50 protein-coding genes and 8 pseudogenes are annotated in these 57671 nt (G+C 54.3%); 27 read left to right on the forward strand and 31 right to left on the reverse strand.

Annotated features, from left to right (window positions below; genetic code table 11):
- Positions 1-106 (forward strand): annotated as a pseudogene (locus Harman_RS19105) (IS5/IS1182 family transposase); the annotation flags it as partial.
- Between the two features lie 137 nt (positions 107-243).
- Positions 244-672 (forward strand): CBS domain-containing protein, encoded by a 429-nt coding sequence (locus Harman_RS19110; protein WP_200831005.1) that lies wholly within the window; start codon positions 244-246, stop codon positions 670-672.
- Between the two features lie 580 nt (positions 673-1252).
- On the opposite strand, the gene Harman_RS19115 is transcribed toward Harman_RS19110, so the two are convergent.
- Entirely contained in the window at positions 1253-1576 is a 324-nt protein-coding gene (locus Harman_RS19115) for an antibiotic biosynthesis monooxygenase family protein (RefSeq protein WP_137685299.1), read from the reverse strand.
- A gap of 205 nt (positions 1577-1781) precedes the next feature.
- Here Harman_RS19115 and Harman_RS19120 point away from each other — a divergent pair, with 205 nt between their 5' ends.
- A complete protein-coding gene (locus Harman_RS19120; protein WP_137685300.1) occupies positions 1782-2966 on the forward strand; it encodes a trans-sulfuration enzyme family protein in 1185 nt (394 codons plus the stop codon).
- Positions 2967-3076: 110 nt separating this feature from the next.
- On the opposite strand, the gene Harman_RS19125 is transcribed toward Harman_RS19120, so the two are convergent.
- From Harman_RS19125 to Harman_RS19145, 5 genes are all read right to left on the reverse strand, one after another.
- A complete protein-coding gene (locus Harman_RS19125; RefSeq protein ID WP_137685301.1) occupies positions 3077-3568 on the reverse strand; it encodes an MOSC domain-containing protein in 492 nt (163 codons plus the stop codon).
- A gap of 246 nt (positions 3569-3814) precedes the next feature.
- Positions 3815-4815, reverse strand: a protein-coding gene (locus tag Harman_RS19130; RefSeq protein ID WP_137685302.1) for an IS630 family transposase whose coding sequence is annotated in 2 segments (ribosomal slippage) — positions 3815-4323 and positions 4323-4815 — 1002 coding nt in all. Because the reading frame shifts where the segments join, the coding sequence is not laid out codon by codon here.
- A 577-nt stretch (positions 4816-5392) separates the two neighbouring features.
- Positions 5393-7246 (reverse strand): IucA/IucC family protein, encoded by a 1854-nt coding sequence (locus tag Harman_RS19135; protein ID WP_137685303.1) that lies wholly within the window; start codon positions 7244-7246, stop codon positions 5393-5395.
- Complete coding sequence (locus Harman_RS19140) at positions 7239-8801, reverse strand: IucA/IucC family protein (RefSeq protein WP_200831006.1); 1563 nt, start codon at positions 8799-8801, stop codon at positions 7239-7241. The genes Harman_RS19135 and Harman_RS19140 overlap by 8 nt, the downstream gene beginning before the upstream one ends.
- Positions 8802-9005: 204 nt before the next feature.
- Entirely contained in the window at positions 9006-10538 is a 1533-nt protein-coding gene (locus Harman_RS19145; protein ID WP_137685305.1) for a pyridoxal phosphate-dependent decarboxylase family protein, read from the reverse strand.
- 289 nt (positions 10539-10827) lie between these two features.
- Here Harman_RS19145 and glnA2 point away from each other — a divergent pair, with 289 nt between their 5' ends.
- From glnA2 to Harman_RS19160, 3 genes and pseudogenes are all read left to right on the forward strand, one after another.
- Positions 10828-12177 (forward strand): gamma-glutamylputrescine synthetase, encoded by a 1350-nt coding sequence (glnA2, locus tag Harman_RS19150; protein ID WP_137685306.1) that lies wholly within the window; start codon positions 10828-10830, stop codon positions 12175-12177.
- A 197-nt stretch (positions 12178-12374) separates the two neighbouring features.
- Positions 12375-13385: an ABC transporter substrate-binding protein gene (locus Harman_RS19155; protein WP_235007271.1), complete on the forward strand. Its 1011-nt coding sequence runs from the start codon at positions 12375-12377 to the stop codon at positions 13383-13385.
- Between the two features lie 168 nt (positions 13386-13553).
- Positions 13554-14821, forward strand: a pseudogene (locus Harman_RS19160) (ISH3 family transposase).
- Between the two features lie 842 nt (positions 14822-15663).
- Here Harman_RS19160 and Harman_RS19170 read toward each other — a convergent pair.
- The 3 genes and pseudogenes from Harman_RS19170 to Harman_RS19180 form a co-directional block, all read right to left on the reverse strand.
- Positions 15664-16248, reverse strand: a pseudogene (locus tag Harman_RS19170) (cell division control protein Cdc6); the annotation flags it as partial.
- A 408-nt stretch (positions 16249-16656) separates the two neighbouring features.
- The gene (locus Harman_RS19175; RefSeq protein WP_137685308.1) at positions 16657-17865 is read right to left on the reverse strand and encodes a Cdc6/Cdc18 family protein; all 1209 of its coding nucleotides are present in this window, start codon (positions 17863-17865) and stop codon (positions 16657-16659) included.
- Between the two features lie 1156 nt (positions 17866-19021).
- Positions 19022-19327 carry a hypothetical protein gene (locus Harman_RS19180; RefSeq protein ID WP_137685309.1) on the reverse strand — a complete coding sequence of 102 codons (306 nt, stop codon included), beginning with the start codon at positions 19325-19327 and terminating at the stop codon, positions 19022-19024.
- A 69-nt stretch (positions 19328-19396) separates the two neighbouring features.
- On the opposite strand from Harman_RS19180, the gene Harman_RS19185 reads away from it, so the two are divergent.
- Complete coding sequence (locus Harman_RS19185) at positions 19397-20374, forward strand: IS1595 family transposase (protein ID WP_137685310.1); 978 nt, start codon at positions 19397-19399, stop codon at positions 20372-20374.
- Between the two features lie 350 nt (positions 20375-20724).
- Here the strand turns inward: Harman_RS19185 and Harman_RS19190 are convergent, their stop codons facing one another.
- Together Harman_RS19190 and Harman_RS19195 are read right to left on the reverse strand one after the other, a co-directional pair.
- A complete protein-coding gene (locus Harman_RS19190; RefSeq protein WP_137685311.1) occupies positions 20725-21612 on the reverse strand; it encodes a hypothetical protein in 888 nt (295 codons plus the stop codon).
- Positions 21613-21896: 284 nt separating this feature from the next.
- Entirely contained in the window at positions 21897-22661 is a 765-nt protein-coding gene (locus tag Harman_RS19195) for a winged helix-turn-helix domain-containing protein (protein ID WP_235007273.1), read from the reverse strand.
- A gap of 111 nt (positions 22662-22772) precedes the next feature.
- Here Harman_RS19195 and Harman_RS19200 point away from each other — a divergent pair, with 111 nt between their 5' ends.
- From Harman_RS19200 to Harman_RS19215, 3 genes and pseudogenes are all read left to right on the forward strand, one after another.
- Entirely contained in the window at positions 22773-22985 is a 213-nt protein-coding gene (locus Harman_RS19200; RefSeq protein ID WP_235007274.1) for a hypothetical protein, read from the forward strand.
- A 97-nt stretch (positions 22986-23082) separates the two neighbouring features.
- A complete protein-coding gene (locus tag Harman_RS19205; protein WP_137685312.1) occupies positions 23083-24042 on the forward strand; it encodes an ArdC-like ssDNA-binding domain-containing protein in 960 nt (319 codons plus the stop codon).
- A gap of 245 nt (positions 24043-24287) precedes the next feature.
- A pseudogene (locus tag Harman_RS19215) lies at positions 24288-24656 on the forward strand (IS6 family transposase); the annotation flags it as partial.
- An 817-nt stretch (positions 24657-25473) separates the two neighbouring features.
- Here Harman_RS19215 and Harman_RS19220 read toward each other — a convergent pair.
- From Harman_RS19220 to Harman_RS19230, 3 genes are all read right to left on the reverse strand, one after another.
- Positions 25474-26202 carry a hypothetical protein gene (locus Harman_RS19220; RefSeq protein WP_137685314.1) on the reverse strand — a complete coding sequence of 243 codons (729 nt, stop codon included), beginning with the start codon at positions 26200-26202 and terminating at the stop codon, positions 25474-25476.
- A gap of 2 nt (positions 26203-26204) precedes the next feature.
- Entirely contained in the window at positions 26205-26855 is a 651-nt protein-coding gene (locus tag Harman_RS19225; RefSeq protein WP_160140713.1) for a hypothetical protein, read from the reverse strand.
- An 86-nt stretch (positions 26856-26941) separates the two neighbouring features.
- Positions 26942-27322, reverse strand: a complete 381-nt coding sequence (locus Harman_RS19230; protein WP_137685316.1) for a hypothetical protein — start codon at positions 27320-27322, stop codon at positions 26942-26944.
- Positions 27323-27427: 105 nt separating this feature from the next.
- On the opposite strand from Harman_RS19230, the pseudogene Harman_RS19235 reads away from it, so the two are divergent.
- A pseudogene (locus Harman_RS19235) lies at positions 27428-27754 on the forward strand (IS6 family transposase); the annotation flags it as partial.
- 184 nt (positions 27755-27938) lie between these two features.
- Here the strand turns inward: Harman_RS19235 and Harman_RS19240 are convergent.
- Positions 27939-29105, reverse strand: a complete 1167-nt coding sequence (locus tag Harman_RS19240) for an ISH3 family transposase (protein ID WP_137685317.1) — start codon at positions 29103-29105, stop codon at positions 27939-27941.
- Between the two features lie 76 nt (positions 29106-29181).
- Between Harman_RS19240 and Harman_RS19245 the strand changes: the two genes are divergently transcribed.
- The 10 genes and pseudogenes from Harman_RS19245 (at position 29182) to Harman_RS19290 (ending at position 34197) form a co-directional block, all read left to right on the forward strand.
- Complete coding sequence (locus Harman_RS19245; RefSeq protein ID WP_137685318.1) at positions 29182-29862, forward strand: hypothetical protein; 681 nt, start codon at positions 29182-29184, stop codon at positions 29860-29862.
- 36 nt (positions 29863-29898) lie between these two features.
- The gene (locus tag Harman_RS19250) at positions 29899-30663 is read left to right on the forward strand and encodes a hypothetical protein (protein ID WP_137685319.1); all 765 of its coding nucleotides are present in this window, start codon (positions 29899-29901) and stop codon (positions 30661-30663) included.
- The gene (locus Harman_RS22085) at positions 30651-31190 is read left to right on the forward strand and encodes a hypothetical protein (RefSeq protein ID WP_137685320.1); all 540 of its coding nucleotides are present in this window, start codon (positions 30651-30653) and stop codon (positions 31188-31190) included. Before Harman_RS19250 ends, Harman_RS22085 begins: the two co-directional genes overlap by 13 nt.
- A gap of 753 nt (positions 31191-31943) precedes the next feature.
- A complete protein-coding gene (locus Harman_RS19260) occupies positions 31944-32234 on the forward strand; it encodes a hypothetical protein (protein WP_137685321.1) in 291 nt (96 codons plus the stop codon).
- Entirely contained in the window at positions 32231-32545 is a 315-nt protein-coding gene (locus tag Harman_RS19265) for a hypothetical protein (RefSeq protein ID WP_137685322.1), read from the forward strand. The genes Harman_RS19260 and Harman_RS19265 overlap by 4 nt, the downstream gene beginning before the upstream one ends.
- On the forward strand, positions 32536-32742 hold the full coding sequence (locus tag Harman_RS19270) for a hypothetical protein (RefSeq protein ID WP_137685323.1): 207 nt from the start codon (positions 32536-32538) through the stop codon (positions 32740-32742). Before Harman_RS19265 ends, Harman_RS19270 begins: the two co-directional genes overlap by 10 nt.
- Positions 32739-32974, forward strand: a pseudogene (locus Harman_RS22090) (hypothetical protein). The gene Harman_RS19270 and the pseudogene Harman_RS22090 overlap by 4 nt, the downstream one beginning before the upstream one ends.
- 57 nt (positions 32975-33031) lie before the next feature.
- The gene (locus tag Harman_RS19280; RefSeq protein WP_137685324.1) at positions 33032-33235 is read left to right on the forward strand and encodes a hypothetical protein; all 204 of its coding nucleotides are present in this window, start codon (positions 33032-33034) and stop codon (positions 33233-33235) included.
- On the forward strand, positions 33228-33443 hold the full coding sequence (locus Harman_RS19285; RefSeq protein ID WP_137685325.1) for a hypothetical protein: 216 nt from the start codon (positions 33228-33230) through the stop codon (positions 33441-33443). The genes Harman_RS19280 and Harman_RS19285 overlap by 8 nt, the downstream gene beginning before the upstream one ends.
- A 67-nt stretch (positions 33444-33510) precedes the next feature.
- Entirely contained in the window at positions 33511-34197 is a 687-nt protein-coding gene (locus tag Harman_RS19290) for a hypothetical protein (RefSeq protein ID WP_137685326.1), read from the forward strand.
- A gap of 502 nt (positions 34198-34699) precedes the next feature.
- Here Harman_RS19290 and Harman_RS19300 read toward each other — a convergent pair.
- Both Harman_RS19300 and Harman_RS19305 read right to left on the reverse strand, forming a co-directional pair.
- Positions 34700-35233 carry a hypothetical protein gene (locus tag Harman_RS19300; protein ID WP_137685327.1) on the reverse strand — a complete coding sequence of 178 codons (534 nt, stop codon included), beginning with the start codon at positions 35231-35233 and terminating at the stop codon, positions 34700-34702.
- Positions 35234-35238: 5 nt separating this feature from the next.
- Positions 35239-35826 (reverse strand): DUF7437 domain-containing protein, encoded by a 588-nt coding sequence (locus Harman_RS19305; protein ID WP_137685328.1) that lies wholly within the window; start codon positions 35824-35826, stop codon positions 35239-35241.
- A 1010-nt stretch (positions 35827-36836) separates the two neighbouring features.
- On the opposite strand from Harman_RS19305, the gene Harman_RS19315 reads away from it, so the two are divergent.
- The 3 genes from Harman_RS19315 (at position 36837) to Harman_RS19320 (ending at position 38051) form a co-directional block, all read left to right on the forward strand.
- Positions 36837-37535, forward strand: coding sequence for an N-6 DNA methylase (locus tag Harman_RS19315; RefSeq protein ID WP_394347835.1), 699 nt, complete (start codon positions 36837-36839; stop codon positions 37533-37535).
- A 39-nt stretch (positions 37536-37574) separates the two neighbouring features.
- Positions 37575-37727, forward strand: a complete 153-nt coding sequence (locus Harman_RS22175; RefSeq protein WP_394347836.1) for a hypothetical protein — start codon at positions 37575-37577, stop codon at positions 37725-37727.
- Between the two features lie 63 nt (positions 37728-37790).
- Positions 37791-38051 (forward strand): DUF7389 domain-containing protein, encoded by a 261-nt coding sequence (locus Harman_RS19320; RefSeq protein ID WP_137685330.1) that lies wholly within the window; start codon positions 37791-37793, stop codon positions 38049-38051.
- A gap of 6 nt (positions 38052-38057) precedes the next feature.
- Here Harman_RS19320 and Harman_RS19325 read toward each other — a convergent pair whose 3' ends face one another.
- Positions 38058-39080 (reverse strand): tyrosine-type recombinase/integrase, encoded by a 1023-nt coding sequence (locus Harman_RS19325; RefSeq protein ID WP_137685331.1) that lies wholly within the window; start codon positions 39078-39080, stop codon positions 38058-38060.
- Positions 39081-39345: 265 nt separating this feature from the next.
- Between Harman_RS19325 and Harman_RS19330 the strand changes: the two genes are divergently transcribed.
- Positions 39346-41073, forward strand: coding sequence for a transposase (locus tag Harman_RS19330; protein WP_137685332.1), 1728 nt, complete (start codon positions 39346-39348; stop codon positions 41071-41073).
- 406 nt (positions 41074-41479) lie between these two features.
- Here the strand turns inward: Harman_RS19330 and Harman_RS19335 are convergent, their stop codons facing one another.
- The 10 genes and pseudogenes from Harman_RS19335 to Harman_RS19380 form a co-directional block, all read right to left on the reverse strand.
- Positions 41480-43156: a transposase gene (locus Harman_RS19335; protein WP_137685333.1), complete on the reverse strand. Its 1677-nt coding sequence runs from the start codon at positions 43154-43156 to the stop codon at positions 41480-41482.
- A 113-nt stretch (positions 43157-43269) separates the two neighbouring features.
- Positions 43270-44247 (reverse strand): aldo/keto reductase, encoded by a 978-nt coding sequence (locus Harman_RS19340; RefSeq protein WP_137685334.1) that lies wholly within the window; start codon positions 44245-44247, stop codon positions 43270-43272.
- Entirely contained in the window at positions 44248-44628 is a 381-nt protein-coding gene (locus Harman_RS19345; RefSeq protein ID WP_137685335.1) for a cupin domain-containing protein, read from the reverse strand.
- A gap of 60 nt (positions 44629-44688) precedes the next feature.
- Complete coding sequence (locus Harman_RS19350) at positions 44689-45903, reverse strand: MFS transporter (RefSeq protein WP_137685336.1); 1215 nt, start codon at positions 45901-45903, stop codon at positions 44689-44691.
- A gap of 21 nt (positions 45904-45924) precedes the next feature.
- Entirely contained in the window at positions 45925-46812 is an 888-nt protein-coding gene (locus Harman_RS19355; protein WP_137685337.1) for an SDR family NAD(P)-dependent oxidoreductase, read from the reverse strand.
- Between the two features lie 70 nt (positions 46813-46882).
- The gene (locus tag Harman_RS19360) at positions 46883-47803 is read right to left on the reverse strand and encodes a DUF2255 family protein (protein ID WP_137685338.1); all 921 of its coding nucleotides are present in this window, start codon (positions 47801-47803) and stop codon (positions 46883-46885) included.
- A 122-nt stretch (positions 47804-47925) separates the two neighbouring features.
- Positions 47926-48969, reverse strand: a complete 1044-nt coding sequence (locus Harman_RS19365) for a zinc-dependent alcohol dehydrogenase family protein (protein WP_137685339.1) — start codon at positions 48967-48969, stop codon at positions 47926-47928.
- Positions 48970-49309: 340 nt separating this feature from the next.
- Positions 49310-49984, reverse strand: coding sequence for a helix-turn-helix domain-containing protein (locus tag Harman_RS19370; RefSeq protein WP_137685340.1), 675 nt, complete (start codon positions 49982-49984; stop codon positions 49310-49312).
- 434 nt (positions 49985-50418) lie between these two features.
- Positions 50419-52090, reverse strand: a pseudogene (locus Harman_RS19375) (transposase).
- Positions 52091-52151: 61 nt separating this feature from the next.
- Positions 52152-52667, reverse strand: a complete 516-nt coding sequence (locus Harman_RS19380) for a hypothetical protein (RefSeq protein WP_137685341.1) — start codon at positions 52665-52667, stop codon at positions 52152-52154.
- A gap of 468 nt (positions 52668-53135) precedes the next feature.
- Between Harman_RS19380 and Harman_RS19385 the strand changes: the two genes are divergently transcribed.
- On the forward strand, positions 53136-53468 hold the full coding sequence (locus Harman_RS19385; RefSeq protein ID WP_137685342.1) for a hypothetical protein: 333 nt from the start codon (positions 53136-53138) through the stop codon (positions 53466-53468).
- Between the two features lie 150 nt (positions 53469-53618).
- Here Harman_RS19385 and Harman_RS21285 read toward each other — a convergent pair whose 3' ends face one another.
- A complete protein-coding gene (locus tag Harman_RS21285; protein WP_160140714.1) occupies positions 53619-53786 on the reverse strand; it encodes a hypothetical protein in 168 nt (55 codons plus the stop codon).
- A 139-nt stretch (positions 53787-53925) separates the two neighbouring features.
- On the opposite strand from Harman_RS21285, the pseudogene Harman_RS19390 reads away from it, so the two are divergent.
- Positions 53926-54457 (forward strand): annotated as a pseudogene (locus Harman_RS19390) (DDE-type integrase/transposase/recombinase).
- Positions 54458-54925: 468 nt separating this feature from the next.
- On the opposite strand, the gene Harman_RS19395 reads toward Harman_RS19390, so the two are convergent.
- Together Harman_RS19395 and Harman_RS19400 are read right to left on the reverse strand one after the other, a co-directional pair.
- Positions 54926-55828, reverse strand: coding sequence for a hypothetical protein (locus tag Harman_RS19395; protein WP_137685343.1), 903 nt, complete (start codon positions 55826-55828; stop codon positions 54926-54928).
- 10 nt (positions 55829-55838) lie between these two features.
- Positions 55839-56588, reverse strand: a complete 750-nt coding sequence (locus Harman_RS19400; protein WP_137685344.1) for a halocin C8-like domain-containing protein — start codon at positions 56586-56588, stop codon at positions 55839-55841.
- Between the last annotated feature and the right edge of the window lie 1083 nt (positions 56589-57671).

Here is a 57671-nt window from a genome sequence, read left to right on the forward strand (position 1 = left end):
CCACGCACGAGCGCAGGTGTTCCTTGCTCTGTGTCTTCGCCTCGTCGTCGCAATCACCAACTACGAACGCGAAGACAATCCAGGAAGTACCGTGATCACGGTGTGAGAAGAGTTCTATGACACCCTCTTATTATCGTTACAAAACTCGTAGTTCTGCTCGATACGCGTGCTGGTTGATGGATATACGTATTCACGAAGTTGCAGCGGCGGGAGTGTTAACCGTCTTGGGCAGAGAATTATAGTATGATTGATCAGATGGTGGGGGACGTGATGACGCGCTCAGTGCAAACGATTCCGCCAGAGACAACGGCCTGTGATGTTGCGACACTGTTCGCGGATCACGACATCGGATCGGCAGTCGTGGTCGATCCCGAGACGGGCGAGTACATCGGTATCGTAACTGCATCCGATATCATGCGGCAGGTTGCAGCGGGGGCCGACATCGAATTCGTTCGCGTGGATGCGTTTCTGAGTACGCCACTCATCACGACTGCCAGCACGGAAGACATCCACACCGCTGCCACTCTGATGAAAGAGCACTCGATCCGGCGGCTTCCGGTCACCGACGATGGCGACATCGTCGGCATTCTCACAACAACTGATCTCACACACTATCTACCTCGACTCAGGAACACGATCCTCCGTGGACGAAACGACCTGGCCGCTCAGTGAGTCACCTATATCGAACACTCACGGATGACCGGTACGGGATGGGAACGGTTCTATGACACGCTGTCGAGTGCCAATATGGGCTGCGTAATGACCGTGTGCAGATAAGCGGACTGGGGCGTTCCATACACCATGATGTTACTCAAATAACCTAAATCTTCACACCCCTACGTTCTGGGTGGCATAGTATGATATTCGAGGCGTCACAATTTTGGCTACTAACCAGGCCTTACTGTGTGAATGTGGCTAACCAATGTTCTACTGATAGTTTGAACTGGAGTGAAATCGCCTATTTTACGGCCTGTCTGGTGGATATAGCCCATATTACGATATGTGTTTGAGTCCCTGAAGTCAGGCACGTCGCGGATAATCGGTTGGATTAGGTGGATTTGGTTAAACTCTCAACCAATTCTTAGTATCTACCTTCTGACAGAACCCGGGCAGATTAGAGCGGTCGTGCTGAACTCAGCGCGTGTATATTGTAGAAACAGAAGGCTTCAATCAGGGCCACTGAATTGGTCGATGTAAGGGAATACTCGTTAGCTGCTTGTGGACTTCACTACTCAAACCAGTCGGTGATTCCTTACATGAGTGGGCTTGCATCGTCACCGAATCCACTGCCATATGTCTCAACCACTTCCGTAACGGTGACCTCATACGCTTCATACCACTCCGTCCACCGCTGTTTCGCGCGTTCGTGGTCCGCATCCGCTCCAAACGATTCAAGCGCGTCCAACGACTCCCAGTAGTAGACGACAAGAACCTCCTCACTCTCCGGTGCATGCCACGTCTGCTTACCCAGATATCCCTCCGTGTCCTCGGCAGCCGCTTGTATCGCGTCATTCAACTCATGAAACTCTGCGTCGTACTCCCCGGGATCGAGGCGGAACGTTACCAAATACGTCATAACTGTGCCTTCCTCCACACGAACAAGATGCTTCCCCTTGGAGCATACAATGAATAACAACCAACGACTCGCTGACTCACCCCCAACTCGGGTTTGGGTTTCTGGCCACCCTCGCCGGGAACCTTACATCTAACCTTCACAACTGACAACATTCCCATGAATACCCCTCTAAATCGAGTTCGAGTGACCCCATGGTGAGTACCCAATGACAAGACACAATAGCCAGTCCGACAGGAATCGATTCGCAACCATCGCAGTCGGCGCAGCTGAAACTGAGAAGCAACCCCACAGAGATGGAACGAATGACGTCGTTCCGCCGATCCACCTCTCGACTACATTCGAGTGGGCAAGCGGAGAAGATGCCAATGAACACGACTATTCGCGCGAGAGCAATCCGACGCGGGCAGCCCTTGAAGAGCAGTTAGCTCGCCTTGAAGGCGGTAAACATGCGCTGGCGTTTGCCTCTGGAATGGCCGCCACCTCAACGACGATGCTGTCGCTGGTCCCCCCGGGAGGCCACGTAGTCTCCTCGGACACCATCTATAGCGGAACCGAAAAGCTGCTCACGGAACATATGGCCGGACACCTTGACGTTGACATCGACTTTGTTGACGCCCGTGACCCCGACAACGTCGTCGATGCAGTCCGCACAGACACTGACTTGATCTGGGCTGAAACCCCGTCGAATCCCTTGATTAGATTGTGCGATATTCAAACGATCGCCGATATAGCCGATGACCACGATGCTCTGTTCGGCGTTGACAGTACTTTTGCGAGTCCGTACTACCAATCCCCACTCAAACTGGGTGCTGATGTCGTCGTTCACAGCACTACCAAGTATCTCAACGGGCACTCTGACTCAATTGGCGGTGCCGTTATCACAGACGACAGTGGGGTTTTCGAGCAATTGTCGTTCGCGCAGCGGGTCGGATTCGGGAATATGCTGTCGCCGTTCGACTGCTACCTCGTTGCGCGAGGCATCAAGACATTGCCCGCGCGGATGGAACATCACGAGAAGAATGCGATGGAAGTCGCCCGTTTCCTTGAAAACCATGATCGGGTCGCTCGTGTCTACTATCCAGGTCTTGAAAGCCACCCGCAACACGATCTTGCGAGTGAGCAGATGTCGGGGTACAGTGGGATGCTGTCCTTCGAGTTTGATGGCACTCTCATCGAACTTGAGGCGTTCATTGAGGGACTTGAAGTTTTCACGCCGGGAGCGAGTCTCGGTGGGGTCGAGAGCCTTATTGAGGTACCGTCACTAATGATCCCTGAGGAATTCAGTCGTAGTGAGGATTCAGCAGAGATTCCCGAGACGTTGGTTCGGGTATCCGTTGGCCTCGAAGACGCTAATGACCTCTGCGAGGACCTCCGGAAGGCACTACCGTAGCACACGTTTCTCTTTTCTCCGATGCCCCGGTTCACAAGTGGTCCGATTGTCCACCAGAGGTAGCAGCCACAAGCGGGAATACGAACTGTTTCTACACGAGAGAGTACGAATTATTCGACTGGTTCGATTACATCTCCAGGGCGGATAGTCCCATCTTCAAGAATGTCTGCCCGGAGCCCACCTCGGTGAGTGAGTGCCTGCAATACGCCGTCCTGAGTGATGCGTTGAAGATGATTACAGGGTTCACACAGTCGATCCCCTCGACAGATGGCGTCACCGACTCGGAATCGTTGTCCGACGAGATGGTTGAGTGCGGCATCACGGGTTTCAATGTTTCGTCGGTGTTCTCCAGGTGCGAGTTCGATTCCCGTTTCACGTTCGATTGCTGTTACAGCCTCTTGCTCGATCAACGTGAGGTCGTACCCATCGTGGCGTTCCTCATCTGACTCCCACCCGACGAAGGTTCCCGTCTCAATCTCACTAAAGTAGCGATCGCCTCGGAGTCCCTGTCCGGCAACTGCTTCAACGCCGGTCTGCTCTTCCATCTCCACTTCGGCTTCAGGTGCGATAAAAACCCGTTCGACAGTGCCACTCCCGGTCATATGTGCTCTGCACGTTTAGCACAGTATAAACACTCGGGTGTAGATAATGTTTACAAGGTGACTTGTAGGTGTGTCAGAAAACCATTCCGAGTGGCTGGTTCCTTGGCTACCAAGTGAAACAAACGATGCCGCCGCGCTGAATATCCTCTCAGTTCATCACGCCACTCCTGTCAGGTCATGGTGATTTCAACAGAGCCGGTAGAGTGTGATTTAAATGTGACTATTAACAAATCAATATAGTATACGTTAGAAGTAGTTGCTCATTTTTGGGATTGAGAGATGGTCGAGAGCTGTATCAATCGCTGTCGTCAGCTCGTCGAGCGAGTCAAAGAAGAGGTTGCTGAGGGATGCTTGAAGCTGTCTCCAGCACTCTTCGACAGGATTCAGTTCCGGCGAATACGACGGTAACGTCACGAAGGCGAGGTCGTCACGGGCCGCTAGGTCCGTGACGGCTGACGCCTGGAAATATGGCGCTCCATCTAACACAACGATCAAGTTATCTTCGAATTCTTTGCATAATGCCAAAATGAAATGTTTTGCATGTTCGGCGGTGACGTACTCAGTAAATCGGGAGAAAAACCGATCACCGTTCTCGGTGATCGCGCCCAACAGACACGTCCAATCGCGTTGGCCAGAGAGTTCGACGGAAGGCCGCGTGCCGCGAGGAAACCACGCGGCACGCGGCTCAACTTGGACGGATTTCTTCGTTTGGTCAATACAGACTACGGTGGCGTCCATCTCCCACCGCTTTTTTTGAGCTCGTCGTAGAACTCCTCTTTCTCGTTTTCATCGGATTCGGCGGCTGAACGGCGCGGTTTTTGATAGCTCAATCCCGCTTCTTTCAGTAACCGCCGACAACTCGGGATTGAATACTTGACACTGTACGTTTCTTCGAGATAGTCTTGAGCAAGCGCCGGCGTCCACGCCGGCGTGTCGATTCCAGCTTGTTCCGGCGGTTCGTGAACAGTCTCTTGGAAGTGTTTTAACTCTAAGTCTGATAATTTTCTTTTTCTACCAGTTCTTTTATCATCAGCTACAGCCTGCTCAAGCGGCTCGTCGGTGTCGAGTCGCTTGAGCCAGCTATAGATCGTTCTTCGACCAGTGTCGTGCCACTCAGCAAGTTCGGTCTGCGTGACACCATTTTTGTAGGCGATTGCCGCTAACAACCGTTGTGTCGGCTTGTTTCCGTCCACGTTTTCCAGAGCGTCTTGAAGTTCCTTGACGGAGATCTCGTCAAGATGATCCATTAGATTACTCAACGTACTACGGGCGGAAAGTTCTAACGTCTACTATAGGACAGTTGCTACTTGCGGTCTTCGTGGTGTTCCTACTCGCATTAGTCGTTTTCTCTTCCCGTACTTCCTAGTTTCTGTGTTTATTTTTGCGTTCGTGCTCGGAGCGCTATTCATGGAGATCGGCGGATTCGCGGTTGGTACTGTCCCGTTTTTAGACCGGGCTGGAGGATGTAGGCAAGGTTGATGTCGATAGTGGACAGCTGGATTTTGTGTTTGGCGAGATTGTAGCCGTGGTCCCATCTGCTGTTTTATACAACTTTCCCTGCCAAAAACCAGAAGATCACAAAGCTAGTGCTTTCTACGGACCCGCGAAAAGGTGGATAACTTATACACTCGGTCAAAGGCGCAAGAAGTATGCCCGAAATCGGCATCTACGCCCGTGTATCGACAACAGATCAGGGCCCACCATGCCAAATACACGAACTTCGCAAGTTTGCTGGGAATACATACCGTCTATGCAGCACTGAAGCGACGAGGTCAAAGTCCCAACACGGTGTGTCGTGGTCGTTGGCTCCAGAGTGGGTCGATATTAGCTTTCTTGGTCCCGTGCAACCTCGGAAAGGGCATTCGACACTCGTCCATCAACGGTGATACTCGGACGCTGGGCTGTATCTCGGTACCCGTACTCCGTAAGCCGGTTGCGGTTCAAGCAGATTTTCTTGAACGACGGGGCCAGCAAATCACACTCCTCGAAACGATCGGTCAGTTCGGGGAAGCGCGTCTGGTAGGCGATGATACGCTCTCGTACCTGCCGCCAGAATCTGTCCTCGTCGTAACCGTGTTGCCGTGCAACGAGATCCGCGAGATAGCGGAACACGCAGACGAAGAGGCTAGCGACGAGACACTGTCGCATCCGGGACAGCGGTTTCGTCACGAGAGCGTCCCAGCATTCCGGTGAGAACGGTGACTGCTCTGGCCGGGGTGTTTCAGTCAATGTTAGGTCGATAAAATCTTTGACGCCGGCCCGAACAGGGAGGCCGTCTTCGATGACAATGATGGCGTCCTCACCGTGGGGAGAGAAGCCGACCCCGTACTGGTAGAGGAAGTGCAACAGTGGCGGGAGCAGGACGTCGAAAAGGTCACCGAGCCACTGGTCAACACCTACGCCGGCCGCCGCTGCAAACTCTCCGAGCATCGTCGTTCCTTCGTGCTCGTAAAGCAAAGCTGATAGTGGGATCGCCTGCTCGCTTTCGTTTATACATTCTGTGATACTTTCGCGCCAGATGGCACATAGCATTTCTTGGTACTGGTAGGGTGTGCCGTCGATCTCGTCGTAGACTGGATGGTCGTAGTCGATACTCGCGACCTCGCCCGGGAGCAGAAACTCGTGTTCGTCTGCGAGGAACGAGTCTCCGTTGCGGATTTTCCAGAGTGCGTCGGTGACTTGTGGGGCGAGGCGGACACGTTCGCCCGGGATGCCCCGATAGATCAGTGTGTTCAACATTCGAAGGGGCAGTTTGACGTCGTGGGCAGCGGGGTCGGTCGTATTCACGAGTGTTCGGACCGACTGTAAGGGCTGGTAGACCGGTGGTCCCGCTTCGAGAGGTACGAGCCTGTCGGCGGCTATCTCGTCTGCGAAGAAGGTCGCGACCGTGTTGTGCCACTGCCACTCGTGGACCGGGAGGAGCCGGTAATTTTCAGGATCGAATCCCCGTTCGGTGAGCATCTCGCCGAATCGTCCGGCCCGTCGGGTCCCGAGTTCCGAACTGACGAACGACTCGTAATCTGTTCCGCTCACAGTCTCTGCAGTCGTTTGTGTCCGTCGTGCAGCCAGCCAGTACAGGCGGAGCGATGGTTGTTGCTCCGGTGCATACCGATGGTGATCCTCGTACCCGAATCCCAGACGACCCTTGCTGTACGTAATCCAAGGGTGGCCATCGAGTTCGGCGTCCAGATTAGCGTAGCTCAGCTCGGTCGGATTCGGCGGGGACTCTCGGTTCTCACGCCGTGTTCGGACGTGCGCGTCGACCAACAGCGTGTTGACGTGTTCGCGGATCAACTTGCTCACGGTCATCCCCTCAATGTCGAGATTGCTCCCTAATTCCCGGAGAAAGCGGACGGCGTCAACGGCGAGTACCCACTCCTCGCCTGCTACCGACCGTTCGACGGATGCCGGGTCGACGTAGTAGCTGTCGAACCGTCGCGGTGTCGCCTCGAATCGGTACGTAGTTTCGCCGACAACCAGCCGGTACTGTACTCGCCCGTCGCTCGCCCATATTGGTTCTGGAGCGAGTAACCCCTCGTACAGCAACTCCGCGATGGCTTTGGCGACCATCTCGCGGTTTACCGTTTCCCAGGTGTCGCCGTCGACAGCTTCCCTGATGGCCGCCAGTGTCGCCGGCCCACGCGTCTGACCGTGGCTGCCGGGCAACTGTTCAGTCATGGCTTGCCTCCGCAACGAGCGGATTGGTGACGGGCGTGTAGACCGCTTGTCGATTCAGGCGGTCAGCGGACTCGTCGAAGTCACGGAACCGGGTTAGCAGGTTTCCTTTCCGTGCGATTCGGGGTTTAGTAATTAGCGCCGAGACGAACTCCGAGTGGTCATCCTCTATTCGTTGGAGGTCTCTGAGACGGTCACGCAACGCGGCCAGCAGATCGGCTTCGTCGGCGACACCGCCGGTACCGAGTGCGTCGACGACGCCGAAGACATTGTTGACGAACAGTTGGTATCGGAGCCGCTCGTCGGCGACAGTATCGGGATACACAGTGCCAAAGCGGTCACGGAACTTAGGGGCGTAGGATATTATCTGTTCGGCCTTCGATTCGGTGGCGTAGTAGCCCTGATTATCCCGGTGGTAGTAGTGGTCTGGGAAGCCCGCATCGAGTCCGAGCACGACGTTCTGCTGGTGGGCTTCGATAGCGAGGCCGTGCTGGAGATACAGCCAGGCCACCGGTTCAACCACGACGTCGAGATATCTCCGGAACCATTCCTTTGCGACGGCTCTAACCGGTCGCCCAGTCGCCTCGGCGATCGCACTGACGTGGCGACCCAGCTGGGTTCCATTCCCGTCGGACACGTCCTGACAGAGCGCCACGATCGGTGCTACACCGCTCGCGCCGCCACGGAAGGGATTCTCCCGAAGAAGTACCTCAAACCCGGATTCGTCGCCCTCATTGGTATCGACGGTGAGAAAGGCAGGGTCGCCGACCAGCGAAAAGGAAGGGTATCTCTCCGTGAGTTCCTCACCGAGTTCGCCCCTGAACAAGTCGACAGCAGCGATTCCTCGCACGAGTTCGTCCCGTTTGTTCGTGCGGACGGAATTGGTGATGGCGACTGCCAGAGAGCATTTGACCATGAACTCCGCGGCCGGGTGATACAGCGTCCGGACAGAGGTGGTGGGGTAGAACTCCTGACCAACTAAGCCGAGGTCGCGAAGTGTTCCGGTGTCGAGGAGCCGTTGTACGCGAGGGCTTTCACGCAGCCGGGCGGCCTGCCAGGGATGGACCGGAAGGAGCACGTCCTCACTCTCGACGTGTTCCGCCACGAACTCCTCACTGACCGTTGGGTCTTGGCGGAGCAGGTCCCGTACAAGATCCGGCGCCGACCGCTCAACCGCGGAGTCGGACCAGACGAGTCTCGGCTTGGCCCGGAAGTAGGCCAGCGAGACCGATCCGCCGAGTTCGGGCACGTACGCGTCGGCTTGGCCCGGCGAAAACCCGACACGACTCTTGGGTGAGGGGTGCATCTGGTGGCCGAACAGTAGCGACTGCTCAGCCTCATGGAACGACCACTCTCCAACATGGTCGGGTAGACCACCGTCGCGGGCTTCGAGGGACCGTTCGATATTTCGATAGCTCTCTAAACTCCGTCGGAGGACTGCTGTACGGTTGTCCTCCTCATCGCGTAGCTGTCCGAGCTCTTCGAGTAGCAGAGAGAGACAGGCAGGTAGTGTGAGGGGTCGGAATTCACCGTCACCGAGCTTATACTGTCCTGGCAAGCGGTAGCGGTGGCGACCGACCTTTGATCGGTGCCTAAGTTCCAGACGGATTTCTCCATTTCTCTGCCCGAGCGGTACACGGATAGTCGGTATGTCATCGGCTTTTTCTGACCCAACACTCAGTTGGTATGCGTTGGTTTCACGGATATAGCAGTTGAGAAACGACTGAAGTGTCGCCTCTCGGGCACGGGGTTCCGGCTCCATCTATGCACTCCCAGCCACGCTTGTGTTTTCGGCACGTTCGCCGTGTTTGGCGAGAGTATCGAGAATCAAAGCGATGTCATCCTGCGTCGTTTTGGGGTTCATGAATGTGAACTTCAAGCAGGGTGTCCCTTCGACGATGGTTCGGGCGACAATCGCATCGCCCGCCTTCCTGGCTCGGTCACGTATTTCGTTAGTCAGCTCGCTGTGCCACCGCTTTTCCTCGACATTAGACGGGAACACGGATGGCCGATAGCGGAACAGAACGGTCGTCAGTTCGGGTTCGGTGACGAGCTTGAAAGCGGACCGCGAACGGATCTGCTGGGCGGCCACCGACGCCAGATTGGCCGTCCGTTCGACGCAGGCGGCGACACCGGAGGTGCCGACAGCCTGGAATGTCAGAAACGGCTTCAACACGTCGAACCGGCGTGTTGTCTGGACCGACTTCGAGACTGGGGTCGGCGCATCCGTGTCCGCCGGATTCAGGTACGACGCGTTACGACCCGTGTACTCGTAGTTTGTCTCGTCACGGACCAGGATAGCGCCGCAACTGACTGGCTGATAAAACAGCTTGTGGAAGTCGACAGTCAACGAGTCAGCCCGTTTGATACCCGCGAGCCTGTCGGCATGCCGGTCGCTGAAGGCCAGTGCACCACCCGAGGCCGCATCCACGTGATACCACATATCGTATCGGTCCGCACGATCGGCTAGGCCATCGAGGGGATCGATCGAGCCAAAGTCAGTCGTGCCGGCAGTCGCGACCAGCGCCGCCAGTTCGCCGCCGGAGGATTCGATCTTTGCGAGGGTCTCATCAAGCGCGTCTAAATCCATCCGGTGGCGGTTGTCAGTCGGGACTCCAACCACGGCGTTCTCGCCCAGTCCCAAGTGCGAGGCTGCCTGTGCGACCGAGAAATGGGCGGCTTCAGAACAGAGTATTCGGAGGTCACCTGCCGCTTCTGGTACGCCGGCAGATTGTGCGTCCACGCCGTGGTTGACGTCGAGGTGTCGGTTTCTAGCCAACAGAAGCGCCGCGAAGTTCGACTGTGTCCCGCCGCTCGTGAACACACCATCCGCGGTATCGGGAAACCCGTAGACCTTCGCCAACTGGTTGACGAACCGCTGTTCGAGGACCGTCCCGGAGGGACTTTCACCCCACGTATCGAGGGACTGGTTTGACGCTGCCAGCAGTAACTCCGCTGCGATACCCGGTATCGACGGCGGACACTGGAGGTGTGCAACGTATTGCGGGTCGTGAAACCCGACCGCATTCGAAAGGAGTTGCTCTCCGACTCTCTCAATCGCGCTCTCGAGTCCTGTGCCGGTTTCGGGCAGACAGTCGATGTCGGCGAGTTCGGACCGCACTTCCGAAATCGACGCGCCAGTGTACGGCGTTGCAGCCGGGAGATACGACTCGCGAATCGCGCAGCAAGCAGTTTCGACAGCGGCTTCGAACGTTTCCAGCGTGTCGCTGTCATTCCCGAGGAACATCGACTCCGGAACTGCGCTCCCCGACGGAGGGAACTCCGTATCACTCATTTTGACCCTCCAGGGGGAACCGACAAAATTGGGCCATCTGTCACAGGAACTTGCCGAACAGCATCTGTCTCCTCTATATCTGTCACGCACCGACTTTTCGGTCGCTCTCGATTCATAGGTTCTAATTGATTTACCTCTGTCATACATATTTAGGTTGGCCTAAATGATTGTTAATATTTGCGAACTGAGTGAATTGCTAGAATTATTCGCTAGATTTACGATTATATTGTAACCTATAACCTTTTAGGGTAGCCAAAACTTAAAGTGTCTCTGCAACGCCACCCTTTCCATGTGCCAGACACCTTCGGAATTGTTAGAACGTTGTTCAACTGAGGACATCTCATTTGTTCGTCTCCTCTACGTTGGAAATGACGGCATTACCCGCGGACAGACAATAAATAAAAGTGAACTGTCTGAAGCGCTCGAAGCTGGTATAAGCCTCCCCACATCAGTCCAGTCGCTTGCACCACCAGACGACAGAGTCGTCGGGGGGCAGTACGATACAGTAGGTGAGGTTCGATTGATCCCACAGCCACGGACGTTCCGGATACTTCCATACGAAGCTGAGACGGCTGCGATGGCGTGTTCAATAGAGACCCTCAATGGCAATCCGTGGACGGCCGACCCGCGCTCGGCGCTATTGGCGTATCTTTCGGACCTCGACGACAGGGGGTACGAGGCTGTGACTGCCTTCGAGTCGGAGTTTCACCTCATGACGGAGACAGAAGACGGTTTCAAACCCCATGACGACCGCGGCGTCTACACGACAAATAGTGCGCGGGACGCGAGTCATGTTATCCACGATATTATAAGCGCATTGGAGGCACAATCTATCCCAGTCAAAAAATACTATCCCGAACACGGAGCCGGGAAACACGAGGTCGTCACTGGCCACGCCACCGGTATTGATGCGGTCGACGACCACGTGTTTCACACTGAAACGGTCCAAGCTATCGCCGATGCACACGGACTGCTGGCCACGTTCCTCCCCAAACCGGTTCCTGGCGCGACCAACGGGTTGCACCTCCACCTGTCGTTATGGGACGATGGGAACGCCTTCCACGACGAAAGTGTGGACGGCCCCTATCCGCTTTCCCGAACGGCCAAACAGTTTATCGGGGGTATCTTGGCGCACGCAGACGCACTCACAGCCCTGACCGCTCCCGCCGTGAACTCCTATGCGCGTCTAGCTCCGCGCCAGGAGTCGTGTGCATACGCGTGCTGGGGCCATGACAACAGGGAGGCCATGGTGCGTGTTCCGTCATCCAGCTCCAGCGATGAGAGCGGAACGACACGGCTTGAGTTCCGTGCCGCCGACGCAGCCGCGAACCCCTATCTGGCATTGCTCGGCCTGCTTGCAGCTGGCGTCGACGGTATCGAGCAGGGAATCGACCCCGGTGATCCCGTACAAACCGGACCGGACGCACTCTCGGATGATCAGCGCCACCGGCGCGGAGTTGAGCGATTGCCAACAACACTCGGCGAAGCAGTCCGTGCACTCGAAGCTGACAACACACTCCGTGCAGCACTCGGGGAGGAACTGGCGTCGTCGTACCTGGAGAGTCGTCGGTCAGCCTGGGAGGCCTTTACCGAATCCGCTGGAGAGTGGAACAGGGATATTCTTCGACGATTGCTATGAGTTAGGGGCACCAAAAACCAAAACGCTTTTAATATTTAGGGCGGCCTAAAAAAATGATGACTGAAAATTCAATTACAGAGACAACGAGGCGTAAGATCTTACAAGCGAGTGTCGGTACTGCGGGTGCACTGGGGATAGCTGGGTGTCAATCCGGTTCGAAGGATACCACGACTGCCTCCAGCTCGTACACGGTGTCGATGGAACCGGTCGGAGAGGTATCGTTCGAATCGGTCCCCGACCGCTGGATGAGCTACTACAGCACGTTCGGAGATATGGGAATCGCCCTCGGTCAGCTCGAAAGCCTTGCCGGGCTGTTTTTCGTAGACAATTGGCCGACGGCGTTCTACGACCAGCTTCCCGGTGTCGAAGTCTCCTTTGAGGACGTCGAAAAGATAGAGATGGGCGACGGTATCGATCGAGAAGTGTTCTACGAGCTGAACTCTGACGTCCACCTGATGGACCCTAACATGCTGAGCTGGATTGACGACAACTGGTCCCAGTCCGACATCGACGATATCCGTAGTGATGTTGGCCCTTTCGTCGGAAACCACATTCGCCGACGCGGGTACGAGTGGCACGATTACGAGTACTACTCGCTGTACGAGGCCTTCGAGGTGGTGGCCGAGGTATTCCAAGAACGTGATCGGTACAGTATAATAAGTGAAGTTCATGATCAACTTCTCACAGACTTGCAGGAGGATCTCCCCTCGGAAGAAGATCGTCCGTCGGCCGGCTTCCTCTCTGTCAACTCCGATTTCGAGAACGGAACCTTCTACGCCTACCCTCTTGGCGAGGGCAACGGCAAAAAACAGTACCATGACCTCGGTATCGATGATGCCTTCGAAGCGTATATCGATGGATCGTTCGCTGAGTGGGACTACGAGCAGTTGTTGACGGCTGATCCGGATGCACTCGTGTTCCTGTATGGTTTCTCGAACGCGAGTACCGAAGGGTTCGAAGACAAGGTTGAGCGGATGCGAGATGACCCGGTTGGCAGTCAACTGACTGCCGTCGAAAACGACAGGCTCCATCGCGGCGGCACCGAGTACCAGGGACCGATAATCAACCTCTTCCAGACAGAGGCTGCGGCAAAGCAGCTCTACCCCGACCAGTTCGGCGCGTGGAACGGCCTCAACGAATCTCTGCCTGAGAACGACCGTCTGTTTGATTACCAGCGTGTTGCCGACGTGATCAATGGCGAATCCTAAGAGGGGAGGACAGTAGTATTTGGCTCATCGACAAAATTACTGATTCAGCTGAAACCACTTATCATAACCCTGCTATACCGTGTATAGACTCACCTTCCAGTGTGGCGTGGTAGTTGAGACTCAGTACCACACAAAGCCGGTTAGTTAGAACGTCTGCTTGCTGATGGTGTGTTCAAGACCAAGCAAGCAGACAGTGAAATCCACGAAGACCAGCTTCTTAACTTTCTCGTCAACACGCTCAGCGATGAAATCGATCTTGACCTCGGCGCTAATACTGAAATCGAAGCTGAGGACATCTACGAGGTCCCCGTCGGCGCTTGCGCCGACGGGACCTCGATATCCGAACTCTGTGAGACCAGTGACGACTCTCCGGACGAAAACACGGTTCTGTACCACCTCCGCGAGAAATTCGAACTAGCGTCGGTTGAACAAATCGGGAACGCACTCCTGCAAAAGGATGTTCTAGAGGTGCTTTCCAAGCAGGTGGAGGTCGTCGCAGACCTCCACCTGCGGCCCTACTACGGTGAGGAAGATGAGACAGCTGGTCTCTATCATTCGGAAGCGAAGCGTGGAACTACCGCATTCCACGCTTACCGGACACTCTACGCACGTGTGAAGAATAAAATGATACACGCTGGCGGTGCACCGTCTCGTCGACGGCGACACCGCCAGCAGTGTCCTCGCGGAGTTTCTTGGTCTCCTCGACGGCCTTGACCTCAGCGTCAAGGCCGTCTATCTTGACCGGGAATTCTACGATAGCAAGTGTCTCACGCTCCTTCAGGCACACAACTACGCGTACGTAATGCCGATTGTCCGATGGGGAAAGACGATCAAGCAGGAACTCTCGGAAGGATGGAGTCGTGTCATCCAACACTAGTTTCCCGTCTACATCGACTGTACCTACCAAAACGGACGATGCGACGAACACGGAGTGGCGCGTCACGGCTACTCCGCTGACGCGCCGTTTATTGAAACACCACGAGATGCTCGATACCACTACGCGAAACGCTTCAGTATCGAGGCCAGCTACCGACTCTCTGAACAAAGCGTTGTAACGAACACAACGCAGAATCCGGTTGTACGGCTGCTGTATGTCGTAGTTAGTCTCCTCTTGCAGAATGTGTGGCGGTATCTCCATTGGGAGTATGTGGCGACGCCCCGCCGGAGTGGTCTGCGTTAGTCTTGAATACTGGACTCAGTAATCGAGATGAGATAGCACATGGTCGCAGTTGTTCGGTTTGTGAGTGACTCCTCTCAAAACGGATCTATCTCCTCCAATATTCAGAAGTTGCAGTGATCACTCTGGCGGGCGTCGCCTCTGGAAATGGTCGTTCGAGGAGTTCATCAACATGCTGTGTCGGGCAGCGTGGACGGCCCTCGTGGTGCGTCGGGCCGTCCCCGCGAACCGGCCACCGGACGACCGGTTCCACCGGTAATCACCAACCGGGGGCGCTGCCTTGTGAGTGGTAACGCTGCCGCGTCGGCGGCTGATCGCCGCCGACAGCGACAGTTCGGCCTTCGATTAGCGTCCTTCGACCACTATCGACGACTCATCCCAAGAGAACAGGTCACTCAGGTCAGGTCAACTGGCGATGCTTTGTGAGGTACTGAGTGTAGTTTACAGCAGAGGTCGGGGGAGGGAAAGAAGGAATGTACGGGGATGGAGCGCGTGAGGGGGCATGTCAGAGGGCACTCGGTGGGCTCCAGCCCCAAGCGGGGAACGGGCGTGGGCGATGGTAGGCAGGTGTGTCGGATACTTTTCGGGGACCGCCTCCGACCGGCGGCTACCTATATCTACTGGCTGATGTGTACTAAAACCCCTCAGCGAGTTTCTGAGTCAGAAACTCTACTTCCAATTGGCACCTGTCAAGCACGGCGAACCAACCGATTTTCCTGTAGTCCAGATCCTCCGTTTCCGGAGTCAGCGACTCACCTCTGTGGCGAACCGAATGGATACACACCACTCTTTCACGTGAAGGGGCAGAGACACACCATCCGTTCAAGTGAACTGGAGACCCAGACACACCACTAATTCATGTGAAGAACGGATCTGATTCACACACCACTCTTTCACGTGAAGAGGTAGAGACACACCATCCGTTCAAGTGAACTAGAGACTGGGACACACCACTGATTCATGTGAAGAACCAAACCGATTCACACACCACCCTTTCGAGTGAACAATACAGTCTTCAAAATTCAGAATTTCACTTGAAAATGTGGTGTGTCTCTACAGGCGGAGCAGGCCGAGTGCCTCGGGGCTTGACCCCGAGGCGGTTCACCCAACGTTATTCATTGATGCAATGTCACGAATTGTATCAATCTTGGTTGTAAGACGAAGAACATCGGACATAGCTTCAATAGCACTGCTGAACGGGACATCTAATTCATAGTTATAATAATTTCCTCTGGATCCACTCCTGTTTTCGTGTGCAGAGAGGATTCCTAACATCCGAAGGTCAGACAAGTGGTTGTGGAGAGACCTCTGTCCCAGTGATTCGGTTTCAGAAGACTCACACAGAGTAGTATACTCCTCATAGATTTCACGTGTACGGCAGGGTGTTTCTTTTTTAGCTGCTTTCGAAATGACGGCTAAGAGCGCGAGACGACCGTGAGTAGTAAGCTCACGCATCCCCTCTTCTACTCGCTCCTGTTCCAACTGTGAGCGTGCATCATCAACATGGTCTTCGTTGATCACTTCGGCTTCTTGATTCTCTGCAATTTCACCAGCCAACCGAAGGAGGTCAAGAGCTTGTCGAGCACTTCCACTGTCCCGTGCAGCGAGAGCAGCACATAATTGAATGACACCTTGATCAACTGAATCCTCCGTAATGGCCACATCAGCCCGGGATTCCACCGTGTTCACGCGGGAGAGGAGGAGGAGGTCAAGTTGTAGCACCTGCCTGAAGAACACGGGAGGAGTCTGTCACTCTGTGTGTGGTCTGCTTCACCGCCAGTTTTATCGAAAATCTATTCCAGCAACGTACCATGAAAAACCTTGTCTCTTTAATGATCTGTTGTCGGCGAGTCACTATCCAAACACACCGGGTTTCCGGTGAAACGAATCGTTCGATTCGGTCTCGGTGAACTACTTATTACGGCTTCAATGAGAAAAGGTGAGTACGAGAATAATCGGAATAATAGCTGTTCACAAGACCTGTTCTGAAAGACCTACGTAAGTATGTAAAGTGGTTTATGATTTTCTAACGACCAGATATTACCTAGTTCAAGTGATCACAGAATTTAATCCAAGAAAGTAGGTGGTACGGGATTAGCTAATTGTATCTTCAAGAACCTGCTGTACAACATCCGGATTTTCTAGTAACTGATGCTCAGTATAGCTGCCTTCTGCGCTCCCCCCACTGTGACGAGTCTGTTCAATAATATCGAGGAATGCATGTTCTTTGAGCAGATCTCGAACCCGACGCAGAGATAACGGGTCAGATCCTTGCTGACGGCAAATCTCCTCATAGACCTCATAAATACGGGTCGTTCGGAAGCCGACTTCCTCAGTCAATTTATTCTTATTATCAATGGAAAGGACTGTCAGTGCTTGTAGGACGTATCGTGAGTGTGGCGTGGATCCACTGATGAGCTCACGGAACCGGTCTGTCTCAGCTCGCTCACGTGCTTGTACAACAAAATCTTCGTGAACAGTATCTGAGCCAGAGGATTGCGCTATTTCACCTGCGTATCGAAGAATGTCAATTGCTTTACGCGCATCACCATGTTCACGAGCAGCAAGCGCTGCTGCACGAGGAATGACGCTACTTTCAAGGACACCATCGCGGAATGCGTCACTCCGAGCGCTCATGATATTGTTGAGTTGGTTTGCATCATATGGTGGAAAGACGAACTCTCGCTCACAGAGGCTAGATTTAATTCGCTCATCCATTCGCTCCTTATATTTGATTTTGTTACTGATTCCAATCACACCGATTTTACACGAGGCTATTTTCCCAGCCTCTCCTGCTCGTGATAGTTGCATCAGAATATCGTCATCCTCCAACTTGTCAATCTCATCTAAGATGATGATCACAACGTCATAATGAGCATCTAGGATGCGCCAGAGACGTTTATAATAGGTCGCAGTGCTGATCCCTTTATCAGGAATATAAATATCGTCTTTCCCCGTATTAACTGAATCAGCGATTGTCTGTACAGACTGCGTCTCTGTACTATCTTGAGCGCAGTCAACATAGGCATATGCTGCATCAACGTCTTCTTCAGCTGCTGTGTCGACTAATTGTCGTGAGACATATTTAGCACAGAGTGACTTACCAGTACCAGTCTTACCATATAGAAGAACGTTGCTGGGGCTCTGGCCAAAGATTGCAGGATTGACTGCATTTGCAAGTTGACTAATTTCTTCATCACGACCGACGATTCGTTCACCTTCTGGGAGATGGCTAATCTCCAAGAGTTCTTTATTAACGAAAATCGGGTCCTCACGAATGAACAGATCGTCGGAGCCAGACATTACTTGTACACCGGGTTTCCGGTGAAACGACTTGATACTTTCGCCGAGACACACACACCGTGTTTCCGGTGAAAACACCTCATAGCAACACTATCGTCCAGATGAAATAGGGGTATCAGTCCATCAGAAATGCAGTGTTTTGCCTAATATTATCGAGTTGTGTATAGAGATAACTCCTGAAAACCTGAATTAGCAGAGTGGATAACCTCGTATATAGTTTATCAACAAGAGTGACTCTTCATCTGAATTGTCGAGATCTCTCTGCGAGAAACAAGGTTTTCTCCAATTGCGATTCAGTCAATGGAATATTATAGCAGCTAAGTATTTAAAACTACGTCAGACAAAGATAAAGTATATAACATGTAGTAGTAAGGAAGTCCCATTTAGAGGGATGGTGAATTTGATATCTTCTTGCTCCCATGTGGAATTTCACCGGAAACGTGGTGTGTGTCTGCTAACTTCTGATTCTGACGACACCCACACCAGACCGCATCGTTTACAGACTATTGAGGCGGTTCACGGTGTACGGGTCGTCACTCAGTGAAACAAATTACAACGGGTTTCACCGGAAACGCGGTGTGCGTCTCATTTTAGATCAGGGCAAGTACTTCGTCCTGAGAGACTTCACAATTCGATGGCGCTTGCTTTTCTTGTGATTCACCGGAAACCCGGTGTGCGTTCGCTTTGGTATGGCACTATCACAATGCTATTGAGTTTGTTTAGGCTGCTTGTCCTGTGATTCACCGGAAACTTGGTGTGTCAGTAGTCTACCGAAGCAGTTTGTTTGATTGTGCTAACCCAATGAGATGGATCGTTTCGGAGATGCTGGTGTGTTTTTGGAGAATATGTCCTATCCCCTTGTTAGTTTGAATGAGAGGGTGATGACTATCTTGAATCCCGTAGCTCCGGAAATAGTAGTGTGTGTTGACATGCGACTGGGAGAATATTTAGAATTTCACCGGAAACCCGGTGTGTCCCAACAAGGGCATCGGTGAATTACCCCGAACTATCATGCTCGGGCCATAGTCTGTACTGGTTTGTTGAGGGAAGAGTCTCAGACACCGTCCTTCCGGTGAAAATTTGATCCAACTACCACATTACTCATTTCCAGTGGGGCTAGGAAACTGCCACTCCAGAAGCATAGCAAGCAGCTAGGTTAGTCGTCAGGATTTGCCGGTCCGATGTACTTGGATTTGATCTTGTCCCCGTCTCGCCACTGCCAGTACCGGTAGCGATTGTCATTGATTTCTTTGACTGTGACTGATGCCCCAGCTGGGACAACATCTGGTCGATCATCGGGTTCGTTTTTTGATGCCTCTTTTTCGGCTTCGCGTCTGTCCTGATACTCTGCAAGTGACTCAGCATACTTGGCAAGTACCTGGAGCTGGTCCGCTGATAGTGACCGACACTCGTCAGTGAGCCCCGACGGTAGCATCGCCGGTGGGGTGGGCTCTTCAGGCATTAGTGTCGCTCTTATGCAAAGCTGCGGAAAGACCGTATAGTTACACTGAGCCGACGCTAATTTGGCGATATGGTTTCTGCTCAGCCAGCGTTCGGAGCGATGTTTCGAGAGCTGATCGAGCTGGGCGTTGTCGAGATCGACACGGAGCCGCTCGATGCCCGCATCGAGCGGCGACTCAAGGAATTCTGGGAGAATACGTCCTGTCCACGGTGCGGCCATCATAGCATCGTGACCTGGGAAAGTATCGACCGAATCTGGTGCCGTGACTGCAATTTCAAGCCGGTTTTCACCTACGGAACGCCGTTTCACGAGAAGCACCTCGCCACAGGTGAGGTGCTTCTCGCGTTCACGCTGTACGCCGATACGTTGCTGAGTATCAACCAGATCGCGCCGTTCCTCGGGCGAGCCTATGGAACCGTCTATACAGCCATTCGAGACGTGGAAGCCGCGGTTCAGCGCGGCTTCCCCGTCGTCTGGAAGCTACTCGACCAGACAATCGATGGACCGACGCAAGTCGACGAATCTGGCGAGGTCTGTTCGGGCTACAAAGGCCAAGAGCCGCCGCGGAACAGCCGTTCTCGCGGCGGCTCGTCCCAAACAGGCCGCTCACGCTGGCGAGGGCGTCACGGTGATCAACTGACGCTCGTCGCGGCGTGCCGCGACTCGCTTCGCGTGATTCGTGGTCAACTCGGCATCGACTATAGCGGCGATCTTGAACCAGTGATTCGCGAGGCTGAAGACCTCTCCCAGGCGCTGGGAGAGGTCTGGACCGACGGGCTCCAAGCCTATCGAGAAATGGACTTTGACCACCGAACGGTCGTGCACAAGGACCGGTACGTATCGCCCGACGGCGTCCACATTAACCAAGCTGAGTGCCTGTTTTCGCTCGTCCAGCCGTGGTTGCGGAAGTTTCGCGGCCTGTCCAAGCAGGGCTTGGAGCAGGCCGCTCACACCTTCGGTATCGTTCGGTCATTCAACCTAGCGGGTGAATCCGCCGAGTCAATCGTTGATTGTCTCGTTATCGGGGCTTTCCGTAATTCTACATAAGAGCGTTAGTGTTAACCAACACTCGGAGCCAGGATCTTCACTTTGTTGGTTAAGGTACAAGCCACCTGTCAGGTATCGGATTCAGCGATCAGCGGAAATTACTATTACCTCTCGAAATACCTCATCAGTAACGCCCAAACTGGGGTGAGAGAGAGAATACACGATATAGTTGTAGGATGCTTAAATCTCATAATAGCTGTATTCCAGCACTAGGTTTATACCGGTCGGCGGACTTCCTTTCAGGTATGACCCTAGAAGAGACGGTTGACTACCTCGCCGAAGAACTCAACCTTGAGCGAAGTGAACACGTCCGTGAGGTCGGGCAGTCGGTTGCAGAGCTTCGCGACTGATTAGAACATTTCTCTGAAGTCTCGTTCAACCAGTCCTTCCTCCAGATAGGTGATGAACTCCTGTTTCGTTGGTCCCGGCTGATTGAGTAAATCATCCCGTTCTGCACGTTTGAGGACAGCCTGAGCGAATTCCGTACAGTGTGTTTCGTGCAGACTGGCGTACTTTGAGAGAGCCTCTCGCCAGTGCATATCCAGATCGAATTCAGCTAATCGGATTTGGATTCCATCTTTCCGTTCGACGAGATCAATGTCCAACTCTTTGAGCTTCTTGAATCGGAGATTGTTCCGACGAACGGTGATAAGCCGTTTTGAATCGATGATGTAGGGGTCAACCCATTCACGCCAGGTATCATCGTCGACGTGAGTTCGTGGCATCGTAAAATCCGGGTCTACACTCTCAATACAGAATTGAAGCATTGCGATACCAGTTCGGTGATTCGCATTTGGAAGAGAGTGGCGGAGGATCAAATTCGACATCACTTCGCCGGCGACTTCTGGAACTGATTTTCTCCACGATGTGTGATTAAGTGCCTCGTGAATCTTCTTCGGTTCGAACTCCTTGTATAGCCGGAATTCATCTGCTTCCCGAACATCCACAGCGGCCTCAAGCAACTCGACAAGTCGGAATGCTACAACTTGCCCAGCACGAGGAAGGTCAGAAATACGACTACTCAACCACTCCTTGTCGAAGTCAATCTCTTCGGCAGATTCGATCTCTGTATCTCCCTCATAGAGTACATAGATCGGTGTTTCAAAGGGGTACCCGATCAGCTTGGTCGGTTCGGCGGACTGTTCACGCAGAGACTGTATTTCTCCCAGTGACACCGAGCTAAATTTGAGTGAAAAATTTTCGGCTTGTGGATGATGATAGAAGACGAGCCGGGCCATTTCACTCTATTTTCGTGGGGAACCGGTAAAGCAGTCCTGATAGAGATCGATAGCGTACTCCGTCTTTAGGCGGAGGCCAAGCGATAGGCATAGTGTGTTGGTCAGCGACTCCCGCGAGCCCTGTAGGCTGAGGATGGGGCGCGTTTGACCGTGCCACAAGACAGCCACATCGATGCTGAAACCCAGCAGGAGACGTGTGGAACGTATGCGTCTTCAAACTACAGGGCCAGACCCGGCCTGAAATCCCGTGGCGGGATTCCCGCGTCCTCAGGCGAGGGGGTAGGTCAATCAGTGTTCGGACGGGGCGTAGATACGTCAAACTCGCCTTCGAATTCGATATCATCTGCTATTTCCGGAAAAATCACATCGAAGTAGGGATCGTATTCGCGCCCGACTGCAAGTGCCGGCTTGAGTGCGAGGATGATACTGACCGCCTCACCAGTGGAGATCTCAAGTGGATCGGCGGCCATCCGCTGTGTGATCTGGCCTGCATAATGGAGGCCAGCCTGACGGACTGCAGCAGCGAGTTTGCCAACGCCGTGTCGCTCGACGAAGTATGAGATATCTTCGTCGACTTCTTGCAGCGCAACCGCATGAAGGATTGTCGGTGTCACCACGGTGCCGTCAGTGGTGATTCGGACCGGCTCTGCTGTCACTTCCACCGGTCGTTCTCCTGCCAGCGTGACGATACCGAGTGTCTCAAGCGTCTCCACGTGATCGTAGACTATGGTCTTCGGGATTTCTAATGCCGCTTTGATTTCTGGGCGGGTGACCGGCCCATAATAACAGATGTACACGTAGACGCGCGCGAGTTCCGGATGATCTAACAGCCGTCCGATAGTTGCGAGCTGATTGATACCGGTTTCGAGATCTTGTGAGGGCGTCTCCGAAACAGGATGAGGGGTCATATTCGTAATACGAAATCCTTGAACTTCAAACTCCCTCTGCTGAACGAATTGATACGGAGCATCCTTTGGGTAGTGAACCACCTCAAAGCCTGCGCCGAGGCCGAAACCATCGGTAGAATTAACCAACAGTGACCGCCGCACATCCCGACTGTTGGTTCACTCCGATTTTGTGTCTCCCAGCTGGGTGAGGGATTTCATTCTATGGACCCGACCGAAACAGTCCCAGACTAAGAACGATTCGAGCGTGAACAGATTGCACAGGACCGAGACCGGCAGCGTCCCGATACTATCGAGATTGATGAGCCACGTGGCCGCGAAATGGTGACTCGTCTGCTTGAGGAGGGCGTAGTCGCGCCAATCCCTGAAGCGGAAGTGTTGCAGCACGTCCCATCCAGCCAGTGCTTCGACTCGGACTTAGCGCTGGTGTACTTCCACAAGGGCTGGGAGGCGCAAAGCGAGGAGTAGTCAGCTCACTCTTCTCTCAGTGAGCTACAGCGTCGATTTTCTGTCCCCCAGTGGCAGTGCGGGGGCGTACCCGAGAGTGCGTCCCGGAAACAGACCAATGTCAACGATACAGTCAGACACTCCAGAGCAGTCCAGCCAACAGAGCACCTGCACATTCGACGATTCAGACTCCCGAGACGACGACATGCGTGGGCAGCTTGACTCGTGGGTTGAGGATCTTGTCGACCTCACCAACGAGGCACAGGCCAGCGAGCAGTTTCAGGAATGGCTTGACGTACAGAGCAAGTTCCACGACTACAGCGCTCGGAATACGCTGCTTATCAAGCTCCAGTGTCCCGAAGCAACGCGGGTTGCGGGGTACAATACGTGGAAAGACGAGTTCGACCGGTACGTCCAGAGCGGCGAGAGCGCTATCTGGATCTGGGCACCGATTATCACGAAGAAGTGTCCCGAATGCGGGAACTCGCCATCGTATCACGAGAACACGGAGTGTGAGTACGACGAAACAGAGCCCGAGCAGTGGCAGCGGGGGCTGGTCGGCTTTCGACCAACGTCGGTGTTCGATGTCTCCCAGACCGAAGGCGAGCCGCTTCCTGAACTGGAGACAGAAGCTCACGGCAACCCAGATGGACTAGTCGAGGATCTGTTGGACGCCACCGATGAGATCGGCGTCGACGCACGAATCGTCGCTCCAGGGGAGTGGGAGCATGGGTCTGCACGTGGTGTCTGCCAGCGCCGGAGCGTGACAACGGCGAACCCGATGGTAGAAGCGGTTGACCGAAACAATCGGGCCGCTCTTGCGAGTACACTGATTCACGAGTTCGCCCACGCTGATCTTCACTTTGATGTCGACGATGAGACAGAGCGGTCGAAACGCGAGATCGAAGCCGAGGCGGTCGCCTACGTCGTGAGTCGGAATTTCGGGCTGGACCCCGATAACTCAGCGTTCTATCTGGCCTGTTGGGACGGCGATGCTCCCGAGACGTTGCAGGACCGGTTGAACCGTATCTCATCAACTGCGGCGGATCTGATCGACGCCGTCAAAGGTGAGAGCTGAGAGGGGCTGTGTCTTTTCGGACAGGCTTGAGAGCCGTATTTTGTGACTCCCTTGCTGGGCGAGGGAGAATATGCGTTCAACAGCAGCGTCTGGTAGCAGTCCTGTCGGACAGTTCTTGAGTGTTTTAGCAGATTTGCGTGACCAGATTGGAGGGCCGTACTACCTCGGAGATATAAACGGGCGACTGGACTGGCCCGACAGAGGGGTGTATTTCTTTTTCTCACCGGCGAGTGACCTCCGAGCAGACAAAACGGAAGCTGCTTCTCGAAGTTGACGTGTTCAGCCGCCGCGGGACTGACCCCGTGGCGGCGTTCCTGCATCGGCTCACTCAGAAACACGATGTCGCCGATTCAGTGTTTCTCGTTGATGCTGGCGGCTATCTGACTGCCCTCTCATGTCACGATTTGAGCGGTCGGCTTGACTACCGAATCCGGAACCACATCGAAAAGTGGTTCCAGACTGTGACCATGCGAATCGACCGCTTCCATTCCTTCTGGAGGGGCAGTCAATCCAGCGCTAAACAGAGGTTACGACGCTTCAGACACCACTACAACCACGAACGACCGAACCAAGCACTCGACGGACGAACGCCAGCTGAGGTCATCCAGAACTAGACAGTGCCGCCAAAGCTAATTTATCCTCGAATTAGAACCAGCTTCCGTAGTCTCGCTACTTCCACTGGCAACACCTGTTGCTTCGGCTCTTCTGGGTGCGCTTTCCATCCGGTTTGTTGAGACACTGTATGCACAGCGTCAGGGTATCAATGCTATCCACGACGAAATCATTGAGAATTTCTGGCAACTTGAAGACGAAATATCTGATATCAAGCGAGGAGAGTGGGACGAACAGTATACACGACAGGTCCGGTTAGACCGGCTGCAAGCGACTAAAACAGTCTCACCCGGGGTTTATGCCGATATTCTTGATTCTGTTGACAAGTCTCCTGTGCTGCTGACCTCTCTCGAAAATATCCAGATGGAACAGAAAGAATCTCGACGTCCTAGAGCATATGTATCTGACTCTGCTGAAGACGTTGCTGCGAGACTGCAGGACATCCAAGCGATTATCGTTTCTATTGAGAATAATCTCCAACAATATCGACAGGCTACGCGTCTTCGTCGGTGTGTGTTGGCGGGCAAAGGCAAGGATTTTGATCCACAAGACGAGCGAGCATCAACTAACGCAACAGTCGAGAATTCGCTATCCCAGCAGTAGTTTTTCAGGCACTGGCATCGCGGGCCCCACTCCTATCTACGAGCCCCTGATTGCTGTCAACAAATGAAGCGGCCTTGAGGAATCATAAACTAACTTCGTAGAACTGGTTTCAGCTGACACAAAGCTGATTATCCACTATCATGGGTACTATTAGGGCCTCATCGAAGCGATGTTGGGCGATACTATTCCAACTTTCCCGGAATCTCTGTATCTATATTATAAATTTAATTTATCGGCAGAGGTGTTTAGATTATGTTGAGTACAATCGGTGATATCTAGTCGAATATCAGAAGCAGATTGTTGGGGTTCGTTATCACAATTATTACACGGGGGATCGTTTCCCGATAGAGGATTAGTTGTATACCAAATCTGGGCGGGGGTCACAGCATCATTATTTGTGATTTTACCGAGTGAGTGATCCTTTGATGAAGACATAGAACAATCGTCAGCCGGAGTAGTCACTGAATCTAAGCAGAGCCCATGTATGGCGTTATGACGCACAGTGGCTTTAAACGCCTTATCTCCGTTGCCACCATAAATTCCCGAGGTGTTCGCAAAAACCTTAACAGCGACATTCACTCCGCCTACAACGGCCCATGAATTGTCACAGGGAGTGTTATTAACAAATGGATCATATCCTCCTTCAGCGTTTACTGTCCCGATCGTCATCCCGGCACCGGGATTCCAGGATTGTTCATTAACAAGTAACATATGATACTCTTTATCTCCCGGGCAGCCGTATCTACTGTGAACTTCAGATGTAAATTCATCTAGAAGTATTGTTTCCCATGAGGTAACACTTGTGTCGACACGTGGCAGGTCTCTATCCTCCGACCAGACCTCTAACTCAAAATCAACCTCATCAGCTAGGTCTGTCAGTGTTGCCATAGCCCCCGTCTGAAATCCTAGTGCAACTTGGTCCGTAGTCCAAATGTGGAATTCCATTGTTATTCCCCCCTCACTGTTTTTACATAATGGTCGACTTTTCCATAGTTGGTCGATTTATATTTCACACTCATATCCTCTTTTACCAAGTCTATCTCAATGGATTTTGTTTCTCCAGGTCCAACAGTAGATTTCTCGTTTTTGTGTGCTAACTGAATCGAATCAGACGAACTTTGGCGCACTCGAACTGCGGGGAATTTGATCTTTTCATCCAATAGTGCTGTCTCGAATGTGTCGAGATTATTGTTCATGCTCATTGGAATAAGCCGTCTTTTTTTCCCGTTATTTACAATCAGGGGGAGTGAATCAATTGATTCAGCATTTACTATTCCATCGTTTTGTGTGATGGTATTTTTTGTTTCTTCCGAGGTTAAGTAGAACTGAACTGTCCGTTCTCCAGTGTCCACGTAATATGGTGAAAGTTGGTCAATGTGACATGAATAATCAATACTTTCCGATGATACGACGAATCCTACTTCCGCGAATAACGCTGTGCCCAGATGTTCCCACTCCTCGCTCTGCTCCAGTGTTGTTTGTTCTTGGGTTCTTTGGGCAGCGACCGTACTGACACCGGTAAATGCTAGGGAACCGGCTGAAGCTTTCAAAGCTGTTCGTCGAGTTATCCGGTCTTGACTGCTATTTCTCTCGGTCATGACTATATCTAAGTCACCGTTCCTTCAGATGACATGTCTTATTATAGTAAAATAATACCATTGCATGATAGTCAAATTATAAAAACTCAATTATTTATATCGTTATTCAAAACAAAGTTTGTTAATAATGATAATATAATCCCGATCAATAACACAAACATAAACATTGGGGCAAGTGGATCTGTGGAACTATAAACTAAATATAAATAAATAGGTGTCATAGGAGATATAACAAATAATAATGCGTAAATGTAGCTAGATAACCCCGAATGCTTATTCATCGGATATCCGGAAAATGAAATTATACCTCCAATTATCGCCGTAATCATAAATCCAATACTTACTAAAATTAAACTGAAAAAGTTTAATGGACTAGTCCAGGGTGCCCAAAAAGGGGGAACTAAGGCTGCCATCCCACCGTAAGAGAACAATATAATGACCATACCAAGTTTACTTCTCAGCTCCATATCCTGACTGGATACTGAATAGTTATATACTTTGATATATTTCCTCGCGGCGGCACTGTCTAGTTGAGGGATTGAGAAGTGAGCAGGCCGTAGCGGGAGGTGTTCATGACACTCGCGGACCTGCTCAGCGAAACGTTGGAAACGGACAGTCAAGACGTTTGGGAGAATGAGCGTACCCTGACACCCGTCCGGCGATTCGGGGTGCGTCTCCATACTGCGGGGTTGTCGATCAGGGAGACGGTCGCTATCTTAGACCTGCTGGGTGTCGATCGCTCTCACGGGGCGGTCTGGAACTGGGTCCATACATTGTCTGAGGCTCAGAGCGACCCGCCGACGGCGGAGCCGTCGCGGGTCGCAGTCGACGAGAAACAAATCGAGGTTGACGGCGAAAAGAAGTGGTTGTACGCCGCTGTCGATACTGAATCAAAGCTCAGTACCTCACAAAGCATCCTCGGCTAGCTGTTTCTGAAGCCTGAGTTCTGTGTCGGAGCGGTTGCACTGATGGTCTCGACGAGAGTATCATTGGGCGAACCGACGGAGAACGGTCGCTGTCGGCGGCGATCAGCCGCCGACGCGACAGCGTCACCACTCACACCGCTGGCTAGCCCGGTGGGAGTTACCGGTGGAACCGGTCGTCTGGTGGCCGATTGGCGGGGACGGCCCGACGCACCGCGAGGGCCGTCCACGCTGCCCGACACAGCATGTTGATGAACTCTTCGAACGACCACGGCCAGAGGCGACGCCCGCCACGGCGGGGCGTCGCCACATACTCCCAATGGAGGTACCGCCAGACATTCTGCAAGAGTAGGCTTACCACGACGTACAGCAGCCGTACAACTGGATTCTGCGTTGTAGTCGTCGCAATGCTTTGTTCGGAGAGCCGGTAGCTGGCCTCGATACCGAAGCGTTTCGCGTAGTGGTATCGCGCATCTCGTGGTGTCTGGATAAACGGCGCGTCAGCGGCGTAGCCGTGACGCGCCACCCCGTGTTCGTCGTACCGTCCGTTTTGGTAGGTACAGTCGATGTAGACGGGAAACTCGACGGTCCAGCTGTGACTGTCGAGTTTCCCTGTCAGATCGTGTTGAATGACCTGACTCCATCCTTCCGAGAGTTCCTGCTTGATCGTCTTTCCCCACCGGACGATCGGCATGACGTACGCGTAGTAGTGAGCGTGAAGGAGCGTGAGACACTTGCTATCGTAGAATTCCCGATCAAGATAGACGGCCTTGACGCTCAGGTCAAGGCCGTCGAGGAGGCCAAGAAACTCAGCGAGCACACTGCTGGCGGTGTCGCCGTCGACGAGACGGCGCACCGCCAGCGTGTATCGTTTATTCCTCACACGCGCGTAGAGTGTCGCGTAAGCGTGGAACCACCGCGTTCCACGCTTCGCTTCTGAGTGATAGAGGCCATCTGTTTCGGTCTCGTCACCGTAGTAGGGCCGCAGGTGGAGGTCTGCGACGACCTCCACCTGCTCGGGAAGAACCTCTAGAACGTCCTTTTGCAGGAGTGCGTTCCCAACTTGTTCAACCGACGCTAGGTCGAACTTCTCGCGGAGGTGGTACAGAACCGTGTTTTCGTGGGGAGAGTCTTCACTGGTCCCACAGAGTTCGGATATCGAGGTCCCGTCGGCGCAAGCGCCGACGAGGACCTCGTAGATATCCTTAGCATCGAATTCAGCATTAGCTCCAAGACAGAGAGCAACTTCCTCGTCAAGGGTGTTGACGAGGAAGTAAAGAAGCTGGTCCTCGTAGATTTCATTGTCTGCTTGCTTGTTGGAGTGCACATCCTCAGCAAGCAGACGTTCTAACTAACCGGCTTTGTGAGGTACTGAGTTTTCTGGTCCTCCGGCGGGTGAGAGGATGACAACAACTGATCCGACTCAGACACAGGATGGACAGCCAGACCACCAAGGCGGGTTCGACTTCAGCAAGCCAGATCAAGAACATGAGATCGAGGTGTCGTACTCTTGGGGATATGTCGATACCATCCACACGGACGACAACGGGGAAATCATCCGTTCACAGGATACCGACGGCTACTACCGAAACGATGAATCGTTCGAGTGTACCTGTGGGGAGACATTCGATTGCGAGGAAGAGGCAGAAGAACATATTCGCGACGAGGCCTTCCGAGGCCCGCCTGTGCCGGTCGCCGGACATCCAGAAGAATTGAGTTGGAAAAACGAAGCGGTGACTGGATTCGACGAATGTGTCGACTACATTCCGGATGTAGCGAACACAGCCGGCAAAGTTGTTGAGGGAGCTGATTACCTGACCGCGACAGCCCGGACAGCGCTGACGCCGCCGGCTAACCACGAGTTCGAGGACTGGGAACCACTGCAATCTGGCCACCTGTCGAACCATCGTGGCGACCCGCTGTTCTCGGAACGGCTCTTATCGAAGGCCATCGCAACGCTCTCGACCGGACATCAGTACGTTCCAGACCGCTACACGCTGTATTTCCGCGGGCATACAGCACTGTATCTGGAGGGGCCGAGTGGCGGCATCATCATCGCTGAGCGGCTGCCAAGCCTCGACTGACTTGGGTGATTTTCTGTTCCTCCGACGGGTGAGAGGATGACCCACACAGCCTCGACACAACCGCAGTCGTTCCAGCATCGCCCGCCAACAGACGGCAACCAGTGTTCCTGTCCGATTCACGCTGACAGTGACCCGTTCACCGCGCCGCTTGGAGTTCGATTCGCTGACCACGTCGCCGTTGAGCCAATCGACAGAGAAACCGCAGCCGCCGTGTACGAGGCTCATCACTCCTACATGGGCTCGCTCCCGTTTGTCAATCTCGCCCACCACGGGCTATATTTTCAGGATTCGCTGGTCGGCGCGATCACGTATCGCTACCCACTGATCTCGAAGAAGCGAATCCGGTACGGCGTCGAAGGTGAACTCTGTCCCGGACCAGTCGAGATCGATGATCTTCCAGCAGAGATTCGAAGTACTGCCCGGCGGGTTCTCCCGTCGACGGACACGCCAGTTGTCGACAGTGAAGTCGTCGCCGGCGACACTATCGTCGAGGCCGCACGGATTTGCCTCGGTGTCCGGATGCCAAACCTCGCTTCAGCGGCGTTGGCTCGCTCACAGAAGCGATTCTTAGCGGGCGACGACCGCGACACTCGCTTCTTGTTGACGTGGGTTCGCTCGGATTATGATGGAGCGATGGTTCGAGCACTGAAAGACAAGGGCTGGACCTGTACCGGCTATCGCGAGCCGGGGCAGGCAAGTAACCGGGAGGACAAGCCGATCAGAGAACGGTACAAGTGGCGGTTTCTCTGTCCTGTCGAGACTGCTCGCGAACAGTCAACACTTGCACGGTGGTCCCGGTGACCGACATCCAGCCCGAAGCAACGGCTGACCGGTGTCGGTTCTGCGGGGACAGGACAGCTTATATTTTCGGCGAGGCACGCAGCTACGTCCGGTGGCCCGACGAGGTCGACCGAGCGGATGGTCTGTTCCGGTTTACGATCTGCGAGCAGTGTGCGCTCCAGAGGCGTTCCAACGTCGAGCAGGCGGCTTCGCTCTTCCACGAGGCAGATCGAGACTATCTCCTAACCTGCGACGTCTGTGGGGCTGTTGGCTGCCAGTCTGCCAGCACTCGTCGTCCAGCAGCCGACACGTACCGGATCGCAAGTATCGTCACCTGGTCGGTGACGATCAACGGCTTCGACGGAGCAACACGCTCTTGTGTTGACTGTAGTCCCATTGTGCCGGTCGAGTGTGTCAAGTCTCCAGATCGGACGTACAACGACGAACTGCCCCGTCTCGTTGAACCACCGTTTGACTCAGTTGCGAAGACAGCGGACGACGATCCAACTGACAGTGAACAAGTTGAGATCGGTGGCTGGGTCGGCTAGCTGGCAGTGGATTTGTGACAGATGAGTTTACTTCCCCGTTGTGTGAGCAATACAGGTGAAGTATCTATTGCGAGTTGCGTCAGATCTAATCGCTGTTTATGATGATTGTATAGTAGAAGTCGTTCGAGTGTGGTTCACCAATCTCTTCTGAGATACTGAATCCCCATTCGTATTCGCCGGGTGATGCATCCGAAGCGACAGAAACTGGTAGAGTAATATCAACAGTGGTGCAATCTTCCCATCGCCAGACAGGTGGTGAAGAATCTAATGCTTGGTCGGGTGTCGGAGAAACCATATCCTCATCAAAGCTCAAATCAACAACGTCTGAATCATGCACTAGGTGTCCAAATAACTGAAACCTAGTGAGGCTACTGATATGAACGTCAATTTCGGTAGAATTGCCGGGTGACAGAGTCACAATTTCTGCTTGGACACGGGGTGACCAGCTGGATTCGTCAGAGCAAGTTGGTTCACTAGAGTTCCCACTGCTTAGACATCCTGTTAATGCCCCTGTGGTTGCCACTGAGATGGCAGTAAGATACTGGCGGCGGTTCATACGGAGCTATTCCGAATCTTGGCATAATTGCATGATGATAAGTAAAACGGCAATCTATGTTTCACCCGCAGTCACTGACCCTTGCGCAGTCTTATCGACCATGTATTCCAGCAACTCAGTAGGTAAATAAACCGAATACACGGCCGCCTCACGCCTAATTTTGTGTTCCTCTGGTGGGTGAGAGGATGTCTCGAAATATGTCTTGTCGTGGTCCAGAAGACCTGTCTCAGCCAACCGCTCCGAAGTTCGTCGAGTCCATCGCGACGACTCTTCGAGCGCAGTCTGACAGTACCGACGTTGAGGCCGCGGTCCTCCGTGCTGTAGCCCGGCAATCGGACAGCATCGCCCTACCAGACGTGCTCGAACTTCGCTCACTGCTGGACGTCGACAGCGAGCAAGCAGACACTCTGGAGGAACGAGTCACGACCGTCATCAACACCATTGACGCCGAACTCGCTGGCTGGGACCGACAGGAGGTTCTCGCATGACGCCAGCGGGAACAGCGACATTGGGCGATTTCGGTGCTGGTGGTCGGCGGTCGGATGCACTGATCGACACGGAGGCCGCAGCACAGGAGGCCGTCGCCGGCGAGTGGGAATTTCTCGCCGCTGGGAACGATACAATCGGCTGGCACATCCCCGACACCGGAGCGACAGTCCTGTTGAAAGGAGGCGACGATGGCTGGACGCTCGAACGCGCAACCAAACTGGTCGGGACCCGAAGCACACTCGATGCTGGGCTGGAACTCGCCCACACCTACATGGCAGATCGACCGGAGGGAGCATCGACATGGCGATGATCGAACGCGACAGCTGGCATCGCGAGGAATGCCCTCGCGTTCCGGCCGCACTGGCACGGGCCCGGTTCTGGCAGTCGGTTGCGCCACACAAGATCGGGTTCTGGGAAGCCGTCGACGAAACGCTGCTGGCTCACTACCCCGACTGTCGGTACACGCGCAAAACAACACTCGATGACTTCCGGGGAGAGGACGCATGAGCGACCTTGACCCGATTCTCGATAAACTCCCGCCAGAGCGGCTGTTGGACGCCGATCATCTCCAACCAATTGTCGCCGGCATCAACTGTATGCACTCGATTGAAACGATCCAACAGTATCTCGCCCACGAGAATCAGCACGCGAACCGGACGCAGTCCAGTCTCAACTTCGAGAGCGGGCACGCGAGATCCGTCGCGACGAATCGGATGCCGAGGAGCGAATTATCGTGTAATTTCTGTGCTCCTTGGGGGTGAGGGGCGTCCCACTGCGGGCGCTATGCCTACCAACCATGACTGAGAACACAACAGACGAGACGGCTGCACAGCAGTATGCTAACTACCCTGATCCCGATGCCATCGTTCACTTTACCGATGCCTCAGAGGACCTGGTTGACCTTGTTGCAGAGACACTGGAGACCTCTGAGTTCCTTTCAGTGTCGTGTCACGCACTGCCCGAAACGATGCTTCTCGTCGAGGAAGTCGAAGATGAGTGACGACGCGTTCTTCATTGTAATCAGGGGCATCGGGCCAGCTGACTTCCCCGAACACGAGGCAAGTTCTCCCAAACGAGACGAAGCCGCTGCTCTCGCAAACGACATCCACGATCTGCTTCGTGAGGAGTACGGAAAAGACGAAATCAAGGGCGTTATCCCGGTGGTCAATCCCCACGCACACGAGGAACTGGTGACTGCAAGACGCTGAGTGCGCACGTTTTGTGCGCCCCATTGGGGTGAGGGGCGTCCCACAGAGGGCGTTCCGCCTGTTACTCATGGCTACAACGGAATCCAGTAGCGACACTGGCAGCATCGACACCAGCGATATCGAGGAAGCTGCACCGAACAGCCGCACGGTTTCGGCGCTGACCGAAGTGATGACCGTCTTGGACTCGATTGGGCGGGCACGAAACGCCGACGACCTCTTCCTGGTCAACTCCGGGTCCGGCTCAGAGTACCTCGTCGACACCAGAACAGGAAGTTGTGAGTGCAAATGGAAGCAGTACAATCCCACGAAAGAATGTAAACATCAGAAGCGAGTCGCCTTTGCGACCGGCGAGCGGCCCATTCCTCAGTGGGTAGACGACGAGGCTCTGGACGACCAGTTCGGGATGCATGTCGACGGCGAACCCCGGCAAGCAGTCGCTGACGGCGGAGTCACGCAAGTTCGGTTCGACGCCGGCGGCGTCACAGACCCGACCGAGGACCCCCTAGCTGTCCATTCCGAGGACGAGCCACGAACGAAGCGAGCGAAACGGGAAGATATCGATGTCTCGTTTCTGGCAAAACCGGGTCGCTACGAGATCCACTCAGCATCGGACAGTCGCTACGAGGTCGATGTGCTTGAGGAGACGTGCAGTTGTCCCGATGTCGCTGAGCGATGTAAGCATCTTCGCCGGGTCGATATCGAAATCAAGGCTAAACGGGTCCCCCGGCCAGATGGAAAACTGCCAGACGCCTAATCAGACGGAACAGGCTGTTCTGGATGCCGTAGCAGAATGAGGTACAGTCTATAGAGTACCCTAAGAGAATCGTATGTCAGTCAACAGTACTCCTGAGACAGTAGGACAGCACCACTCAGAGAGTGTCTTTGAGTCGACTCCAACGCTACAGCTCCAGACGAAGGTAGCATCATTCGTTGAACGCGTTCTCGTCGGACTCCGTCATGAACCGGTGGCTACTCGATATGTGACCAATCTGGGTCCAGAAAACGTGGAGACGATCTGGTGTCGAGCCGAGTACATGCCTTTGGATGTCGATACCGCGTATATCCAGATTTGAGACGATCCGCGATTAGGTGTTGATCTCGAGCCGTGTTCTCGGGCAGTGATTCGGAAGCGGTTGTGTCAGTGCCTCGACCAAGACTGCTTGGATGCGTTGATAGCCGACTGCTCGCAGGTATTGCTCTCGATAATTTCTAAGATCTGGACCACGTCAGGCTTGCTCAGTACAGAGGAAAAGAGATCACTCCGAGAACTGGTACCGATCTTCGACAGACGTGACGAAGTCGAATGCCTTGATGAGCTGAACCGAGTCTTCGTAGCCGTGCTTTGAGAGGGCTCGCTCAATCCCGCGGAACGCCGGTAAGTCATTTGTGTAAATGGCGATCGATTCTGTCTGCCCTTGTTCGAGGAGTGTTGCTGCCGCGCCACCAACTTCCGCATCTGCTTGCTCTATCGTGTGCTCGGGACGGTCGGTGGCGGCAGAGATATACTGACGAACCATATCCATCGTCTCTGAAACGACCGGGTTGGAATAATCAACCTCCCCAAGAAGCTGTACCCAGCCAGCGTCAATTGCATCCTCTACTGGCGGTGTACCGTAGGGATATGATTCGGGGGTGAGTTCCTCGTAGACCCTTGCGGGCAAGAGAAGGATGACATTATGCTCTGTGACAGCCCGCTCAAGCAGACCGATCGTATCGTGGCGCTCGAATCGGATGAAGAGATTTGCGTCGATGAGATGGCTCTCGACCGACGGAAATAGTTGCGTTGACACGGATCTTAGTGGTCCATTTGGTCATCTACGGCGGCGTCAAGCTCCTCGATATCGAGATTTGTTGAGACATCGGGCTCAGTCTCTATAATGACCTCTTGAAGCTCTTGGAGGATAGTTTCTGCTTCGAGAACGGGGAGTTCCTGTTCACGGGCCATAATTCGAGCATTCATTTTCGACTGTGTGTACGCACGAGCGTACTCAATTGCTGTTGCGAGTCCGCTGACACCATGGCGGTCGATGTAGAGGCTGATATTCTCGTTCGATGGGCGTTCGGCGAGGGCGACCAGAAGCGTCGGGGTGATCTGGACGGTATCATCACCGGCCTGAATAGTCATATCGACGCGACTCGCTTGATAGCGATGCGGCTGCGTCTCTGTAATACGCTCCAAGAGGCCAATCTCAACGAGATGTTTGACATCCTCGTAGACGGTTGTCGTCGAACTTTCAATGCCCTCGGCCAGTTCCTCGACAGTTGGAGAGTCGAATTCGAGGACTCGGGAATAGAGCTGTGCCAGCCGGTCGTTCCGAATCACGTCGGAAACGGCCAGCATTGTATCAAGTGGATGTGAATGTGTCACAGCAGATTCTGCCATACATTTTAATTTCTGCGGAATCCTAAAAACTCTATCGGTGGAGTGAGATTACGTGGGAGGACTCAGTCGTTTTCATAGTGAGTAGACTTACTCACTATTAATCCAACACAGGGGAATGAATCATCTTAGGAGTAGTATACGGCTTATTTTGTGATTCTCAATCGGGTGAGAGAATCCAATCATGGGTAGTAAATACCAACACGGAAATCGTGGATCAACGAAGCGAAAATGGCGCTGGAACGATAGAACGGAGAATCGAGCATTCCCCCAATCATGGGCTGACAACGGGCGAACAGAGGCACCCGAAGATGGTGAAATCGAACTGTACGCAATCCAATGGCGGGCTGGTCTGTTGTTGGAGTGGGTGATCAATATTCGGACTGGCAAACTCGTCAAGGGACCACTCCGTGAGCAACCGGGGATTCGTGTCCTTTACGTCACCGCTGACGGTGACCGAGGGATGGTTCAAGAGTGGCAAGCCCGCGAAACAGATGGTCGCTTGAAACCTCCGACGGAATTCGCTAGTATCGTCGCAAAGTCATCTGAAAAGACCGACGCCGTTCAGGACTCCGATCAAGACTACTACCGTCGCTCTGTTGACGTCCTGTACGACGTGGAGTAGGGGTGAAATAGAGTTTCGTTATCGCTGAAAGCGATTGAAACACCCGATCGATCTGCGTGCGAATTTAGCATGTCGCCCACTGCCTATTTACTCTTCTAAACCATTCCTCCTAACACGATGTATCCCGCCTTACAAATTGGTCTTGAGGGCTCGGGAAGTCCTATCGATTTCCTTCTAGCGGTGTTGGTTTTGTTCGGTGCATTCGTCGTTGTCTTCCTGATCGGCAGGCTATTTGATGCCGTTTTTTGACGCTGCGAATATCGACATTTCGTAAACAGTTAGCTGGTCGCTGTATCCCCCGTACTGACCAGAGGACGCTATGGTCAGAGTGACCAGATTCTCGACTGTCGGGTGGCCGGATTTGTGACTCTCTCTGGGCTGAGAGAGTATGGCTTCGCCACAGATCGACGTCGACGAGATTATTGAAACGCTTGTACAGATCCGCCAGCGCGGGCACAGCGCCCACTCGGTCTTCCGAGATTGGGTCAACCTCATGTTGTTCGCACTCCAGCGCCGGGACGATCCGTACCTGGAGATCGTCGACGACTATCGCGAGCGCGGCGATATGGATCACCCCGACGGGCAGCGGTCGGTCGACCTCTTCTCGAAAGCGTTCGGCCAGCTCCAAGAGCGGATGGCGGCCACCGATGCTGACGTTCTGGGTGCAGTGTATGAAGAGTATGGGATGTCTAGCGATACCTTCGGCCAGCATTTCACGCCACACAGGGTTTGTGAGACAATGGTTGAGATCACCGGGCTCGTCGACAAGAACGATACCGAGGACCGGCAGTCGGTTTGTGACCCTGCCTGTGGAAGCGGTCGGATGCTCTTGACTGCCGGTCGGAAACAGCCAGACGCGCTGTTTGTCGGGCAAGACAAGGACCCACTGTGTGCCCGCATGACCGCGCTGAACTGCTGTTTCCTGAATCTGGATGCCTACATCGTGCAAGGTGACTCGCTGACTGTCGAGTTCCAACGGGCGTGGGAAACCTCCTACTCTCCGATGGGTGGAAGCGTTCGCGAGCTAGACGACGAGGGGGTCGAGGATCTTCACGGGTGGATGACCGACGCACACAGCGTTTGTTAGAGACGAGCGGCTGTCTCGGTCGAGGATCTTCACGGGTGGATGACCGACGCCTTCGAGAACACGGCCGAGGAGGAGAACCGGTCCAGTCCAGCACAGCAGACAGAGACGGATTCGGGTGACCGGACACCGCCGGTCGCGATGTCTGTTCAGAGTGAACAGGCCAGTCTGGGTGCGTTCGAGAGCGGCGATTGACGGCTGTTTTGTGTGCCCCAGTCGGGTGCGGGGCGTTCCAGTGAGAGCGTCCTGAGAAGACCCATGTCAACAGAACAAGAATCAGAGCCAGAAGCGGCTCCAGATTCGGTCGAAAAGATCGAACGAACGGACTTTGGGTGCAGTATGGAAGCACGGTTGGATCGAGGCACTGGCACTCGCGATCAAGACAGAGTCACGATCAAGTCGAAGGGTGAGACTGCTGCGGAGACGATCGAGGAGTTCTACAAGCTCATGTCGGAGTACGATACGGAGATCAGTGGTCGGCTTCGGGATATCCAGCCAGGGGAAGACGAAGAAGAGTAGGTCATCTCACTCACTTCCAATGATATCGTTCGCTTCGTCGCGTGTCCGCTTCGCAGCCTCCTGTGCATAGCCTTCGTGGGTCGTCTCGATGGACTTGTGACGGAGTACGTCCTGTGCCAGCTGTGGGTTCTCGCGATAGATTTCTCGCCCGAGGCCACGGCGAGCGCCGTGAGGTTTCAATGGTTCTTCGAACCCATAGTCGGACCACTCACAGAGGTCAGCGAGGATATTTCGTGCTGACTGGGTTGTGATCGACGGTGTCGGGTCCAGTGCCTTCGCTGCGTTGTCAAGTCTGGGGAACACAGCCTCGTCGTCAGAAGGCTCTCGAAGTTGCTTCCAGCGTCGGAGTGGACGGATAGCATCGTCGAGGATCGGCGCAGACTCACGAGTACGATTCTTACCGAACACCTGCATCGTGCCGGCGTCGAGATCGACGTGACGCCAGCGAAGGCCGTTGCGGTCTTCATCGTCGGAGACGGCGACGAGTTCGGCGCTGCGAGCACCAGAGTAGGCGAGAAGGAAGACGAGTGCTTGATTGCGGTACGCTGCTGTCCGGTCAATGTTATCGCTCTCGCCGGCTTGATCAACGCGGGCAGTGGCAGTCGCACAGATGGCTTGCCGGTCCCGTGTCGTCCAGTACTGTTGGTCGCTCTCTGTCTCGTCGGTTGGAAGCGGATCTTCGGCGTGGTTGGTCTTGGCCGGGTTCGTTTGGATCAGACCCTCGTAGACAGCCCAAGTGAGGAACGAGCGCAGATAGGCGAAGTACCGTCGTGCTGTCTCTGGAGAGATATCGTCTCGATCCTCGGCACGCGCCAAGTCACGAGCGTACTGTCGACAGAGGTCGTCGTCAATATTCTCTGGACTCGTGATCCCATGCTGGCCCCGGGACCAAGCTGCGAACTTTCGGAGGACGCTGGCGACGTTGGTTCGGTACCGTCCGGAGTCGATATCGACGAGTCGTTTCTCGATGGCTGCTTCGAGGGCGTCATCCCCGGGAGTAGCGTCGTACTCAGGCGGAAGACGATTCATGCTTCCCGTACAGCGGGGGTGCGGGTAAAACTGGTGGTGCTTACTACGATAATACAAACCTCTGGTCGAATTCTGAATATTGCCGTTTCGGGTAGTTTCAGCGTATTCAGGCAGGGTTTCTCCCTTTCATAAATCATATAGTGCTATACCAAATTTGGGGGGCCAGAAGTTCACAGGTTCGGAGGATGGCAGAATACAAAGCACTAGCGGAGCGATACGACGGAGTATCGTCACACTCAGTCGGGAGCGGCGTCGGCATTCTGCTATGCCGACGCCACGAACGGGAGTCGCGGTGGATGCCCTCGTCGAGCAGGCTGAGGAACTGTGTACGCTTCACGATCACATCACTCGGGTGATTGCTGCTCTCGACGTGTCGAAAGGGTCATTCTCCGACCAGTACGGACGGACCAGCACGACCGACTTCGCGTTCGAGTCGGTCGTGCGGATGTTTCTCTACCAGCACGCGCGCAGGTTCAATGACAGCGAACTCCACCGCCGGCTGAAAGGGACCGCCTACGTGCACATCCGATTCGAACTCGGGCGAGCACCGACCCAGCAGGCGATCAACTACATGTGGCGGCGCCGGTTCTCGCTGGCTGACCGCCAAGCGATCGAGGCCACCGCCCGCGAGATCCGGGCGGTGGCCGCTGACCACGACATTGTCTCCGATGGAGAGCCACGCCTCGATCCCGACGAAGTCAGTGACGAGGGCGTCACTGACGAGCACATCATGCAAGCGATCCGGACTGCTCGTGACCGCGGACTCGGTGCCTTCGAGACCGACCGCGCAGCCAACGCACAGTATCCCGACGACCTGTTTTTCGAACGCCAGGCCTACCTCAACCTTGCCGACGTGGGGACGACGACCCCACGTCGGCGCTTCGACAGACTCAGCGACTGGGACAAAACACCTCACGGCGATACCCACCTCCGCACGATGAAGCAGATCGCTGCACCCGCCCAACAGACGTCACTCACCGACTATGCAGACGGTGAACGACCTCTCGACTGGCGGCGAATCCGTGACGAGATTCTTGAGCCTTTTCACGCTGGCTTGGAGTGCTTACTCGAGGAACTCGACGCGACTGACGGGCTCGCGGAGCCAGTCATCGCGGCGGTCGACATCACCCACTGGGAGTTCTATCCCTCGCCGTACAAAGACGATGACGACGTCAAACCAGACGACGACGTCGTCATCGTCAACAGTGAAAAAAAAGTCCCCAAAGAGGAGTTTCCCGAGATGGTTAGTGGCGACAAAGAGGGTCGCAGCTACAAATTCGCGACGCTAACGATCATCGGCCAGGACACACCGATCGTCCTCGGGATCGAACCGGTCCGGGAGGCGTCGGCCTGGGAAGGCGACGCCTCCCAGGTCGACAGTCACTCGAAAGCCGACATCGTCCGGCGGTTGCTCGAACAAGCGAGCCAGCACGTCGAAATCCACAAACTCTTCGCAGACCGCGAGTTCGACGCCATGGAGGTACGCGACGTGATCGACCGACGCAACATCACCTACCTCATCCCACGTCCGGTCTACGCCGCCGATCTCGACCATATCGAGAACATCGAGGCTCACCCGCTCGCCGACGTTGCCGTCGAGCGAGCGGTGACCCTCTCCGTAGACGACCGTACGCACGACCTCAGTTTCATGTACGTCCCATCGACCGAAGAAGACGGGAAATACGCCGTCTTCACGACCAATCGCGACGTAACTCCGGACCAAGCGATGGGACTCACCGCACAGTACAGCCACCGCTGGCAGATCGAAAGCGAATACAAAACCATCAAACACCACTTCCTCCCGACCGCAGCCTCTACCGATTACTGCGTGCGCCTCCTGTACTTCGTCCTCGGTGTTGTCATGTACAACATCTGGCGCCTCACGAACCTCCTGCTTCGTGAGGCGGTTTCCAGTAATCTTGGCGCGAAGCCGCCGCTTCGCGCCGGCGAAGTCGTCGAACTAGTCGGATTCTGCTTAGTCCCGCCTGATTGACCGCCGTGCTACTGACCCGGACAGACCGCGGGACTCGGGAGTGGCAACTCCCTCCCGAGTCCCGCTCTGTCATATCTCAGCCCGACTCCCAGAGCCAATGCCGTATACTCCAGCCGATCCATGCATTGATCCTGTCGTCCAACCACTAATCTTCGCCACGAAACACCCGTCTTCAACAACATCTCGCTTGTATTTTCGACATCCTCCGAACCTGTGGAAGTTGAGACTACGGCGGGTTTAGCGGGGCTGTAATGCGTGGTTTCGGGCGAATTTGTGAGTGGAGGACGCTTAGAATCCCCTCTCAAAGATTTTCTCGTGTCGTACTGCCAACTGGATCGAGGAATTTCCAAGATTCCCGACAGTGTTGCCACTCAGGAATCCGCATTGCCCAGGACAGAGTACCGCTCTATCCGATTCCGGTCTCCTTCTTCAGCAGCGTAAGCGTATTGTCGGCCGTCACAATGGGTGAGTGTTCGTACTCACCCGTCAACTCGACTTGGACGAGCAAATCGACCACTCGCCAAATCGAGTACAACAAACAGGCGAACGCGAAGTAGAAGAATCGCAGCCCGAAATCCGTCGATGTCGTCGCAGCCATGAACCGCTTAATCGATCGATAGCCACTCTCGATCTCCCACCGGTGCCCATACTCGCTGAGGAGTCCACCGCCACGGTTGGACATGAACACTGAGTACTGCCGGTGATCATCGTGTTCAGAGTTCTCTTTGCGTCGGTAGATCAGCGTCGTCTCGTGCCACTCGTTCTTCCCGAGATGGAGTTTGCGGTCGGTCTCGTACCGATCTTGATCCCGCTTGAGCAACCGCTTGGCCTGGGCTTTCTCGCTCGTCTGCATCCGCTTCGGCACGACGTATGAAAGCCCACGCTGGCTGATCATCTCTAGAATGTGCTGGCTGTCGAACTCCCGATCCATCAGGACATTATCGACGTGAACGAGGTCCTCAGCGGAGTCGAGTAGATCTTCAACGATTTCCTTACGTGACTCGCCTTTCCGTACCGGGCGGGCATCAAGGACGAGCGGGACAGCGTTGCCGACCAGCTGGACTGTCGCCCACTGGTAGGCGTATTCGTCGTTCTTCTCCTTCGTTCCGATAATCTCGTCTTCGTGTCCCGTCCTATCGCCGGTAAAGGGATCGTCCTCAGTGACGTCGATGGCGACAATACCCGCTCGGAAGAACTCCTCTGTCTCCGCGAGCTTGTTGATGAGCTGTCGGAGTGCCTGTCGGTACATCTCGCGGATCTGCTTGATGGAGAGATCGCGTATCTGGTCGCGATGACTGTGCCCGAGTGGTGTTCGATCACGCGTCGATTCGTGAATGAAACTCCGAGCGCCCTCGTTAGCCGCCAAGTTCTCTCGCAGGCCTAGATAGGTCTGTAAGTCCCAGTAAGCGTGTTCGTGGATTTTACACCCCTCGCCACGGTCCAGCGAGAACGCTGGGTAGACGGTTCGGCTGACCTCTTCGGCGACGTCCTCTGTCCGGTCGAGGACGGTCTGATCGTCAAGGTCTGTCACCTCATCATCGGTATCACGGAGTAGATGGCTGGTGTCGGGTTCGCGGGGAACGGAAAGGCCTGCTTGGGACGCTTTGATCAGGATCGTCCGGGCGGCCGTCTGCACCGTTTCCCGGAGGTCGGCACTGAAGCGCTTGTTCCAGCTGCGCCACAGCGTCGACTGGTCGGGAACTGTCTGTAAGTCTAATCGCTGACGTAGGTCGGGATGTGTCTCGAGGTGCGTGACGAGAGAGGTCTCGTGCGCCCAGCCGTGAAGGGCTTTGATCAGGAACGCCCGGAACAACTGCTCTATCTCATACCGTGTATGGCCAGCGTAGCGGTCGTGAGCATCGAACTCGACGTAGGCCAGCGGCCAGTGACAGACGAATTCCTCGACGGACTCGTGCGCCTCGTGGTCGAACCAGACGCTTGCGAGGACGTGCACATCTTCGGCGAGCCCGCCTGTCGAACTGTGGTCGTACAGCGGCGTGTCCGTATAGGCGGGCCAAGCGTAGAAGGAGTTCTGTGCGATACGTCGAAAGACAGCGCGACGCGAGGAGGGTGTGCTTACCATCTGAGCAGCGATGTTCGAATGGTAATGAGCGCTTGTTTTGGGTATCTACTCGAAAGCTGCTGTAGAACGTATTGATCGTCTCGATATCGTTCAATCTCAATTTGTGTTGGCCGTTACTCGTGCGTGGTTACTTCGATCGGTTCGTAGGGTTCTTCGAGGTACTCGATATCCGAGTCCGACAGGTCGATATCGAGCGCCTCGACCGCTTGTTCGAGGTGTTCGACGCTCGTCGTCCCGACGATCGGTGCGTCGACGACGCCCTTGTGGAAGTGCCACGCCAGGGCGATCTGCGCCATCGTCACGCCGTTCTCCTCGGCGAGTTCTTCCACTCGCTCGTTGATCTCGATGCCACCACCTTCTCGGTAGGGATGGTCGTAGAGCGGGTCGTGGGTCTCGCCGCGTGTGGTCGCGTCCATCTCCTCGTGAGGACGCGTGAGGTAACCGTGGGCGAGCGGCGACCACGGGAGAACACCGATGCCCTCCTTCTCGCAGAGGGGCAACATCTCGCGCTCTTCCTCCCGATAGGCCAGCGCGTAGTGGTTCTGCATCGTCTGGAACCGTTCAAGGCCGAGACGGTCACTGGTTTGCAGCGCTTTCTGGAACTGGTGCGCCCACATAGACGAGGCACCAATGTATCGGACCTGATTGCGGCGGACCGCGTCGTCAAGGGCTCGTAGCGTCTCCTCTATCGGCGTATCGTAGTCCCACCGATGGATCTGATAGAGGTCGACGGTATCCATCCCCAACCTGTCAAGTGAGTGTTGGTTTTCTTGCTCGATGGTCTTCCGAGACAGTCCCGCCGCGTTCCGGTGGTCCGTCGCGCCCGGGAACCGCACTTTGGTCGCGACGACCTGCTCGTCCCGGTCGTAGTCCGAAAGGACGTTCCCCAAGATCTGTTCGCTCGTGCCGCTGGAGTAGACGTTGGCGGTGTCGAAGAAGTTGATACCAAGGTCGATCGCTCGCTCGATGATCTCACGGCCCTCTTCTTCTCCGAGGATCCAATCCTCTTGCGCGTTCGATCCGAAGCTCATGCAGCCGAGACAGATCTTCGAGACCTCCATCCCGGTTGAGCCGAGTGTCGTGTACTCCATTCAGGGGGCCTCCTGGATCGTCAATTCACCGTCGTCCGGTTCGGCGAGGAAGTAGACGTGGCTGAACTCGCTGCCGGCATCCTCGCTCGTCCCGTGCCAGTGTTCCTCCCCGGGTTCGAAGACAACCAGATCCCCTTCCGACACTTCACGCTCTTCCTCGCGGTTGCCGACCATCCCGACGCCCCCGGTAACGTACAGAATCTGCACGCCGGCGTGGGCGTGAAACTTGGTGCGCTCGCCCGGACGGAACGTCACTTCTGCGGCGCTGACGGTCGTCCCGTCGAAGGCATTCTCGACACCATCGGTAATCAGCGGCGAGCCGACTTGCACTGGGTGGTCCGATTCTTCCCTGTCCGCGGACGGAACGTTGGTAACGTCCATGATTCGGTTCTAATTGAGGACAGTCAGTTGCTTGAGTCCGATGCTATCTTGAAGCGCAATTTAAATACCGACGCTGTGTTCAGACGCAGTCCCCCAATAGAAGAGGGCAACTCCGACGACAGTGATAACGCTCAGACTGACAAGCGGGGCGGTGTAGCTGCCTGTGATCCTGCGTAGCGCGCTAACGGCGAGCGGTGCGAGGAAGGCCGACCCTGCGATCGCGGTGTTGAGGAGCCCGACAGTCGCGGTTGCATTCTCGGTCCCAAAGCGCCCGAGGACTATCGGTGACCAGAGAGCAGCGAGCGTCCCGTTGCCGATTCCAAACCCTACAAGAACGACGTAGAGTGACAGTCGCGACCCGATAGCAGGGAGCACGACGACGCAGGCGGCAGCGAGAATGACACATGCAGCGAACACGTCACGCTGACCGACGTGGTCGCCGATGAATCCCCCGCCGACGCGGGCGACGATGCTGACGCCGCCGACGATGCCGAACGCGCCAGCGGCCACGGCGGCGTCGATGCCGTTCGCGGTGAGGATATCGACGATCTGCGAGGAGAGGACGTAGTACCAGGCCCAGAGGAGTGCGTACCCGACCGTGGCAACGAGAAACCGGGTGTCGCCGACGCGCCAGCGGAGCCACTTGAAGTCGACATCGGGGGCGTCGATCGACTCGCCGGGCGGTCGCCGGTAGACGAGACTCGACACGAGGACGACGAGTGCGGCCGTCCCGGTAACTGCGGCGAAGGCGACGCGAAAGTCAACGCGGTCGAACAGCCAGAGCCACACGAACGGAAAGGTGAGCACGCCGAGCCCGTTGCCCGTCAGGGTGATGCCCATCGCACTCCCCTCGTAGGCGTCGAACCACTGCGGGATGAGTGAGACGACAACAATGAACGCGGTACCCGCGGTCATCCCGAGGAGTGCGAACACGGCAAGCACGCCCACATACGAGTCGACGATTTGAAAACCAGCGGCGACGGTCGCCAGTCCGACGCCAGCCGCCACAACCACCGGTCGCAGCGGGAACCGCGCCGCGACCACACCGAAGACGCCGCCCGAAATCAGGAACACCGCCGTCGTAATCGAAAACACCGACGAGACCTGTAGCCCGGAGAGACCGAACGCTGTGGAGAGTCGACTCGCGTAGACGGTGAACGTGAAGAGCGTCCCCCAGATGGTGGTGAGCATACAAACACCCAAAGCGACGAGCACCCAGCCCTGTGCAGAGTCAAGTGCTTCCTCGCGTGCCGTGGATTCCTCAGTTCTTGTCATAGTCTGTTCTTCGAAAGTTCCCTACGCGTCGTCGTACGCCATCGATGTTGAGAGGCCACGGTAGGCGTCGATTTGCTCCTGGAGTTCGGCGACTTTCCCCTCGGCGAGTTCGATCGCGTCTTCACCAGCGATGAACCGACGCGGCGGGTCGTCCTCGCCGGCGATCTCGACCAGTGCATCCGCCAGCTTGGCCGGGTCGTTCGGCTGCTGGCCGTCTTGGTTTTCCCACCACTCCATCTGCTCCGCGCGGCGCTCGTCGTAGTCGTCGATGGCGGGGTCCGTGAACGGCATCGATTCTTCTGCGGTGAGGGTCGTGCGGAACCAGCCCGGATTGACGACGGTCGTATCGATGCCGAAGGGCTCGACCTCGTCGTGCAGGGCGTCCATCCACCCTTCGAGACCGAACTTCGAGACGGCGTAGGCGGAACTGAACGCGAATCCGGACAAGCCAGCACCCGAGGAAATCGAGATGACATGGCCATAGCGCTGGTCGCGCATGACTGGGAGGACAGCGCGGGTGACGTGCATCGCACCGAAGAGGTTGACCTCCAGCTGGTCTCTGATCTCCGCCATCCCCGTCTCCTCGAAAAAGCCCTTGTAGGAGACGCCGGCGTTGTTGACCAGCACGTCGATCCGGCCGAAGCGGTCCACGGCGGCCTCGGTGGCTGATTCGGCGGCGGCGGGCTCCGTGACGTCGAGTTCTGCGACCATTCGGTCCTCGGACTCGTCGACGGCCCCGGCCACAGCGCTGGTGTCCCGGCCGGTCGCCACGACCGCGTGTCCCGCGTCCAGGGCGGCGCTGGCGAACTCGGCACCCAGACCGCGGCTCGCACCCGTGATGAACCAGACCTGGCCGTCGAGCCCGGGCTCCGACGGGGATCCGGACTCGGACTCGGGAGTCGGTGACATCTATTGACCGGTGGGTGCTACAGCCAATAGGGCTGGTGCTATCCAGAAAGTGTATTTAAGTACGAGCCCGTTACAGTTGTCTGACGACTTCTGCAGGCACTCCCGCGACGACGGTGTTGGCAGGCACGTCGTTCGTTACGACGGCACCAGCGGCCACGACCGAATTTTCACCGATCGTCACATCGGGCAGTATCGTCGCCCCGGCACCAATCCACGCATTGCGTTCGATAACGACCTCCCCTGGCACCAGCGTCTTTCGACGATCCGGTTCCACCGGGTGACTTTCGGACGTAATACTCACGTTCGCACTGATCAGGACCTCGTCTTCGATGGTGATACCTCCCAAGTCCAGAAACGAGTAGGCGTGATTGATGAAGACGTTACGCCCCAGGCTGGTGTGTTTTCCAACGTTGATGTGAAACGGTGGAAAAATCGTGGTGCTCTCGTCGACTTCTTCCCGAATAATCCTCCCCAGGTAGTGGCGTATCTCGTCGATGTCTGTCGCCGCATTCAGCTTCCTCATCAGGCCTATCGTTCTCTCTACTTCCTCGAAGACCTTCGGATACTCCGGGTCATTTAGTGGGACCGGCTCACCGGCTTTCATCCGATCGAAGATATCTCTCGGGCGGACCCGGACCGTCGCGGACCGGGCTCGCTCGCTGACCATCGAGTCGAGGTACGGGCAGCCTTCGTACTTCGTGCGGTAGGCGTCGTCGATGCGGTCGTTCAGTGCCTCGTCCTCTACCGACTCAAACGAGACGTCCTTCGTCTTCCCGGCCGCCTCGATCCGCCCGGCGTTTTCCCGAACGGCAGCCTGGTACCAACTCGAATCCTGACCGTTACAGGCGCGCACGTAGAGATCGCCCTCTACAGCGACGCTCCAGATCCACGTTGGTGTGCCGTGGGTTTCGCCGTCCTCACGGAACGGTGCAATGTGCAAGTCATCAGACTCGACGATCTCGGTCAGTTCGTCTTCTGGCCATTGATTCATTGTTGAGATTTGCTCGAAATTGATGGAAGCATACTCGGGTTCGGTCCCAGTTGTAGTGGCGTTGGATCAGCTATCTGACTCTCGGTCGTACATTATCTGTGAGCTAGAGGGGATATGGCACTTTATTCGTCGAGATCTACCATAACCTTGATCGCCTCTCGATCGTCCATCGCCTCGTAGCCCTCCGAGACGCCGTCGAGGTCGACTGTCTTCGTGAAGATGGGTGACGGATCGAGAGTTCCCTGGAGAACATCCTCCATTAATTCCTCGGCGTAGTTCCGAACGGCCGCAGGACCACCGGTATACGAGGCGTTCTTAAAGAACAGTTGCTCGACGAAGCCGGCACTCTCGAGGTGGGGGACGCCGACGTAGCCGATATTCCCGCCCGGACGGACGACGTTCGCGGCGGTCTCCAGTGCGGACTCCGCGCCGACACATTCGAGAACGTGGTTCGCACCGCCGTAGGTGAGCTCATGGATCTCTTCGATTGCTTCGTCGCCGCGAGCGGAGACGACCTCCGTCGCGCCGAACTTCCGGGCGAGTTCGAGGCGATCCTCGTGGTGGCCCGCCGCAATGATTCGCTCTGCGCCGAGGCGTCGCGCCGCGAGCACGCCACAGAGGCCGACCGCACCGTCACCGATCACGACGGCCGTGTCACCAGACTCAACGTCAGCACTGACAGCGGCGTGATGCCCCGTCGCCATCACGTCCGTCAGCGGGAGTAGGGCTTCGAGCGCGTCCTCGTCGTCGGCGTATCGGTCGGGAACGCGAACGAGGGTGCCGTTGGCGAACGGCACGCGGAGCTTCTCGGCCTGTGCACCCGTCCTGCCGTGTGGACCCAGGAACTCCCTGTTCACGCAGGCGGGGTGGAGCCCCTTGCGGCAGAACTCACACTCCCCGCAACTAATCGAGAACGGAGCGAAGACACGGTCTCCAGGCCGGACGTGGCGTACCTCGTCACCGACCTCTTCGACGATCCCCATCGGTTCGTGGCCGACGCGAGCGCCGTCCTCGTGGTCCTCCTCGCCGCGGTAGAACCACAGGTCTGAGCCGCAGATAGCGGTGTGCGTGATGCGGACGACTGCGTCTGTTGGTTCCTCAATTTCCGGTTCGGGTCGCTCTTCGATACGGATGTCACCTGGCCCGTGATAGACTGCTGCCTTCATCGTTGAATCCAATCTCACGTGGGGGGCTGGAGCGCATAGGTTCGATGCCATCAAGAAAGTTCATTTATATAGTCCATAGACCGGGCGGGAGTTTTCGACGAACATCGACTAGTTATTGACCGGTATCGACTGGTGGGACATTTGATGAAGAGTTGATGTGACCGTGCAGTCGAGTTCAGTACTTCGGCAGTGGCAGAAACGTGTTCACGCTAGTTCCTGCGAAGCCTGTGCACGAGGGTTCCCTCGCCTCCTTTCGTCTGCCCGTGCACAGTGTTAGCTGTTCTGCTGCGCTCAATACAGTCCAAAAACACTTCGAGAGATCGCTCGAACGAGTGGCCCGCTACTGCGCGAGGATCTCCAGACGGGGAGAGGGGCCGAGTGTTGCAGAGATGAGTTGGCTCTCGGCGCGGTTGAGAAGGTCCGACAACGAGGGCTGGGAGATATCCATCTCGTCCGCGAGCTCTTTAGCGGTCGTCTGGCGTGGCTGTTCGTAATAGCCACGAGACAGCGCGAGTGATAGCGCCTCGTATTGTCGCTCCGTCAATCCATACGGCACCGAATCCTCGGATGTCGAAGGGTCCTGCGTAATTGAGAGAATCTCGACCGAGATGCCGTGCTCCTCACAGCTGGTCTGAAACATCTTGAACGCGGGATAGTCTTTGAAGACTTTCTGCTCGTACCACCCCTCTGGAGTAATGCGTATCGCGTCGACAAGCCCTGCATCAGGCGTATCTTCGAACGCGTTCGCGACCGACTCTCTCAGTACGACAGTTAGTTTGTAGACCTCCTTCCCCCTCGCAGTTCCGATATCGGTCGCTTCGATTATTTCATCGAGTTCTAGGAACTGGTCTTCGGAGAGGGATTCAGTGGCGTCGATCTCGACGACGAACCGTTGGACGCCCTGTTCCAGTCCGAGTACGTGTGGGCACTGTACCTCGTCGATCTGTGGCAGTTCAGCGACGCTAACGAGTGGTAACAACGGCGAACGGAGATGGACTTCGGCAGTGATCGTCATTGTTGAGTATTATGTGTTGACGGCGTTTCTCTGCGAGACTTGGATACCAACCGGCTTTGCACTTGCGCTATTATGAAAGGGAGTTTTATATATGCGGAGTGGAGTTATATATGGACTAGTGGGACTCAGATTGTGACGGCACCTTCACCAGATAGAGTTTTCTCTCCGCTTTGGTATCCTGTTCCCTGAGAAGAATGGGAGCGTATGCATTAGGAAGAGTAGTCTCATCTTCTGCGGGGAAGGGGAAGTTGAGACTACAGCGGGTGTATCGGGGCTGTAATGCGTGGTTTCGGCTGTTTCAGTGATCGGGAACTGGCTCAGATTCCTCTCCATACGGTTATTCCTGTTGAAATCTCAACCACATACACGAATTTTGGCGACTTCCAACAGCATTGCCACCATACGCCACGCTAACACACGGGTAAAACCCCTCTCTATCCAATTCCCGTTTCCTTCTTCAACAGCGTCAGCGTGTTATCAGCCGTCACAATTGCGAGTGCTCGTACTCACCGGTCAACTCAACCTGCACGAGCAAATCCACTGCTCGCCAGATCGAGTACAACAGACACGCGAATGCGAAGTAGAAGAACCGGAGGCCAAAGTCCTTCGAGGTCGTGGCGGCCATGAATCGCTTAATCGACCTGTACCCACTCTCGATCTCCCAGCGATAGCCGTACTCAGTGAGGAAGCCACTACCGCGATTGGACATGAATACCGAGTACTGCCGGTGATCATCATGTTCAGCGTCTTCCTTCCGTCGGTAGATCAGCGTTGTCTCGTGCCACTCGTTCTTCCCGAGATGGAGCTTGCGTTCGGTCTCGTACCGGCTTTGATCACGTCGGAGTAACCGCTTTGCCTGGGCTTTCTCACTGGTTTGCATCCGCTTCGGCACGACGTACGACAGCCCGCGCTGGCTAATCATCTCTAGAATATGCTGGCTGTCAAACTCGCGGTCCATCAGCACGTTATCGACGTGAACGAGGTCCTCGGCAGAGTTGAGCAAGTCTTCGACGATTTCTAGTCGTGTCTCTCCCTTTCGGATCGGGCGCGCATCCAGCACGATTGGAACGGCGTTGCCGACCAACTGGACCGTCGCCCACTGGTAAGCGTATTCATCGGTTTTCTCCTTCGTGCCGATGATTTCGTCTTCGTGTCCGGTTCTGTCGCCTTTGAACGGGTCTGCTTCAGTAATATCGATAGCGGCGATCCCAGCTCGGAAAAACTCCTCTGTCTCTGCAACTTCATCGAGTAATCGATTTACGGCTCGCCGGTACATCTCTCGGACCTGTTCAATCGAGAGATTACGAATCTGATCGCGGTGGGCGTGTCCTAACGGCGTCCGATTCCGGGTCGTCTCATAGACGAAGCTGCGGGCTCCTTCGTTGGCAGCCAGCCCATCACGAAGCCCAAGATGCGTTTGTAAGTCCCAGTAGGCGTTCTCATGGATCTCACAGCCGTCGTCCCGGTTCAGTGAGAAGGCTGGGAAGACGACACGGCTGACATGGTCCGTAATCGATGCTGCTTCGTCGAGGATTGCTTGGTCACCAGTGTCTGATTCTTCCTCGTCACGCTGAAAGGGAAGCTGCCGTTCTGGTTCACGCGGAACAGTCACACCCACGTCCTGAGCTTTGATCAGAATCGTCCGGGCGGCTACCTCAATTGTCTCACGAAGATCCGCAGTGAACCGTTCGTGCCATGTACGCCATAGCGTCGACTGGTCCGGGACTGTCTCCAAGCCTAACTGCTCACAGAGTTCTGGGTGGTGGGTGAGGTACGTCCGGAGTGCCGTTTCGTGGGTCCAGCCGTGAAGTTCTTTCAGCAGAAACAATCGGAACAGTTGGGCCATCCCGTACTGGGTTGCTCCAGAATACCGGTCGTGTGGTCGAAACTGGAAATACGCTACTGGGTAATGGGACGCAAACTCGTCGACGGAGTGTGAGCTTGGTGGTCGACCCATGTGGAGGCAACCGTACGGATGTCTTCTTCCAGGCCGGCGAGAGAACTCCTGTCATAGAGTGGCGTCGAATCATATGATGGCCATTCCGCGTATGACTGCTGTGCGATTCGTCGAAAGACAGTGCGTTGTGAATCACAACTCGCAACCACTACGAGATGCTGGCCACGGCAGGCTCAAGAATCCGTTTACTGCTCAGTCCAGTAACCAGTGTTAGCAGCCCATGGTTGTAGAAACAGTCCCAGAATCGATGTTTCCGTTGCCATCAATACGGACTTCTGCAAACCGAGAATTACAGTCGAAATGATCAGTTGTTACCGGGTACGTTCCGGTCGTCTGTGTTGATTCGTCGGTCACTTTGAGAAGGTAGCCCGGAGACCGAATTTCCAGCCGAAGTGTCCCGTTCGGCGGAAGTGTTTCTCTCTGGGTTACGAGTGATGAGTTACTCTCGTTATGAATTAATTCGACAGAGACAGTTCGGTTCCTCGGGCTATCATTCCAGATCTGAATTGGCAACGTTTCACCGGCTCCATCAACTTGGATAACGGTCGTGGGTTCGGCTTTCGTTCCTTGGTATGGAGCCGGAACAGATGGATCAGTCGTTGGCGTGTCGAATATCGTTACGTCGGGCGGACCGCTGAGGTACGAGAGAGTTGGAAACAAGAACACCGAAGCGACGATGCCGGCACAGATAACGAGAAAGACCGCAAGAAGCGGGCGTACATTCATACCTCAAGCGACTTCTCTCTGTATTCATATGTTTTCTGGTAGTTACATTCGCACACCCACTGAAGGGCTGTTTCACTTCAAATCCGATAATTAGAACCCGCCTCGCGGTGGTGAGTAACTTCGGTCAGTACAGACAAGACATTTATTTCCCTCTCCAGACACCCTACTCATGAATCACCGATTGGTCCTTTCCATCTTTGCCCTCCTAATTGCAGCCTCACTCATCGGTGCTCCGATCACAATGTTGGATTGGGGTCAGCAAGCTTCCTTCAGTACGACGCCCATCGAAGAATCCGATATCAATAAAAACAGTCCGGTATTCCAGTATGAAGATCTCCCAAAGTCCGCGCAAGATGCTGTTCGACGAACTATTGAATCCCTGACAACTACTACACGATCTACGGGCAAGAAGACTTCCCCGAGCCATTCAACTACGGTGACAACATTAACCCCGGCCAAGGCCAGTATGTGATTGTTTATGAGGGGCAGTACTATCGGCTTCGTACGGGTGGTGGCGGCGGATTCTTCTTCGTCTACTTGTTCTACCAACTGCCGTTCATCATCTATGGGGTTCTCCTCGCCGCAGTTGCGTTCATGCCGTCAAAGGGTTTGACTGGACCTCGAACTGAGTTACTTATTGCCGTCCCCGGTATCGTGTTTCACCTGCTTGGCCCCGAATTTGACTTTCCACTGCTTGCCCCAATGCAATTCGTTAAACTTGGCGTCCTCGCCGTTATTGTCGTCCTGATAGGACTCCTGTGGGCATATCTGAGAGAGAGGAATATAGTGGCCGCAAACTAACAGCGCCCCGTCTGCTGACCACTCAGTAGCGCAACATAGTCCTCCGTATTGTGGGTTTGCACACCTGCTGAGCGGCCATTTCACTCTAAATCCACTAATGAGAATCCGCCACACTGTGGTGAGTAACTTCTGTCAATACAGGGAATCCAGCTATCGTTTATCGTTATTGAACCGTTTGATGAACTCATCGAGAGAGAATGAGAGAGTTCCGCCGCCGTGATAGTACTGGAGAGCGAGTACCGTGCCAACGAACGAGCCTGCAACAAGAATTCCAAAAGCGACAGGTATCCAGACGAGCAGATAGCTAAGTGCTACCATACATAGAGATGAAACTATCTCGTCATAGTGTTTCGCACTGCTAACTAGGTCGTGTTTAGTTAAGCGTCAAAAGTGAGGCGGACGGATTTCTTGCTGGTTCATGCCAGAAATCAGCCGCCTCAGCGGACATTGAGACTGGATTGATTTGGATTTTGTGGAGCGGACACCCGAGTCGGCGATGGCGTTGGGTATTCAATCGCACGTTGCAGGATTGTCACTGTCGAATACCGTCGAATTACTCGCTTCACTGGGTGTCCAACGCAGTCGCAAAGTCGTATTGCTCTTGACGAAACAGTGATTCGCATCAACGATCAGCAATTCTGGCTGTACGCCGCTGCCGATCCGCAGTCCAACGAACTGCTTCACGTCCGGCTGTTTGCGACGACTACGACCACCTCACGGAAATTTTCCTGCGTGAACTTCAGCAAAAGCACGATGTCGAAACTTCCGTCTTTCTCGTCGATGGCGCTCAACACCTCCAAACTGCACTTCAACAAGCTGGGCTCCGATTTCGGATGTGTCGCCACGGAAATCGGAACGCTATCGAACGGAGTTTTCGAGAGCGGAAGCGTCGAACCTCGTCGTTTTCAAACTGCTTCAGCCACGTAGATCCCGAAACCGCCGAAAACTGGCTACAGAGCTTTGCTCGATGGCTCAATGCTACTAACTAAACACTACCGATGACTCAATGCTACTAACTAAACCCTGCCATTGTCCCACGCACAAGATACTCAACTATGCCCAACACGAGGATGATTCCGAGCGGTACAAACCACCATCCAAAAAAGAGTGGTGCCGGACTATCCACAATTGCGGTATAATCTCTCCAAAGTACATTACCGGTCATTAATATAGCGGATAGTAGAGGAAGCACTAGAGAATATCTTAAAAGTAGGTATATAGGAATAGCCAGCAACAGAATACTTCCAACCGCCATCCACGGGGCCCAAAGACCAAGTCTCCTTACTGTGGTCTGTCTTAGGAGCCGGCTCATACTGAGTATCATTGTGAGTGAACCACCAACTAAAGCCAGTGCAATTTGAGTTCTACTTGATAGATTTTGGCCAATCATTTTTATAATTCTGTTTACTAAGTCCTGACTGAAGTTGGCGGTGATTTATTCTGTGTATAGTTATAATCTAATAGACTGCTCCAATCCAGCCGTCGTGGGTATCCCACTTTGTGTACCCAGTATTGATTGTGCTATCATCTGTCTCGTATCCCCAGTCATTCCAATCTGAAAGGGCTTCACTTCTGGCCGAATCAAATTGCCACGGCTTGTTACCTATCTGATTGTGATCATATGGATCCTTATGTGCTTGTCCAATAACTGCGACCTCATTCTCGTCTACATCCCAGACGCGGATGTGCCACTGCTTAGATTTGTCTATTTCCTTATATATGTGTTCTTCTTCCACTTTTGCATTCCCATCGTACATAATATAACGACTTTTCGAAGGAGGGACATACCATGGGTGTGTCCACCCCCTCTCATGCATGTAAGAATAGACATCATCTGCACTATTATCGACGGAATCAGACCAAATAATATTGATAGGTGCTTTTCTTTTTCCCAAGTCTTCTGCTTCCTCTGCAGTTTTATATACGAATTTGGGACCCTCATAATCATCTGGGGCGTCTCCGCTTCCAAAAGTCCCGACTACATCAACACCAATTTGTTTCTCCGCGATAGTATGTTGCCTGTTCGTCCCGAACACACTTACTTCGTCTACTTTCTCTTCTATTGTTTTGTTTTGTTCTGTTATCTCATTGGGTAAAGCCTTACGAGGAATATTTTCAGGAGCTAATTGTATTGATTTGGTCCCATACGCCTCTTTGAGGTCTTGACTGACTACAGTTTCAACATACTGATAATACGATCCATTGGACCTAAAAGTATGTATTGTGGTCCCATCTGCGTGTACTAACTCATCATCGTGTTTATCCGTTTTTGCTCCTCCAATTCCTGATAGTAGGGTAGTCAGCGTCAGGCCGCCTGCAATCGTTTTCAATACATCCCTTCTGTTATTATGCTCAGTCATTTCTAATATATTATTGCGGACAGTATCCGATTATTTGACACACTGCTCTTGGGGTTTCATCCTCTCCACAACTGTTATCCGATACGTAATCGCAGACTTCGCCAGCTATTGCCGCACAAATACTACTTCCAACGGCAACTGACACGTATGTACAAAGTGCTGAGAGCCCATAATCGCAGCCAATATCGCATGCTGCCCCATATAGGACCTTACAGGGATTGCAATACTGAGTAGCTACGGAGCTTGGGCTAAGGTTTTGCGCCTCTTTATCAGTCTTGTCAATCTTCTTTGATTCTGTAGTTACCTCCCTATCTTCATAACTTAATGCTTCAACTTCAGTCAACACATTACTATCGTCAGGCTCATATCTGATTGACCCCTTAGACTTAATTACCGATAGGTCAGAATTTAACAAAAAGGCCATATCAGCACTGACAATTGTCCGTCCTTTCTTCTTTTGTGGGTCAATACAATCGGGCTTGAATGATGTTAGAATTTTCTCCTCCCCATCTTTTTTTGTTTTAATTGCGCGACTATTACTATCAGATATTTTTATCGCATCTCTGGAGTTGAGCTCTTGCTTTATTTCACTATATTGTACTGAAGATACTACTTCTTCGATGGCCTTTCTTTCCTTATCGGATTCTAACTTCTCAGTTTCCAACGCAGCCGCTGATGTTGATAAACCAGTTGATGCGATGGTACCGCTACTCATCATTTTTAATATATTTCGTCTTGTCTTTTCCATCTGCAGTGTCATGTTTTCAATCTGGTGTATTAAATCTTTTTACCATTATTATTTCGGAGTGAAACATCATAATGCAACGGTGCTTGAGAACATACTGGGTACCTATTGCCATTCTGAATATATAATACCCTGACCGAACCATGGTTTAGTCGATTTATAGTACTTATTTGTTGTATTTTTGGAGTATATTAGTTATAAAGGACCAAGATCAGTCTAACACATCATCAACTTCCTAAAACCGATCTCTGGCAGTACCTTGGCGCCAAGCCTTCGCTTCTCAATGTGCCCGGGGTCGCTTCTTGCTCCGGCCGCCTACGCTGTTAGCCGACAGTATGAGCGATGCAATAAGCAGTTCTGTGAGTGAATGAGAGGTACTATCGTACAGCCCATCCGGTTGCCAAGATTCACTGAGTCGAAGCTGGTGACCGGAAGTCTACGTTTGACGAAGCCACCTTATAACGCAAAAAACAGCTTTAACTCTCAACGAAAATACGCTTTAGAGACAAACAAGTAGAGTTGACATACAGCTATATCACTTGTCAATTCGATTGTAGGTTTCGGCCGGCCCGACGAGGTCCAAATATACGATACGTCTTACTATGGATATATTCGTTTCTGGGCCATCGTAAAGACCTCCACGTAGAAACCGTTGCTACCAAGTTTTTGAGGGTTCAACTCAAAACGCAGGCCGACCAAAATGTATTACCGCAACTCTATTAGCTAACTTTAAATCCAGCAGCATCACAAAAGCCACCATGCGGCGGTAACCTCGGTTATCGCTCGCGCTAGACAAGAGGGACTGCTCACCGGCAAGCAGACCATTGCAATCGATATCACCGAGAGAAAGAATTTTAGTAACTACCGAATTACTGAGTATTATAAGTGTACACTTGTTATACCATGTTCTGTATGTTTATACTTGTAAACTCAAGGCTATTAGTGTCAAGTAATAATGTAGTGTGTTGTCGCATAGTAGTCACTAGATATGGGTTGTAATACACTGCACCAATCACACTGTTCGCCGTAAATAACGGTTAATCCACTTTACTGTTGACTAGCAGGACTTCAATGGACTGATCACGTCGAGACGCCCTG

Origin of the sequence: Haloarcula mannanilytica (assembly GCF_005406125.1) — an archaeon.
In the GTDB taxonomy this organism is placed as follows: Archaea; Halobacteriota; Halobacteria; order Halobacteriales; family Haloarculaceae; genus Haloarcula; species Haloarcula mannanilytica.

Excerpts from the sequence above, each read along its gene's own strand:
- Harman_RS19205 (WP_137685312.1), top strand. The coding sequence starts at position 23,083 with ATGTCAACGATACAGTCAGACACTCCAGAGCAGTCCAGCCAACAGAGC.
- Harman_RS19330 (WP_137685332.1), top strand. The coding sequence starts at position 39,346 with ATGCCGACGCCACGAACGGGAGTCGCGGTGGATGCCCTCGTCGAGCAG.
- Harman_RS19370 (WP_137685340.1), bottom strand. The coding sequence starts at position 49,984 with ATGACGATCACTGCCGAAGTCCATCTCCGTTCGCCGTTGTTACCACTC.
- Harman_RS19120 (WP_137685300.1), top strand. The coding sequence starts at position 1,782 with ATGACAAGACACAATAGCCAGTCCGACAGGAATCGATTCGCAACCATC.
- Harman_RS19305 (WP_137685328.1), bottom strand. The coding sequence starts at position 35,826 with ATGGCAGAATCTGCTGTGACACATTCACATCCACTTGATACAATGCTG.
- Harman_RS19365 (WP_137685339.1), bottom strand. The coding sequence starts at position 48,969 with ATGAAGGCAGCAGTCTATCACGGGCCAGGTGACATCCGTATCGAAGAG.
- Harman_RS19350 (WP_137685336.1), bottom strand. The coding sequence starts at position 45,903 with ATGACAAGAACTGAGGAATCCACGGCACGCGAGGAAGCACTTGACTCT.
- Harman_RS19155 (WP_235007271.1), top strand. The coding sequence starts at position 12,375 with ATGGAACCGGTCGGAGAGGTATCGTTCGAATCGGTCCCCGACCGCTGG.
- Harman_RS19185 (WP_137685310.1), top strand. The coding sequence starts at position 19,397 with ATGGTTTCTGCTCAGCCAGCGTTCGGAGCGATGTTTCGAGAGCTGATC.
- Harman_RS19125 (WP_137685301.1), bottom strand. The coding sequence starts at position 3,568 with ATGACCGGGAGTGGCACTGTCGAACGGGTTTTTATCGCACCTGAAGCC.
- Harman_RS19260 (WP_137685321.1), top strand. The coding sequence starts at position 31,944 with ATGTCTTGTCGTGGTCCAGAAGACCTGTCTCAGCCAACCGCTCCGAAG.
- Harman_RS21285 (WP_160140714.1), bottom strand. The coding sequence starts at position 53,786 with ATGGTAGCACTTAGCTATCTGCTCGTCTGGATACCTGTCGCTTTTGGA.
- Harman_RS19290 (WP_137685326.1), top strand. The coding sequence starts at position 33,511 with ATGGCTACAACGGAATCCAGTAGCGACACTGGCAGCATCGACACCAGC.
- Harman_RS19325 (WP_137685331.1), bottom strand. The coding sequence starts at position 39,080 with ATGAATCGTCTTCCGCCTGAGTACGACGCTACTCCCGGGGATGACGCC.
- Harman_RS19315 (WP_394347835.1), top strand. The coding sequence starts at position 36,837 with ATGGCTTCGCCACAGATCGACGTCGACGAGATTATTGAAACGCTTGTA.
- Harman_RS19335 (WP_137685333.1), bottom strand. The coding sequence starts at position 43,156 with ATGGTAAGCACACCCTCCTCGCGTCGCGCTGTCTTTCGACGTATCGCA.
- Harman_RS19270 (WP_137685323.1), top strand. The coding sequence starts at position 32,536 with ATGGCGATGATCGAACGCGACAGCTGGCATCGCGAGGAATGCCCTCGC.
- Harman_RS19320 (WP_137685330.1), top strand. The coding sequence starts at position 37,791 with ATGTCAACAGAACAAGAATCAGAGCCAGAAGCGGCTCCAGATTCGGTC.
- Harman_RS19345 (WP_137685335.1), bottom strand. The coding sequence starts at position 44,628 with ATGGACGTTACCAACGTTCCGTCCGCGGACAGGGAAGAATCGGACCAC.
- Harman_RS19355 (WP_137685337.1), bottom strand. The coding sequence starts at position 46,812 with ATGTCACCGACTCCCGAGTCCGAGTCCGGATCCCCGTCGGAGCCCGGG.
- Harman_RS19380 (WP_137685341.1), bottom strand. The coding sequence starts at position 52,667 with ATGAATGTACGCCCGCTTCTTGCGGTCTTTCTCGTTATCTGTGCCGGC.
- Harman_RS19145 (WP_137685305.1), bottom strand. The coding sequence starts at position 10,538 with ATGAGTGATACGGAGTTCCCTCCGTCGGGGAGCGCAGTTCCGGAGTCG.
- Harman_RS19110 (WP_200831005.1), top strand. The coding sequence starts at position 244 with ATGATTGATCAGATGGTGGGGGACGTGATGACGCGCTCAGTGCAAACG.
- Harman_RS19340 (WP_137685334.1), bottom strand. The coding sequence starts at position 44,247 with ATGGAGTACACGACACTCGGCTCAACCGGGATGGAGGTCTCGAAGATC.
- Harman_RS19220 (WP_137685314.1), bottom strand. The coding sequence starts at position 26,202 with ATGGAATTCCACATTTGGACTACGGACCAAGTTGCACTAGGATTTCAG.
- Harman_RS19245 (WP_137685318.1), top strand. The coding sequence starts at position 29,182 with ATGACAACAACTGATCCGACTCAGACACAGGATGGACAGCCAGACCAC.
- Harman_RS19395 (WP_137685343.1), bottom strand. The coding sequence starts at position 55,828 with ATGACTGAGCATAATAACAGAAGGGATGTATTGAAAACGATTGCAGGC.
- Harman_RS19175 (WP_137685308.1), bottom strand. The coding sequence starts at position 17,865 with ATGTCTGGCTCCGACGATCTGTTCATTCGTGAGGACCCGATTTTCGTT.
- Harman_RS19190 (WP_137685311.1), bottom strand. The coding sequence starts at position 21,612 with ATGGCCCGGCTCGTCTTCTATCATCATCCACAAGCCGAAAATTTTTCA.
- Harman_RS19225 (WP_160140713.1), bottom strand. The coding sequence starts at position 26,855 with ATGACCGAGAGAAATAGCAGTCAAGACCGGATAACTCGACGAACAGCT.
- glnA2 (WP_137685306.1), top strand. The coding sequence starts at position 10,828 with ATGTGCCAGACACCTTCGGAATTGTTAGAACGTTGTTCAACTGAGGAC.
- Harman_RS19360 (WP_137685338.1), bottom strand. The coding sequence starts at position 47,803 with ATGAATCAATGGCCAGAAGACGAACTGACCGAGATCGTCGAGTCTGAT.
- Harman_RS19250 (WP_137685319.1), top strand. The coding sequence starts at position 29,899 with ATGACCCACACAGCCTCGACACAACCGCAGTCGTTCCAGCATCGCCCG.
- Harman_RS19180 (WP_137685309.1), bottom strand. The coding sequence starts at position 19,327 with ATGCCTGAAGAGCCCACCCCACCGGCGATGCTACCGTCGGGGCTCACT.
- Harman_RS19230 (WP_137685316.1), bottom strand. The coding sequence starts at position 27,322 with ATGGAGCTGAGAAGTAAACTTGGTATGGTCATTATATTGTTCTCTTAC.
- Harman_RS22175 (WP_394347836.1), top strand. The coding sequence starts at position 37,575 with ATGACCGACGCCTTCGAGAACACGGCCGAGGAGGAGAACCGGTCCAGT.
- Harman_RS19115 (WP_137685299.1), bottom strand. The coding sequence starts at position 1,576 with ATGACGTATTTGGTAACGTTCCGCCTCGATCCCGGGGAGTACGACGCA.
- Harman_RS19400 (WP_137685344.1), bottom strand. The coding sequence starts at position 56,588 with ATGACACTGCAGATGGAAAAGACAAGACGAAATATATTAAAAATGATG.
- Harman_RS19285 (WP_137685325.1), top strand. The coding sequence starts at position 33,228 with ATGAGTGACGACGCGTTCTTCATTGTAATCAGGGGCATCGGGCCAGCT.
- Harman_RS19135 (WP_137685303.1), bottom strand. The coding sequence starts at position 7,246 with ATGACTGAACAGTTGCCCGGCAGCCACGGTCAGACGCGTGGGCCGGCG.
- Harman_RS19280 (WP_137685324.1), top strand. The coding sequence starts at position 33,032 with ATGACTGAGAACACAACAGACGAGACGGCTGCACAGCAGTATGCTAAC.
- Harman_RS19265 (WP_137685322.1), top strand. The coding sequence starts at position 32,231 with ATGACGCCAGCGGGAACAGCGACATTGGGCGATTTCGGTGCTGGTGGT.